This window comes from Methylobacterium sp. J-092 (assembly GCF_022829325.1).
Taxonomy (GTDB): domain Bacteria; phylum Pseudomonadota; class Alphaproteobacteria; order Rhizobiales; family Beijerinckiaceae; genus Methylobacterium.
The window spans coordinates 1-51,717 of sequence record NZ_JAKSXU010000187.1 but is presented as its reverse complement, the minus strand read 5'-3'; the positions used below and the strand labels follow the sequence as shown (position 1 = coordinate 51,717).

Below are 51,717 nucleotides of genomic sequence, written 5' to 3'. Positions count from 1 at the left end.
TCGGCTACGACCCGGGCGGCTCGGTGAAGGCCGGCGACATCCTCGCCCGCGTCTCCACCGATTCGGCCAAGACCCGCGACATCACCGGCGGTCTGCCGCGGGTGGCGGAGCTGTTCGAGGCGCGGCGCCCGAAGGACGCGGCGATCATCGCCGAGAAGTCGGGCACCATCGCCTTCGGGCGCGACTACAAGAACAAGCGCCGCCTGTCGCTGACGCCGCACGACGGCTCGGAGACGGTCGAGTACCTGATCCCGAAGGGCAAGCACATCCACCTTCAGGACGGGGACGTGGTCGAGCTCGGCGACTACATCGTCGACGGCAACCCGGCGCCGCACGACATCCTGGCGATCAAGGGCGTGGAGGAGCTGGCCGCCTACCTCGTCAACGAGATCCAGGAGGTCTACCGGCTCCAGGGCGTGTCGATCAACGACAAGCACATCGAGGTCATCGTCCGGCAGATGCTGCAGAAGGTCGAGATCACCGACGGCGGCGACTCGGACATCCTGGCGGGCGACCAGATCGACCGCACGGAGCTGACCGAGGTCAACGAGAAGCTCCTCGCCGAGGGCAAGAAGCCGGTCCAGGGCGTCCCCGTCCTGCTCGGCATCACCAAGGCGTCGCTGCAGACGAAGTCGTTCATCTCGGCGGCCTCGTTCCAGGAGACCACCCGGGTCCTCACGGAAGCCGCGGTCAACGGCAAGATCGACCACCTGGAAGGCCTCAAGGAGAACGTCATCGTCGGCTCGCTCATCCCCGCGGGCACCGGCTCGATGGTGGCCGACATCCGCGCGGTGGCACGCCGCCGCGACAGCATGATCCTCCAGCAGAAGGCGTCCGACAGCGGCGCCCGGCCGCTGGGCGAGCTGCCCTCGGCCGCGGCCGAGTAGGCCGCGAAGCGATCCACGACCTGCGAAAGGGCGGCCCGGCGGGCCGCCCTTTTCGTTTCGGGGGCTGGGCGATGCCGGCCGAAGGTCGGGGCCGCGGCAAGCGGAACCATGACCTTGGCCGTTCGTTCTGAGATCATGGAACACGTCAAGTCCACAATCCTCACGACCGCCGTGCTCGTTACGGGATTGATCACCGCCGCGCATGTTCTGCATCCGCGCGATCCGGCCTTCGAAACGCGCCGCGGACACTCTGTCGTCGCGTCCGCCGAAGCTGCGACGGCCTGGAGCGATCCGCCGGCGCGCGCGTCGCAGGCCGAGACGGCGGAAGCGACGCTGGCGCGTCCCGCCTCCTTCACCCTCCTGCCCGTCGCGATGACGGCGAGCCTGTCGGGGCTCGAGGATCAGCCGCAGGCGCGTCCGGTGCGGAAAGCCGAGCACGTCCATGCCCGCAGGGTGGCGCAGCCCAATGCGAGCAGCCGGCCGGCCGCGGCCCGGATCGAGCAGCAGGCCCCGAGCCCGGTCGCCTCGGCGACGCAGCCGGGCAAGCCGGTGGAGGGCGATCCGATCGGCGACCTGATGAAGGTCCTCGGCCTCAATCGCGACAGCGAGGGCTGATGCACATCCTCACGGCCGGCCCTCGGGCGGCCATGAGGATTGCAGGCGGCTTCGGTCGATCCCGCCCCCCGGTGGATCCATTCGCACCGACGTGGGCCGGTTCCTCGCGCGGCCACAAGCAGCGCGGACCTGCGATGGGGTCGTCCGATCCGGCCCGCTCAGCGCTTCTTGCCGAGCTCGGCGGCGATGTCCTTGATCATGCGCCCGGCCTTGCGGTGCGCCGTGGTCAGCTGGTCCTGCGTCACGCCCCAGCGCTTCATCCAGTACTCGACCGCCTTCCGCTCGGAGAGATCGAGCCGATCCTTGTCGATGAATCCGCGCTTGTCCTTGAGGCCTGCCATGGTCGCTTTCGAGAACAGGGTCGCCGCCGGGATCGTATCCGCCCGGCATGAGCGAGGCAGGTCGGCACGGCGCCGGCGCACGAGCCGTGGTGGATGGATCGGGACGACCGGTCGGTCGATGGCGATGTTTCGGCGGTGCGGCGGGACCGGTCAAGGGTTTCACCCTCGACGGGGCATCTCGGACTTCGCCGAAGCCCCGCCCGGGTGCCGGAGCCCGAGGCCTGGGCCTCGCGGCGTGCCGAGCGGTGCAAGCGGGCTGCCCGCGCCCCTCGGGCAGCCCTGGTGCCTCTTCGGCTACCAGCCGCCGTAGCCGTGCGGCCGGTCGCAGTGCCAGCGGTCGCCGTACCCGGCGGCGCGATAGCCGTAACCTTCCGGATCCGTCGCGTCGGAGCGCACGATCCGCGTGGTCCGGTAGACCACCTCGTCGTCGTATGCGCGGACGACGCGAGCGGGCCGATAGCGCACCACGGGGGGCGCATCTGCGTAGCCGTAGGCGGGCGCAGGGTCGCCATAGCCGTAGGCGGGCGCCGCGTGCGCCTCCGCGGCAGCGGCACCGAGGAGTGCGCCCGCGGCGAGCCCGCCGATCAGGCCGGCCGCGAGGGCACCGCCGCCCCGAGCCTCGGCTGCGGTGGTTCCGAACCCGCTCGCCGCGAAGAGCACGGCGGCTGTGACGGCAGCAATCTTCTTCATCGCCCATCTCCTGACACGTCGCGGGGCCGGCATCGTGCCGAAGCCCCGGTCTCGGCTGTCGAGGAGAAGATTGGCAGGGTATCGCTGGACCGACGCTGAAGCCCGTCGGCAGCAAGCGTTCAGCTTCCTCGACCGCGGTGGGCGAACGCCGCCCGGCGGCGCCGAAATGCCGGCGGAGAAGATTGCAGGACAGACGACGTCAGCAGGACGCCGCGACGCACCGACCGCGCACGAGATCTATCGATCATCGGCCTTTCAGGAGCGCTTATCAGTCAGCCGTGATGTCCGTGCGAAGAATCAGGGCCCGGCGTTCAGGCGCCTTCGAATGCGGCCTCTCGTGTGAGCCGCGAAGGGCGCCGTCGTCGAAGAGCGCGGCCGCCCACAACCCGTTTTCATGCACCGACGCTTCGACGTACGACATCGAAACGTTGGTGCGGCCAAGAGGACTCGAACCTCCACCCCTTGCAGGACTAGCACCTCAAGCTATGCGTAACCGCTGGAATTGCGCAATCTTTTTGCCAAAACCGCGATCTGGCTCGATCTACAGATCAATGGGTTACAGGGTGTTTGCCAAAGGCTTTTCGCCGCTGGCCGCCCCGTGGCGCGGCACGCCAAGCGGCTTTAGGATCGCCCCATGGCAGACCCGACGACCGGCGACCTCATCAAGGCCAAGACGATCGCCTCCGACGAGGTGAACGCAGCGGTCGACGTGTTCATGCGCGAGCCGACGGTGAGCCTGTTCCGGTTCACGAGCGGGCACACGGTCGATCCGGCCGCCGCGGTGAAGGAGCACGAGCCGTCGCGGAAGGCGGTCGCCGAGCCCGGCGCGTCTGAGACTTTCCGGCGCGGGATGGTGCGCACCGCGATCCTGCTGGCGCGGCCGGTGGCGCCATGAGCGATCCTGCGAACAGCAACACGCCGGCTCAGCTCTTCGACATGCGGAAGGACGACGAGGGCTGGACGGTCTACGACATCGCCACCGGCGAGCCGGCGCGCGTCAACGGCGTGCCGCAGACCGGCCTCGACATGGAAGTGGCCGATGATCTCGTCGACCTGCTGACCCTCCTCGCTCGGCAAAAGAACGAGAGCACCGAGCATTGAGCGAGGCGCTCCGTTTCGCCCTGCCTCTGCGCATCAAGGCGGCCGAGGAATCGGTGCAGGTGGTCGACCGGGCCGGGCGGGTCATCTTCTACGTCTACGTGTGCGCCGAGCCCGAGCGCCGGATGAACACCAAGCGCCTGTCGCCCGAGGAAGGCGTCGCGGTCGCCCAGATCGCCGCGCGGGCGCTGACGGACCGGGTAGAGCGTGGCGAATGATTCAGCCATCCGCGGGCGTGCTCTCGAAGCTCTGCGCGCCGCTGCGATGAACCCCCTCGGCCTGCGGCTCTCCGCGCACCCGAAGTCGATGCGCGCCCTGGTCGAACTCGGCTACATCGACGTCCGGTCGGCGCAGTACCCCGGGCGCCGGCGAGACGAGCAGGCGTGGTTCCTCAGCGACAGCGGGCACGAGCTGCTGAAAGTGCTCGGCCCGGGATAAGCCGGCGGCTGTCAGCCGCGTTGCGCTACCCCGCCCGCGCCCCTATCCCCGCCGGCCCACATCCGGCGAGACCCATGGCATCCCCCGCACCGATTCGACCCACGCCTTCCGACGTGCAGGCCTGGCGCAATGCGCTCGAGGCTATGAAGCCGACGGTGCCGCCCTGTCCCGGCTTCTCGGCGCAGCGCTGGCAGGAGATGCGCGAGGCGGCGATCGACTTCCTCGACCGGTTCGGCGAGGAAGCCATCGCCCTCGGCTGGACGGTCACCGACCTGTTCGGCGTGCATCCGACCGTTGGCGTGGTCCGGGTCGACTACTGCGGCGGCCTGATGATCAACGCGCGCCGCGTCGAGGCGATCGGCGACACCTGGATCCGGTACGGAAACCAGACCTTCCGGCGGAACCGGCCAGGGCGGCCTGTTGGCGTGCCGGTGTGGGAGGCTGGGCGATAGGCGGCATGAACGAAAAGCCCGCCTCGGCGGCTGCCAGGCGGGCTTGTTCTGCACCAACTATTCCTTGGTCGTCAGATATTTGAAGCGGTCGTAAGCCCCAGCCCGCTAAATAGCCGATCTAGGCCGAACGGCATTCCATAGGGGTTTTTTACCGCACCTTGAACTGACAATTCTGCCTTCCAGTTTTCAGCATGCATCGCCAGAATCACAAAAAACCCCTGAGCAATAGTTTCTCTGTATTCGGTAAGGAGGTGCGGATAAGTGCAGGCGATCTCATCCGACGCAGCTAAGATTTCCTTTTGTTCATCGCTGAGCGTCGGCACTTCCGGCGGCCTCTCACTCAGAAATGCACGAATGCGCTGACCGCCCACCAGTGAATTTCCGAGTACAAGCAACTGACCAGAGAGCACGCGCTTCAACGTCGGAGGGAGGCGATCGTCAGCAAGAAGGCGCTCGGTTGTTGCGAGGCATACATCAAGCACGCCGTCCGCTATCTTCAGCGCTTCCGCCTTATCGCGCGCGTCGGCGGTAGCGCGAACGAGTTCGCGCCCGATCAGAAGAGACAGGGCCAAGATGGCTATGACGATGAGAATCGTGCCTTGCATGCCGGTCACCATGGGAAGTTATCTATGGCGGGGGTTGCCGATTTGCAATTCGAGGATCACTTGGGCGGCGCTGACAGGAGCGGCGGAGCTTGCGGTGGCGCTGGTGTGGGCAACGGTACGCTCGGAATTCCAAATTTTTTCGCAATGCTGAGCGCTTGGTTCTGCGCCTTCAGCTGAAGCTCTGCGCGCTTGGTCCGCACCAAGAGCCATGCCGATAGGAAATTTCGGAGGAGCCACAGAAGGCAAAATCCGCATCCTGCGCCGACGGTCCACGCGGGATCAGCATGAGCAACCAAGGCGGAAAAAGTGCCGAGCGTGACGACGGAAAAAACCAATCCGTCGGGCCCAAATTTCGCCAGCCCTTTGATCGCCTGCTTTATTGCGCTTTGCATCCACATCGCCGACGGCTCCACCGGGTCAGCAAAGATATCCTAGCAGCCAATTTTTGTAGAGCCCAAAAAGAAACCCGCCGCGGCGGATGCCGGGCGGGCTGAGTCGGGGGAGGAACGAGGCTGAGGGGCCTCACCCTTCGGGCGGCGGATCTCGGGACGCGGCTAGGTCGCGCAGGACTCCGATCACCACCACGGCGAGGACGAAGCCGCACAGGGCCGCCATCCAGAGGTGGCCGGACGTGAAGGCGCCTTCGGGGCAGGACCTCATGCCGGCGGTACACCAAGACCGCGCAGCGCCCCGGTGTGGAACCAGTCGCCGATGTACGGGCGGGTCCGCTCGATCAGCGGGCGGATGTCGGGCCGGGTGATCAGCAACAAGCCGACGACGAGCGTCGCGATCCCGACGCCGATGCCGAGAGCAATTCGATTCCGCCGCGGCACCTGCCCGTCGAGGCTGCCCGGCGCGCAGATGTGGAGCGCCGCGCCGACGACCGAGCCCATGATGATGAACGACACAATCTCGCTGTTGAGGAACCAGTCAGAGGGCGCAAGGCGGTAGGCGATGCTGTAGGCCGTCTGCCCCAGATGCGAGGCAAAGGACAGCCAGATACCCACGATGAGATAGTCGCTCGAGATCGGATCGTTCTTCCACAGCGCGCGCCACGCATCTGGGCCGTAGACGTAGAGTACGACCGCATAGAACCCGGCCGCCATCACCCGCGCGGCGAGGATCATGTCCGAGTTCGGGACGAAGAAGTTGCAGAGCTGGTAGCCGAGGAAGAGCAGCAGGGCCGCCCAATAGATCGTCCCCTTGATGCGCACCGGCGTATCGTCCTGATAGATCACGAGCGATCCCCCTCGCGCTGTGCCGCGCGCTCTTCCATTTGCCGCAGGGTAGCTTCGACGGTGATGCGGACGTCGCTCAGGCGCCGCGCCTGCTTCCGGCGCGCCGCTTTCACCGCGTCGACCGACATGACGTGGAGCGCCTGGGCGCGCTCCAGCCGGTCGCAGTCGTGATTGCACTCGGGGCACACCTTCCGGCGCATCCAGCGCGTCAGCCAACCGAAGCTCATCAGGCGCCCCCACGTCCGGCGAGGACGTCGAGGCGGCTCTTGATGTCTTTCAGAGCGTCCTTGGTGATCTCGCGGTTGCCCTCGTCGCCCTTCAGCGCCTCGGCGGCGAGCTTCGCGATCTCGATCTGCCCTTCACGCACGTCGTCAAGCGCGGCCGACGTCGCAGCGTTGCCGGAGGCCTGACGCTCCAGGGCGGTCGCCATCTGCCCGCGTTCCTCGATCCGCGCGACCATGCAATCGCGCCACCCGTTGAACAGGAAACGGATCGTGAGCAGCGCGAGCGCGAGAAGACCCCAGGGACCGTAGTCCTTGAGGAGATTGGCGAGGTCGAGCGCGGTCACGGGTCAGCGCTTTGCCGCGATCGTCGGCGCGGCAGTACCCTTCTGTTTGTCGTAGGAGCGCAGGCCGGCGATCCCAAGCATGCCGGTCAACACCGTCATCAGCACCTCAGACGGCGGGACCGGCGGCATGGGAATGCCGATGCCAAAGGCGGCGTTCACGATGCCAGTGAGCCAGGCGAGGCCCGGCTGCAGCAAGGCGACGTAGAGCAGACCAATGCCGCAGACCCAGCCGACGAACGGCCGCCAACCGCCGACGAACATCGACGGGTTCTGCGCTTCCGCCGTGTTCGTCTCCGCCTGCGCCTTGGCGATCTCGGCTGCAGCGGTCGCTGCGGCGGCCTCCCGATCGACAACGAGCTTCTGCATCTCGATCGCAGCTTGAGCCTGCTGGCCCGGGTCCGGGATGAAGCGGCCGATGATGTTGGTGATGCCTTCGATCACCGCAGGCGCGGCAGTGAGGGCTCCGATGATGCCAGCGGCCATGGGGTCAGACCTTCTTCACGGGGAAAGCAATGCGCAGACGCTCAGCCATGCGAGCGAACAGGCCGGGCGCCGGAACCGGGGGAGCGGGGACGGCCACGGCCGGCGGCACTGGATCGACTGGGCGGATCGGAGCGGCGGGTGGCGGCGCGAGCGGCTTGGTCTCGACGGGGATCGTAGACACGACGACGGTGAGGCCGCCCGGCACATGCCCTGCCGTCTTCAGCGCCGCTTGAAACGCTCGAAAGTAGCCGGCGATCGTCGATGCCTTGTCCTGCCCATTAATGATGGCCCGGGCGCCGACTGGGCCGGACTTGCCGGGCGCGAAGTAGTCGGCGAGCTTGCGGCCGGTGAACCAGCCCTCTTGCATGCCCAGGAACATGATCGCTGCGGCGATGTCCGGCGTCATCGCCATGTCGGGCGTCACGGTTAGGTCGAGCGACCGGTCGAGGTAGCCGCGGTTCTGGAGCTCGCCCGTGACCCGCCGATAGTTCGACCGGCCCGTGAGCTGGACGTAGCCGCGGCCGGCGAACTTGGCGCCGTCGCCCGGCACCGTGTTGCCGAGGGCCTTCGCGACGTCCGGCCGGCCACCGTGCGGGTCGTACATGCGGGTGTAATAGGCCGCGCCGCCGAGTTCCTTGATCGGGAGCATGGTCCGCGCCGTCTCGTGGAACGCCGTCGCGAGGCAGTAGGCCAGCGCGTCGGATCCGAGGTCAGGCGGGCAGGCGTCGAGCAGCGAGCCCATCCCCGACACCTGCCCTTGCGACAGGGCCTTCGGAAACGGGTCGGAGCGCACAGCGCCGTAGAAGACGGCGCGATCAAGCGCAGCAGCCATGGTCAGTCCTCACGATGTCTGAGAGCGGTGGGTGGTGGCGCGGGTTGTGCTACGCGGCCCGCGGAGGCGCACATGCTCGGAAAGCTCAGATCACTCGTGGCCAGCGCGTCGAGGCCGCAGCAGCCCTACGTCGATGAGCGACCGCCGATGTCCGTTGAGGAGCTGATGAGCAGCTTTCCACCCATGAAGCCGGTGCGGCCGCCACGAGCGACCAACGACGACGTGATGGCGCCCGTCTACGAGGCGGTAGAGGAAGCTCTTCACCGAGCCGGGCTGCTCGCTCAGCGGCAGGCGTAGGGTCAGCGGCGCCGGGCCGGCGGGCAGATGCGGGCCGGGATGCCCTCGACATCGACAGCCACGCAGACCGTATGATGGCGAGCAGCAACGGCCGGAAAGGTCACCGCACCGAGAAGCGTGAGGACCATAAGGACGCGGGCTATGACGGATCCTGGCTGCATCACGCGACCAAAACGGAGGCTGGGCCACGACTGAACATAGACTGCTGGAATACTTCAGTGTCACGCACGAAAGTACACCCGGTAAAGTTGGCGTGGATATAGTCGTCCGTGCCCCCCTTCCATAGACCCGTGTTTGCGCCGGCCTCTAACTGCGCACCACCGTCTACATACCCACTGAAGCCCGGTAGGCCGGCACGGATTGCCGTGTTGAGCGCAACTCGCTGAGCATTGAAGCTCGCCGCGGTCTGTGTGCCATTGCTATATGTAGAGTCGGGATCAAGCGTAGCCCCGATGATCGTCTTCCCAGGGAAGTAGCCGGCAATTGTCGTGAGGCGGTTCTGAACGGTTGTTGCACTATCGCCCGAGGCAATATCATTGCGGCCGTACTCAATCAGGACGTGCGACGCATACTGCGCCAGAAGGGCGCGTTGCGCATGGCTAGCAATATAGGCGCTAGCCTTGTCACCCGACTTGCCCGAGGCAATGAGGCCGACCCCCAGGGCAGACAACGACCGCTCATAGTACCCAAGATCGTGACTGGCATCCAAGTATGAATCGCCGACCCCGACCGAGCGACTATCACCAACTAAGCAAACGCTGGCTTTTCGCGTTGGCGCAAGGATTGCAACCGGGCCGTAGCCAGTGCCGCCATCTCCGCTGTTCGTGTAAGCCTGTCCGCTATTGGTGCCAAGCGCATAGTTCGGAACATTGTTTCCGAATTGGAAGGTATCGCCGTGCGATATATCAGTAGCGGCAAAATCGGTAAAGTAGACAATGCCTGCGCTGTTCTGATAATAGTACCAAACACCGCCTTCCGCACCCATTGGGATACGGCATTGCAGAGGGTCGGACATTAACATCCCGCCGTCCGGAATGATGCCACCGTCCATCCCACCTGTCCCAGCAACGGGAGATGTCGAGAACCTAAAGCGTTTGAAGACGCCTGTGGGATACTCTAGCAATGCAAAAATCGTTGCAGCAGCTCCCGGCCCCTTTTCTTGTAGAGTGGCGCCATCAACGTAGAAGTTCGGCCACAGCGTCTGAAGCTGCGTGATGTGGTCTCGAGCATAGAACCGCCTCCGCCCACCCATCTGCGTATTGCTGTTGACGAAAAAGCTCGGAACTCGGCAGTGGTTGGCGACCTGTCCGAGATAGGGGGCGGAGAGCGTCACGTCGGCGGCGCGCTGGTAGCTGCGCACCCGCCATACGCCGGAAGCATCCGACGACGCGATGCAGGTGTCCCCCGGCGCGGTCAGGAGGTTCAGGGCGCCCGGCAGGATCAGTTTTGCGGGATCATGGACAAGCGTCAGCGCCGACGCGAACCGAATAGAGCGAATCCGCTTTGCCGCCGTGCCGAACGAGGTGACCGTCGTGGTGCCGGTGACGCGCACGAACTGCGCAGTGGTGGTGCCGATGTCGGTCGTGGCGGCCGAGGCGGCGTCGACTTCGGCCGCGTCCAGCGCAAGGTTAGCTTGAGCTTGGACGGCCTGGGCGGCGGTCAAAGATTGCGCGCGGTCGTAGAGGATGGCCGCGACAGTGCCAGTTGCTACGGCGTTGGTCACAAAGGCGGTGGTCGCCAGCAGCGTCGAATTGTCGGTGGCGGCAGGCGTCGGCGCCTTCGGCGATCCGGTGAAGGTAGGGCTCGCGAGCGGCGCCTTGAGCGCCAGCGCGGCGGCGACGATGAGCGAAGTCAGCGCCTTGGTATCGTCGGTGGCGGCGTTGAGGTCCGCTGCTGTTGCCTTCGGTACTGTGATCGTACGGTCGACGCTGAGGTCGCCGCCACCAGTGGCGAGGCCAGTTGCCAGGACCTGCCGTGTCGGCACAACGCCAACAAGCGCCGTGCCGTCTGCCCGCTGGTAGACCCGCACCCGCCAATTGCCCGATGCATCCGAGGTGGCGATGCAGGTGTCGCCCGGCGCGGTGATGATGTTCGCCCCCGTCTGCAGGATGAGCGACGTGGCATTGTGGGTGAGCGTCAACGCGGCGGCGAACCGGATGATGCGGAAGCCGTGTGCCAGCGGCCCGAACGACGTGATCGTGGTGGTGCCGTTGATGAGCACCTTGAGCGAAGTCGCCGTACCGAGATCAACCGTCGCCGCCGATGCGATCGCCGTCTCGGACGCGAGGATGTCGATTCCCGGCGCAGTGGACGGCCCTTTAAGCGCGGTGATGTCCGAGTTGATGCCGGCACGCGCAATGACGAGGCCGCCTGGCGTCGAGCCGTCCTGGAGACGAAGGTTAGTATTGTCCGAGATGACTTCGCCGGACGGTCCGACATAGGCCAGGATCGCGGCCATGTTCGGAAGATCGGATGCCGCACCGAGGCGGGCGAGGCGGCGGGGCTGACGGGACATCAGTTGCTCCAGTCGTCGGATGCGGCAGGCGAGGTGTCGAAGCTGAAGTCGAAGGCCGCGAGGTTGAGCGCGCTGGCGTAGCTCGCGGCGTCAGCGCGGGCGGACTGCGCCAAGACGGCGTCGGCCCGGGCGCTCGTGGCGGAGCTGGCGGCCGCGTCTCGGGCCGTGATCGTGTCCGTGCGAGCCGCGACGGTTGCGGCCTGCGCGGTCTCGGAACCTGTGCGGGCGGCCTGCGCCGCAGTCGCGCTCGTGCTGGCCGAAGATGCCGAGGCGGCCGCCGCCGCCTTGCTGTTGGCGGCATCGGACTGAGAGGCGGCGGCGGCAGATGCAGCCGAGGTGGCTACGCCGGCTTGCGTCGTGGAAGTCGCAGCGGCGCCTGTAGAGATCCCAGCCTGTGCGGTCGCCGTTCCGGCGGCGCTGGTGGCGGTGGAAGCCGCTCCGGTCGCAACACCGGCCTGTGTCGTAGCCGTCGTGGCGGAGGCAGCGGAGGCGGTTGCCGAGCCTGCCGCCGCGTCGCGCGCCACGATCGCGGCGTCGCGTGCTGCTTGTGCATCGGCGGTGGCCTGTGCGGGACTTGCCTTGATCACCTGCCAGGCCGCCCAATCGGCGGCGCTGTTGGTGTTGGCGAGCTTTACAGCAACGGCATAGGTCGCCACGCCCTGATAGCTGTAATCGACCGCCAGGTAGACGAAGCCAACCGGCTGGTTATTGTAGACGGTCCGCTGTGCAACTGTGCCAGCGATGTCGAACCGCAGCGGCAGGGCGGCGTCAAGTTTGTTGACGAGGTCGGTAATCAGCGCGTTCGTGGTGACGTTGCTCGACCAGTACGGGCCGCTGCGCGAGGTCGCGAAGTCTGCTCGGTCGGTGAGCGTGGCCCCCGGCCACGGCTGCGCCAGCGTGATCTGCCCCGGCGTAACCGACGAGATGACGACGGTGATGCCAGCCAGAATGAACAGGTCGCCGGCCTGCTCGATGAACGACGTGCCGGTACCGACGACCGCCGTCGAGCCGGCCGTCACGGAGACGGTAGGATCAGCCATGCACGAGGATTCCGAGAGGAAGGGGTCAGGCGGCCGCAGGCTTGCGGAAACGGGCCTTCACGGCATCGCGGGCATCGAGCCAAGCGATGGTCTTGGGCGGCAGGGGCTCACCGCGCTGATAGGCGCGCAGGCCCTCGGCGATGGCGTCGAGGGCGTCGCCCGTGATCGGGTAGTGCTCGGCGCGGTGCGCACGGTGATCCGAGCCGTGGTGGAGCGTCTTCGGCTCACGCATCGACCGGTACCTCGAACACGCCGGGCAGGTACGGGATGGACAGCACCCGCACGGTGTACCGGCCCGGGTGCTCGAACGAGAGCGTCAGCGCCGGGTCGATCCAGTCGTAGAAGGTGGGCGTCGCGAACGGCGACGAGATCTCGATGCGGCAGGGCTGCGGCAAGCGGCTGAGAACCAAACCGTCGAGCACCGCCGGGCATTCGGTTCGCACCCGGATGTGACGCAACGCCGTCTCGACGTAGTGGGTGCGGCAGACGTCCTCCGGCCGGAACGACATGCCGGTCATCAACACACGCTCGCCACGGGCCATCGCGTCGGTCGTGAAGGCGATGCCCTGGTGGCCGCCTCGCATAATCGCGCCCGAAGCATCGTACTCCACGAAGTTCGCCTGCGTGATGTAGTCCTTCACAACCTCGCTCACTTCGATTGCTCCATAACAACGATCGTCACGCCGCCAATGTTCTGGCCGTTGGTATGCTGAGCGCGGTAAGTAAAAGTACCAGTCCCCGGGTTGTCGATCGCGACAATGCACATCGACCCTGGGTAGTAGAGCAGGTTGCCGCTGTCCGGCTTGTAGAGGGCAAAGCTCGCGTTGACAGTGCTCAACGGGCCGTTGGCGCCATCCCGGGTGATGAGGAACTGACCCGGGCCCGCAGTCGAGCCGGAAGCTGAGTTCCCGTTGAAGAAAGCGAGGATGACCGTCTTGCCCGAACCGCGCAGGTAGATCGAAACACCGCTCGACGCCGTGCCCGAGCCTGCGGCCGCGACCTGCGTGGCCGCGGCATCAAATAACTGCCCGTTGACGATGAGTTGCTGTGCCGAGAGCGTCCGTGCCGTGAGCGTGCCATCCACGATGACGTCGCCGCGAATCTTGAGGCTGTAGGAGACTGCCCCATCCAGCCGGCGCACGCCGTCGAACACAAATCCGCCGGTCTGCCCGTCGATCGACCCGGTGACGCCGAACTGCACCGACTGCCCGTTGATCGACGTGCCGTAGGTGGTGAGCGTCGCGGTGTGACCGGCCTGCGTGGTGCTGAGCGCCTGGATCGAGGAGGCCTGCGACTGCACCTGCCCATCGATCTGGCTGGCGTAGGCGGACAGGTTGCTGATCGCCGTCGCTTGCCCGGAGATCGTATCGCCCTGGCCGTTCACCTGCGCCTGGAGCGCGGTGTAGGACTGCGACAGGCTCGAGATGTTGCCCTCGGCGCCCGACACGCGGGTGGTAAGCTGCTGCGTGGCGGTGGCCTGCCCCGAGATGTTGAGCTCGTTGTTCGTGACTCGCGACGTCAGGTTGGTCAGTGCCTGCGAGGTTGAGGTGATCGTGCCCTCGGCGTTCGTCACTCGGGTCGTTACCGACTGAAGCGCAGTCGCCTGCCCGACGATGGTGCCCTCGGCGGTGGTGAGCCGGGAGCCGAGCGTGGTGGTGATGCCGGCGAACGCCTCCTTGTCAGAGATCCTGGCCTCATCCACGCGCTCGATCGCCGCGAAGCTGTCCTGCGTCCGGCCCTCAGCCGCAACCTTGTTGAACTGGCGTGTCAGGAAGGCCTGCCCGGCCTCGGTCGCCGCTGCCTGCGCCATCTCCTCGAGACGCCGGTCGAGGTCGCGGTTCACGTCGAGGAGGATGGCGAGCCCGCGACGAAGCTCAGCATCACCGAGGGCGGCGACCGAATTGATAGTCTTCCGCACATCGGTGAACAGGGCTTCCAGCCCGTCGATGTAACTCATGTCCACCACCGGAGCGATGGTGGTGAACGTCGTGGTGATGTAGTCGCCGTGCAGGCCGGTGCGTCCGTAGGCGCGGGCGCGTACGCTGACGGGCCCATCGACCTGACGCATCTGCGCCCGGCCGGTCGAGGCCGGCCCGAACGGCGAGAGGATGTCCCAGGTCACCCCCTGGTCGTAGGTGATGTCCGCCTCATAGTTGCGGGCACCGCGCGTGGCCGAGACGCCCCAGACCACCTCGATCCCGGTCTCGATGTTGATGCAGCGCGCATGCAGCACGGAGATCTGCGGCTGAAGTGGCTCGTCCGTGCCGTCGTAGTTGACGGGGAACGGCAGGTAGACCGTCTCCCCGAGCATCTGCCAGATGCGGATGTCGTCACGCACCATCTCGATCTGGACGTGGTCGGCGTCCGACGGCACGGCCGAGCGCGCGACGTAGCTCTCCTGCAGCTCGGTGAGGTCGCCCAGCACCACCGTCGTCGGGCCCTGCGTGTCCCGCGCCAGCACGCTGGCGAGCGGCAGGCCGGTCTGCGCCTCCAGCGCCGGCACGTCGTCCGGGTGGAGCTCCAAGCCGCGCGCGCCGACGCCGCGGGCGCGCAGGATGCCCCACTCGCGCCCGACGCGCGTGCGGATCGAGATGTAGCCCCACTCTCCCGGCACATTGGCGGTGACGTCGAGCTGCAGCACGTTGCCGTCGCGCGAGGCGACGCCGTAGGCTTGCTTGTCCCGGAAGAACCACAGGTCGGACAGGATGTGATCGCCCGGGAACACCAGGCGGCCGTCCCATTCTGTGGTGATCCGGCGCTCGGCGCCGCGGAACACCGCCACCAGCGCGAGCCAGGCGGCGTGCTTCTGGGCGTGCTCGCCGTCGCGAATGCCGGCAACCTTGTAGCGCTTCGGCGTGCGGGTCTGCGGGCCGTAGCTGTAGCGCACCTCGTCGGGTCGCTTCGGGTCGCCGTCGCGGTCGAACTCGACGATGACGTCCGAGCCCTCGACCTTGGTCTTGTAGGTCGCGCCGCCACTGTCCCGGATGATCTGCCGGCGCGTCAGCACGTGGCGCGGATCGGCCCGGCTCTCGTCGCGCACGAAAGTGTGGATCGCGCCGACCTTCACCGGATCCGCGCGTAGCGGCTGCAGCACCTCGGCCGCCGCCTCCCAGAACGATGACACCTCGGGCAACTGGCCGTCGTAGGTATCGAAGGAGGGCAGCAGGTTGGCGTAGTACAGCGCCTTGTCGGCATCGACGCCGTCGGGCTGGTTGAGGCCGTACTCCGCCCGCACGAGGTCGCAGAACGCCCACACGGCCTTGCTCGCCGGCTGCTCGACCCATCCCGAGCCGTTCCACACCGGCACGATGCGGGTCGCGTCGACGGTGATGTCCGAGAACGCCGTGACGGTCAGGCCCTTGCCGGCCCGGACGCGCATGCAGATCTCGGTGGTCTGAGGCCGGATGCGGACGTCGTCCTTGAACGCGACCATCTCATCCCAGGAGGCGCGGTTCTCCTGGATGAAGCCAACCGGATCCGGGTAGGCGTTCTGCGCGCGCACCTCCCACGCCGAGTTGGGCTTAGGCAGCCGGAAGTTGACCGAGCGCCGCAGCGGCGTGACGGTCAGCGCGTTGCCGCCTTCGTCCGAGCGCCAGAGCTGGACCACCGGGCCGATGACGTTGCCGGTGTTCGGGTCGATCTCGCGGCCCTGATAGGTCACCGCGGCGACGGTCGGCTTCTGCGCCCCGGCCGACGAGGTCCGGTAGATCGCCGGGTAGGTGTGCGAGACCTGCATCGCGTCCGCGGTGACGCCGGGCGGGCACAGCCGGAACCATGGCGTCCAATCCGGATTGCCGCCGACCCGGGGCATCTCCTGGCCGCCGACGTCGGTCGAGGTGATCACGTCGCCGGGCGAGATCGCCGAGGGCGTCTCGTACAGGATCTCGAACGCCGCCCCGAGCGGCCCGGTGACGAGGTTGAACGGGGACTGCAGGCCCGAGCCCTCGTCCCAATACAGCGCGTCGCCGACGCGGACGCGGTGCACCTTGAACTTGCCGATGCCCAGCGTCATCCGCTTGACGAGCACCATCGTGTCGCCGTCGTAGCTGAAGTAGTCCTTCTGGCTGAGCGGGGGCGACGACCACGAGCGCCCGTAGAGCAGCGGCCGGCGGGCGTTGGCCTTCGGGATGTTGCCGCCGCCGGACACGCTGTAGAGCGGGTTCTCGGTCTTCTTCTTCGCCGCCGCCGAGGCCTGCGCCGCGAACGACAGGGCGATGCCGCCGACGACCAGACCGGCCTGGACGACACCGGCCGACACACCGGCGCCGAGGAAGCCGGCGATGCCCGGCGCCGCGTAGGGCGCGATGGCGATGAGCGCGATCGACGCGATGGCGAGCCCGATCGAGGCGAAGCCGCCCTTCAGCGGCACCACCGTGATCAGCACTACGTCGCTCGGGCCGACGAGCGTGCGCGGCCAGTCTGCGCGCAGCCGCACGGCGCGGTCGTTCGGCTGGAACGCGACCTCACCCTTCCGGTGCACTGACACGATGAAGCGCCGGTCGGCCGGCGGGCGGTGGCGCGCAACGATCGTCGAGAGCCGCCGGCGCCGGTTCGGCAGCACGACGGGCTCGCCGCGGCGCTGCCCGACGACGTTGGAGGTGACGACAAGGGTCATGCGGTCAGACCGGAACGAGATACGTCAGCCGCCAGCGGCGCGCGGCGGCGAGTTCGAGCGGCGAGTCGAACACCACGCCATGCCCCTCGTCGTTGTGCAGGATCACCCCGCACTGCTCGGCGAGCCAAGTGCCGGCGTGGGTCTCGGCGCCTTCGACCTTGCCCATGAGCACCAGCGCGCCATCGACAGGCCGCGCGACCGGCTGCCAGTCCGCACGCGCCGGGTGCTCGGCCATGGCCCGCGCCCGAGCCCGCACGTCGGCAACGAGGCCCGGGGCCGCAATCGGCAGGGCCCGGCCGAACAGGCGGTCCTGCACGAGGCCGGCGAGGTGCCAGCAGTTGAAGATCTCGGCGTCGTAGGCGAGCCCGCGCAGGCCCGCGAGGAACAGCGCCCGGTCGATCACGAGAACAGGCCGGGGTAGTCCGACCGACTGAAGAACGCGTTCGGCCCGGTCGGCACGTTCTGCGTCCGACCGTCCGGCCAGGCGATCGTGCCCTCGGACCGGTTGGCGTCGACCTCGACCGTCGTCATCTGCAGGCCGGCGATGTCCTCGTCGGGCGCGGAGACCGCATCGAGCTGGCCGGGCATTACGCGGTACTGCCGGAAGCCGACGGTGATCGGCGCGTCGTAGCCGATGACGCCCTTCAGCAGGTCGTGGAGCAGGTCGGACACGTTGTCGATCTGGATCTTGCCGTCGGTCGGGCCGTCCTGATCCGCGCCCGGCCGCACGAGGGTGAAGGCGCAGAGCAGGTGCGGGACCTTCGGGCCGCCGCCGGCGATCGGCAGGCCGATGGTGTCGCCCGGATCGCCGAGTAGGGAATCGACGTTGGCGGCCAGACGGATCGCGACGTCGAGCGACGGGTGGTCGATCTCGAGCGTGGTGATCTCGATGCCGTCCTCGTCGCCAGAGGCGTAGGCCTCCTGCAGCGCGCGGGAGAGCGTCATGCGATCACCAGTCCTGGACCACGAGGGTGAAGGAGACGAGGTACTTGAACCGGTTCAGGGACGACCATGCGAGCTCGCCCTGGATGGTGCACACCCTGGTGCCGATCGTCATGTCGGGCAGTAGCACCGGGGCGTTGAACCGCCGGGTACCGGTGTTGAGGTCGTTCAGGTGGAACGCCTTCAGCGCGACGAACTGGTCGGCCGTCAGCCGCAGGGACATTGCGAGCGGCGTCGTGACGAACAGCTGCCGGCGCCGAAGCCGCGGCGGCCCGTCGTCGAACTGCGTTTCCTGCACCGCCGGGTGCAGGGCCTTCGACCCCGCGGACTGCGCGAGGCCGCGCAACTCGGGCAGGCCGGCAGGCCATGTCGGGATCGCCATGCCGGATCAGCCCTGGTTGAATGCGGGGCCGCCGGCGGCCTGTTTGAACGGACCGCGCCCGGTGTTGGCGCGCTGCCCAAGCTTGCCCTCGACGCCGCGCAGGATCAGATCGAACCCGCCATCGGAGCGCCGCTGCGCCGTCGGATCGATGTCGCCCGAGCCGGCGGGACGCTGGTCAATTAGGTTGAAGGCCGGAAGGGTCGCCGATCCGCTGGCTGCTACCATGGCACCGGGCATCGTGAAGCCGCCGACCGGGCCGCCGGCGGCGTAGCCGCGCCCGCCGCGCCGGATGATCTCGACCCGATCCACGCCGCCGAAGCGGCGCACGTCGTCCTGGCTGAATACGACCTCGCCGCGGTGAACGATGCCGGCGGGATCGTAGCGGCCGCCGGGACCGGTGTAGCCGCCCCCCTCGAACCCGAAGCTCAGGTTGGGAAGGCCGCTATCGCCGCTGCCGCCGCTGGAACCACCGCCAAGCCCGAACATGCGCCCGAACAGGCCGCCGAGCGAACCGGTGCTGCTCGTCCCGCGCTGCCCGAACAGCAGGTCGTTGAGCGAGTTCGATGCGAGGTCCGCCACCCGGTTTTTGATGCTCGACAGGACGCTTTCGAACAGCTTGCCCTGCGCCGTGCCGTCAGCGAGACCGCGCACCAGCGTCCGCACGCCGTCCGACCCGACCCCGCGGAAGTCGTCGGTGCGCTTCATCTGATCCTTCAGATCCTCGTTGCGCTTGGCCGCCTCCGCCGCCTGGTCGGCGTAGCTCTGGATCTGCGCGGTCAGCTCTGGCGTGATCTCGCGCTCAGCGCGCTTGGCCGCCGTCAGCAGCTCGGTCTCGGTCCGGTAGCGCGCGACGACGTCGGCGCTCTGGCCGTAGGTCTGTGCCTGCTCCGCCTGGCGCCGGATGCTGTTCTCGGTCTGCTTCAGCGCCCGATCGTAGTCGTCCTGCTTGTCGGTGTCGGCCTTGCCCCCCTTCTCGGAGGATTCCAGGCGGGAAATCGCGCCGGCGCGATCGATCTGCCCGCGGGCATCGCCTGGCGTGATCGTCTTCCCGATCAGGTCGAACGCCTTCTGGCGCTCCGCCACGCTCGCCTTCTCGGCGTCGGTCTTGGCCTTGAGGCTGTCGATGCGCAGCTGGTCCGACCGGCGGGCCATCTCCTCGGCGGAGATCATTTTGCCGGTCGCATCGGTCATCGTGGAGATGGCGCGTGTGGTCGAGGTGTAGGCGTCCTCCACCTGCCCCTGGTCGGAAAGCTTGGTGCGCGCCAGCGGATCGGCCAGGGCGTCGCGCAGGTCGGATTGCTGCTTCCGCAGCTGCTCCAGGCGGGCGTAGTTCGGATCGACGGCGCGGGCGACGTTGCCGGCGGCGGTGGACGCCTGGTTGGCACGCTCCTCGGCGGCCTTGCCCTCGGCGATCCGGCGCTCGGTGTCCTGGCGCAGCTTCGCGGCGTCGAGTTCGGTGACCTGCCGGTCGCCGAGGCCCAGCGGCTGCATACCGATCGCGGTCCGGGTCTTGTTCGTGCTGTCGACCGCGGCCTGTAGACGATCGACCGCGGCCTGCGCACCTTCCGGCACGATGCCGAGTTTGATGCCGGCGATGCGCTTGGCCGCCTCCCAATAGCCGTCGGCCGCAGCCTTCGCCCGGTCCCATGCCGCCGCCCAGCCGGTCGTTGCGATGGTGTTCGCGTCGACGGAGGCCTTTAGGTAGTCCGCGGCGGTCGCCTGCGCGCTCGCGCGATCACCCTGCTCGATCTGCGTCAGGATCAGCTGCTTGGTCTTGTCGTCGAGGCCGCCGACTTTCGCCGCGATAGCATCGGCACCGGTTGCGAGATCGCCGAATGCGCGCGCGAGTTCGGCCGTGGCGCTGGTCGCGTCCTGGCCCGTGATCCGGGCGTAGTCCTGCGTCAGGCGGGTCAGGTCGCCGATCACCGGCAGCGCAATCTGCCCGGTCGAAGCGTAGCCTGCCACGATCTCGCGCGCCGTCGAGGTCGAGACCTTGCCGGCCTCGGCGTTCGAACGGGCGAGCGCGTCGAGTTGCGAGACCGTTGCGCCGGTCGCGCGGCCGATGCCCTGCGTCGCTGTCTCCAGCACCCGCTGATCGGACGCGGCCTGCGTCCCCGCCAGGACGAAGGCGGCACCGAGCGCGGCGGTCGCCGTCGCCGCCACCGTCATCGGCGTCACCAGGGCAGCAGCACTGGTGCCGAGATCGGCCAGACCAGCCTTCAAGCCACCTTCACGGTCGGCGAGGTGCTGGACGATGCCGGTGCCCTGCTGCACTGCGACCGACCCGAGACCCGCGCCGGCACTGAGGCTGGAGGCACCAGAGAACGCGCTGTACTGGATGAACATGCGGTCGCGGCTGTCGAGGCCGCGGACGTTATCGTTGCGTGGCGCGGCGGTGCCGTAGCGCTGGGACGCAAGATCGGTGAGACGCGCGCGCTCGGCGTCGTCGAAGTGCCCGGCGGTATAGCCGCGATCGATCACGCTGCCGGCGCGGTCGAGCTGCTTCTGCTTTCGGTACTCCTCGTCGAGTTGCGTCCGGATGCGCTCGACCTCGCGCGAGATCGCCGCGCCGGGCGCCGATGCGCCGCCGCCGGCCGCAGTCCCCTGGGCGGTGCGGGCGGCTTCGCCGGCCTGCCGGACCTTCTCGACGACCTTGTCGGAGGCGGCGCTCGTCCGATCCAGCGCCGAGGTGACGCCGTCGAAGGCGGTCTTTCCGGCGTTCCCAGCCTCGTCGAAGGCGCGGCGGATCTCGCCGGACCCTTCAGCCTGCAGCCGGATGGCGATGTTCGTCGTCATGCGTCGCCTTCCTGCTGGTAGGATTTGAGGATCACAGGCTCGATCGCGGGCAGCACGTCAGCCAAGAGCGTCGATCGCGCGCCCATCGCATCGGCCAGCATCAGGATCGACCCGAAGTCGAGGCCGTAGGCTTGGCCCTTTACGGCGCGCACCTGCCCGGCACAGCGCTCGATGACCGCCCATGCCGCGATGCCGTCGGCGGTCTGCGGCTCATGCTCGCGATAGGGGCACGTCTCACACTCCCCGTCGCAGGCCGCGCAGTATTCGGACCCGCCTCCGAAGTGCCAGCCTGCTAGTTCCTTTAGGCGTTTTTTTCCGCACTCACGCTGAGGGCGGGGGTCGCATATCGCCGGTCGAACGCGTCATAGGCCGGCCATACCCGCATCAGCGCCTCGACGTTCTGGGGCGTCACCGCCGCGGGCTCGCTGTCCTCGTCGCCGACCCCCTCCCACTCCACGATGGCGAAGCGGGCCAGCGACCGCACCATCGCGATGCCAGCCTTCGATCCGGTATCGGGATCGGCGTCCGCCCCGTCGGCACGGAACACCTTGCCGGCCTCGGCCTGCGCCACGACGATTGCCGCCACGGTGGCAGGCCGCACGCGGATGCGCACCCCGGCGACGAGATCGAGCCAGACAGGTTCGTCCGACGGGGCGGTCAGCTTGAACATCGCGGGTCTCTCTGTGGTAGGGGCGAAGGCAGCGCGCGACGTGGCGCGGGAGGGCCTATTGGATGTGGATCTTCGTCTGGATCTCGGTCGCCACCAGCGGCGTCGTCACGTCAGGAACTATTGATTTCCCAACAAAAGACGCTTGCGAAGCAGGTCTCAAATCGTGGGGTCGAATCTATGTCGAGCAAACCGAACTGGATCGTACTTTCACAAGACTTGGAGTGAGGTGCATCCAGCGCGCGACAGGTCAGCCCTAGTAGGCCGTGACGTTGTTCACGAGCGTTGCGGTCACCGTCCGGCCGAGGGTCATGTCCTTGGCCGCCTGCCACGCGAACGTGGCCTGCACGCCGTTCGGGCCCGTGACGGGGGTCTTCGCCCGCGGCAGGTAGACCGCGTGGGCCTTGAACACGAGCGAGCGGCCGGCGTCGGTGACCCAGCCGAAGGTGAGTTCGACGGGCGTGCCGGCGGTGGCCTGGTCGAGCAGCACCGTGTTGGCGAAGCGGACGACGATGTTGCCGCTCATCATTACCATCCCGGCGTCGGCGTCCTCGATCCGACCGTCGCGGCGGATGGTCTCCACCTTGTCGAGGTTGTTCGAGTAGGTGAACTCGGCCGAGACGACGGAGCCGAGGTCGACGCCGCCCCGGGTGATCGCGCCCTGGAACGGCGAGAAGCGCTCGACTGAGGCTTCCGCTAGCGTGCCGGCGGCGGAGGCGAGGAGCTTGGTCTCGCCCTGGCCGATCAGGCCGAGCGTCGCGGTGAGCAGGCCGGAGCGCTGCATCTGCACCCGCATGGTGTTGCCGCGGACGCCGAAGTTTTGCCCGTAGCTCGGGACCTCGGGCAGGCCGACTTCGACCGTCATCGACGGCAGGCTGACCGCGCCGGAGACGAACACGTGGGTGTTGCCGGCGGCATCGAGCGTCGTCGTGGGCGCGCCCATGAACAGCTTCAGCCAGTTGCCGAAGTTGCGCAGGTCGATCGGGACGACGACGTCGCCCTCGTTGTTGATGACGTCCTTGGACGGCGGCAGCGGCTCGCGGCCGTAGCCGAGCAGGTCGGACGCGATCAGGCCCTGCTCCTCGCCGAGGTTCGACGAGACGAAAGGCAGCTTGCGATAGCCGCTGCCCGGCGGGGTGCCGTAGGTGGTCTCGAAGGCAGCCGCCATGATGGCGTTCGCGCCGCGGGCTCGGGCCATGGTGCTCTCCTGGGATCGTTCAGTTCAGGGGATCGGTGGTGCCGTAGACGGCCAGGATGCCGACCAGGGCGGAGCGCGACACGGGCGCACCCTCAGCAGTCAGGGCCTCGGTGGTAGCGCCCTGGACCATCAGGTAGTCGCACAGGCCGCCGAGCGTCCGGTCCGCGGCGACGGCCGCGCCGATCGCCTGCAGCATCGTGTCGAGGCGGGTCTCGGCGTTGTCGCGAGTGGTCTTGTTGGCAGCGACCTCGACCGGGATCTCGTGCTCGTAGATCCAGATCGTCGGGCTGAGCGACACCTCGGGATCGCCAGGATCGCCATCGTCGACGTTGACGTACCCGCCGGCCGGGATGGTCCGCTGCTTGACCTCGTTCCGGTAGTGGGAGGCCTGCGGCAGGGCCGCCTGCATCAGCGCGACGACGGCCTGAATCACCTGTTCGCGCTTGCTGGGCATCAGGCCTTCCAGTTCGCTTCGATCGCGGCCGGCACGCGCGCGGCCCAGCGCTTGGCGGTGGCATCCACATCGAGACGCTTGCGGAGCTTCACTTGCGGGACGAGGACGAAAATCACGACGAAATCGCGCCCCTTGTCCGCCGCGCCCTCCTTGATCGGCTTGAACGACTTGCGCTTCTGGAAGCGGATCGCCTGTCGGCGGTAGCGCGCCGGGGCGACGAGGACGCCGCCGGTCTTCGAAGGCACGAACCGCAGCTTGATGCCGGTCTCGCGCTCCCACACCGCCGGGGTGATCCGGCCGCTGCCCTTCGAGATGCTGATGTGCTTCACGCCCGCCTCGTCGGTCGGAATCGCGAGGTACTTCTTGTTCTGCGCGCGGATCGTGGCGCCGCGATCGAAGGCGTCGATCAGCTTGGCGGCCTTGGTACTGACGTAGGCCGCAGCATCCGCGCTGACGCCGGCGGTTGGGAAGGTCTGGCCGCGCCATGTGTTGGCGAGCCGCTGACCGAGCCCAGCACCCGTCACCTCGGAACGCAGATCCGCCTTCAGCCCGTCGGTGACTTGCTGCATGCCGGCCGTGATCGAGGTGGCGATGCGAACCTCATCGCCTTTCAGCGCCGCCCGGATGTCGGGAACCTGCGCCGAGAAACGGGTCACGTCGCGTCATCCTCGTCAGGGTCGGCGACCACCGGCTCGACCTCGACGGTACGAACCAGCTTGCGCGTGTCGATCTTGGACAGGTTCGTAACGCGGACGGTCTCGGCGATCTCGCCGTCTTCGCCTGCCAGGTCGATCGTGTCGCCCTCGGCGGGGCTCGCGACCTCGGAGAGGCGGACCTCGATCAACATGGCGTTGAGGTCGAACTGGTTGCCGCCGAAGCCGACGATGGCCTCCGGTGACTTCCGGATCACCCGAACGGGGATGCCGTCACCGGTGCCGCCGACCCGCCACACCGCGTCGATCGCGAGATGGGGGTCGGCGAACACGGCATCGACCATCAGGGCGAAGGCACTCATCGGGGGGCGCGCAGCGCCTCGATGATCTCGCCTTTGTTGCGGGCGCCCGACACGTCGAGGCCGCGCTCGGCGGCCAGGGCTTCGAGCTCCGGCCGGGTCTTGGTGTCGAGCCCGTCGCCGCCGTCCTCGGCGTCGCCCTCGCCCTCGGCGTCGTCGGGGGGGGAACCCTCGGCGACTTCGTGGGTGCCGGCGGCGAGCGCCGCCTGGGCCTCGTCCCAGCTCATGTGGACGTGCTCGCCGTCCGCCTTGCCCTTCTCGCGCACACGCATGATGGCCTCCGTCAGTTCGAGGTGGTGCCGCGCACGAGCAGCGCGGGGCGCTTCACGAGCGGGAGCGGGTTGGACTCGGTGTGGATGTCCATGCCCTTGCCGAAGCGCTTCGGCTCGAGCGGGGCGACGAACACCTCGGCGTCCGGGCTGCCGACCGCGGGCGCCTGGTTGACGCCGGACCAGAAGTCCGGCGGCGCCCAGTAGTTGGTGAAGGTGTCACTGGTGCCAAGCGGGATGAACCGCACGTCGCCGGGCGCGATGAAGCGCTGCGGCAGGCTCAGCGTGCCGTCCTCCTGCACGTAGGAGGCCGCACCGCGGTACTCCTCGAAGGTGATCCCCTTGAAGGTGAAGCCCTTGCGCACGCTGTCGCGGTTGGGGTTCTGCGGAGAGGCGAAGAACATGAAGCTGTCCTTCACGCTCTTGTGGGCGGTGAACTTCGCCATCCACTCCGGCGAGGCCAGCGCGTGGACCCCCGTCATGGTCTCGCCCTGGAGGTTGTCCTCCATGTAGCCGGTGACGAGGTCGCACATGGCGCCGACGTCGGTGGTCGCGGTGCCCAGGGTGAAGTCGACGACCTTCTCGTTCACGCCGAACGCAGCGAACAGGTCGAGCAGCACGCTGCCGTCCGAGTCGAGGATGCGCCCCTGGATCGCACCGACGCGCAGGTGCTCCAGCGTGATCGCGTGCTTGCGACGCATCGTGATCAGCTTGCGGTTCACGAAGCCGAGCACGGTCTCGAGCCCACCGTCCGGCGTGCCGGACGCGGCCGCGAGCATGTTCTGCACGTCGGTCGAGAGCACGCTGTCCTCGTGCGGGATGTGCGGCACGACGAAGGACTTGGGCTTCTGCGTGCCGCGCGTGCCGAGGCTGGCCGGGCCGCCGCGCGGGCGGGTCGGGAGCAGCGACAGCACGCCCTTGTCGATCATCACGATCACGGACGTGGTGGCGATCGGCTCGGGGGTGAACAGGCCGAGCTCGTTGATCCGCCCGTAGCTGTTCGGCACGAGCGTGACGTTGGCGGTGAGCGACGCGGCCGAGAACGCGTCCTGGTTGAAGATGTCGAGGATGATGGGCATCGGTCAGGCTCCCTGGCGGACGACGATGCCGACCGCCTTCAGCTGGCCGTTGGCCGCTGCGCGCTTCGTGGCATCGGTGATGGTGGGCCCGTAGGTCAGGCCCGCGTGGCTCGCGACGGCGTGGCGAGCCACGATCACGGCAGGGGTGTCGGCGCTGGTCGCGTCGACGGGGAAGGCGAGGACGGCGACCGCAGTCTGCGATCCGTCGGCGCCGGTGGCCGCGTTCGGCACGTACTTGCCGGTCGCGGCGACCAGCGCGAGCACCTGGCCGGACTTCAGCTTGCCGGAGCCGGAGGCGATGATCGCGGTGTCGCGCGAGTAGTAGTTCTCGGCCTCGGTCTTGAGCCAGTCCGAGGTGACGATCGCGGTTTCGAGGAGGGCCATGGTCACGCGTCCTTCTTGATGCCGGCGCGCTTCAGTTCGCGCTCCATGCTGGTGGCGGAGGCGGCGGCACCGGCGTTGCCGACCGCGGCGGGGACGTGCGAGGCGACCGAGGTCTCGGCCTCCTTCGCGACGAGCTTGTCGAAGAGCGCGGCGCGCGCCTGCTCCACGGTCTTGCCCTCGGCGAGCATCGTGGCGTCGAGGTCGGCCGGCAGCGTCGGGTCCTTGCGCCGAGCGAGCGCCACGAGGTTCTTGACCTCGCCGGCCGCGCCGATGCGCTCCTTCGCCTGGGCGACGGTCGCGCCCTCCGCGATCAGGGTGGAAGCCATCGCCGGCACGCCGCCCGCGACGCAGAGGGTGACGATCTCGGCGGCATCGGCGCGCGAGACGGTGGTCGCGGTGGCGGCCGGCCGCGCGCCGTCGACGGCGGCGGCGAGCGCGGCGCTCGGATCTGCGGGGACGGGCGAACCGCCCGCGGGTTGGTTCGCCATCGTGTTCTCCTTGCGGGCGGTGGACTTCGGCGGGATCGCCGCGAGCGGCCGGACGCGGTTGGTCCAGGCGCGCTGATCGGCCAGGGCCACGAGGCGATCCGGCGGATGCTGGTAGAGGCGGAAGTCGAAGGCGGTCGGCTCGGGGCCGTCCGCGGCATCGTCGTTGTCCGCCTCGGCGTCGACCACCGTGGTCGAGCCGTCGGCGGCCGGTTCGCCCGGGCGGCCCTGGACGCGATCGGCGTAACCCGCGGCCACTGCCTCGTCCGGCGAGAGCCACAGCTCGCCGCGCATGTCGGCGCGGGCCTCATCGGCGGAACGTCCGGACCGGTCGGCGTAGATGCCGGCCATGGCGGTCGCGAGCGCGGTGAGCGCCTTGATCTGCAGCTCGTGCTCCGCAATCGTCCCGAAGGTGAAGCCCGACGGGTCGTGGATCATCATGATCGCGCCCATCGCCATGACGATCTCGTCGCCGGCCATGGCGATGACAGACGCGGCGGAGGCCGCGATCCCCTCGACGATGATGGTCTTGCGCCCGGTGTGCGCGACGAGCGCGGCGTGGATCGCCGCGCCCTCGGTGGCGATGCCGCCGCCGCTGTTCAGCCGGATCGTCACGTCCTGCCCGCGGCCGACGCGGGCCAGCGCGAGGATGACATCGGCAGCGCTGAAGCTGTCGTCCCAATAGAGGTCGCCGACCGTGCCGCTGAGCACGATCTCGTTCCCCGTGACCAGTACGGCCATGGTGGCTCCTGTCAGTCTGAAGTGCGCGCCGTGTCGTCGGCGCCGTTGTCCGAGCTTTGCTGCCCGCCGTCGGGCTCTTCGGCCTTCGCGGTGGATGCCGGGGCGCCGCCGTTCGCGGCCGGCCGGCGGCCGTCGCTGGTGTAGGCGAGCCCGAGCGCGTCGGCCCGGGCGTTGTCGGCAGCGTTCTCGGCGTCGACCGCTTCCGCGTCGTAGCCGCCCTCGGAGACCTTCTGCGTCCGGGTGGAGAGCCCGGCCGCAATCTCCATGGTCTTGCCCTGCACGTCCTGCACTGGGTGGATGTACGGCCACGCCTGCGGGATCCACTTCACCGCATAGGCCTGCGCACGGGTCATGCCGGGCGGCAGGCGCAACGCGCCGGAGAGCAGGGCGAGGTCGATCCAGCGAATCCAGATCGGGCGGCAGAACTGGAACACCAGCTGGTGGTGCTGCCACATCTCGACCGAGCGCCGGAACGCGTTGAACGCCGCGCGCAGGGACCGGTCGTTCATTGAGCCGTAGTCGCCCGACAGCTCCTCGTAGAGGGCGCCCACCGCCACCGCGACGTTACGCTTGGCCTCGCGCACGAACTTCTCGAAGTTCGGCCCGGTGTCCGGCGGATTGGTGAGGTCGACCTCCTCACCGTCCGCCAGCACCTGCAGGGTGCCGGGGTCGAGGCTGAGGACCGCGCCGCCATCGTCGTCGGCATCCGAGCCGAGCGGCCCGGCCCCCTCGCGAATAAGGTCGTTCTCGACCCCTTCCTGCACCCGCTTGATGAAGCCGAGGAAGCGGGCGGCGTTCTTCTTCCGCACGAGCTCTGCGTCGAAGTAGGCGTCGAGGTCGTAGAGCGTGCGCAGCGCCCGCGCGAGCCAGGGCTCGCCGCGGTCCTGGCTCGGCCGCATCGCCCGGTAGAGGTGGCAGACATCGGCCGCCGGCACGAGGGTCAGGTCCGGGCCCTTGCCAGTGAGAATGCCGTCGCCGGGATGCTCACGATACAGCCAGAAGCCGGTGCGCGCACCGATCGCGTCGTACTGGATGCCTTGCCGAACCCCGGCGCCTGGGTCGGTCTTGAGGTGCGGGCAATGATCGCCCTCGAGCAACTGCAGCTGCAGCGGGACCGTCAGGCCGTCGGACAGCAGCCGGGTGCGCAGGCGCGTGAAGGTCTCGCCACCCTCGACCATGCCGCGCACGGCGAGCGCCTGCAGTCCAAAATAGTCGTGCGCACCGGTGGAGTCCGCCTCGTCGGTCCAGGCCAGGTGAAGGCGCTGGATCTCGGCGCGGAACGCCGCGTCCTCCTGCTGCACCTTCTTCGTGCGTGCCTTCGACATGCCGACGGTGCTGCGCGCCGCCGTCGAGCGCGGCGAGACGCCGGTCCCGACGATGTTGCTCACGAGCTTGTCGACCGCCGCGCCAGCCAGCGGGTTCTTCCGGGTCTGGTCCCGCGACTTCCGGCGCAACTCGTCGAGCGAGTAGGTGATCGCGGTGTTCGGCCCGAAGCTGCCGACCCGCCACCCGCGCGACCGGCGCCCGGTGCCGCCGGCGACATCGTAGGCCGGGGTCTCCGCCGCGACGACACCGGCTCCGTCGAGGTCGCCGGACATGTCCATCGCCAGCGGCTTGAGTGTGCCGCCGCCGAAGCTGACCGAGACATTGCCGTACCCGTTCACGCCTACCACCCGCTGCGGCCGACCACGACAACCTGTCGGGTCCGGCGACGCGGCACACCGCCGGCGGCGTTCTGCGCGGCGAGGCCGGCCTCGACCATCGACAGCGCGCGCTGCATCTCGTCGAGCGACCGATAGGTCACCCGACCGATGTCGGCGCCCTCCACGGTGAGGGCACCGCTGGCGATGGCCGCCCTCAGCGCATCGCGCTGCTTATCGGTGTATGCCGCCATCACCACCTCGCCGGTCCGGTGCGGACCCTGCTGCGTCCGGTCATGCGCTTCGGATGGCGCACCAGTGCGCCCTCTGCTTTGGACCGCTCGGCCACAACCGAGGCCGCAGTGGCCGACCGGTCGGCCTCGGGGATCAGTCGGGTGCGCTCGATGCCAAGGCTGGCCTCGAGTTGCCGCCAGTGCGTCTCCCGCCACCGATCCCAGCCGCGCATCGCAGCGAGCCCGCGGGCGTAGTTCGCGCAGTCCAGCACCTCGTTGCGCCGGCCTCCGATCGGCACCCACTCGCGACGCGTACGACCGCGGGTCACGTGGGTGACCAGTTCCTCGGCGGTGAGCTGCTTGACCTGATCCTCGGTCACGTCGTCCGGCAGGTGGACGAAGCCAGCCGGGAAGGCCTTGCCGTCGGGCGGACGGTGGAGCGCTAAGCACCCCATCAGTTCCTGCTTCGCGAACGACGCCCCGACACGGACCGTCTTCAGGCCGCGTCGAAGCTTCTTGCCGGCCGGGGTCGCATCCTTGTTGCCGACACCGAGGAAGGCCGCCGCGTAGCTGTCCTGGCCGTCGACCGCGTGGACCGGCCGGCCGCCTTGAGTCCGTACGAAGGCGTAGACCTCGGCGGTGAAGCCGCTGGAATCCACGCCCCAGTCGCGGACGCGCATGTCGGCGCCGCTCTCGTGCTCCCAGGTCTCGTCGAACATCACCTCGAGGTCTTTCCAGACCTGGGCCCGGACCGTGTCGCCGGGCAGCACCCGGTGCTCGATCAGCCAGCGCTCGCGGTTGCGCCCGAAGGCCCAGACGCTCGCCTCGAGGCGGTCCTTTTGGACGTCGACGCCACCGAATAAGATGAGCCCGCCCGCCGGCACGGTGCCGCTGCGGTAGCGATCCTTCCGCGCGTAGACGTCCTGCCACTCCGGAGCGTCCGCGCCCTCTTTCCACGTGCGGGCCAGCTGCGTGTTGAAGAACGTCCTCAACGCCTCAGGGCCTCGTCTCAGCGCTCGGGCGAACTTCGCCACCGTCTCGCGGATGGTCTGCTTCGGCGCATACAGCTTCGACGCCTGAAAGCCCGCATGGTCGTTCGGCACCGCCTCTACGCCGCAGTGGAGGCACAGGGCTCGGGCGACGCCGTGAGCTTCAGGCGCCCAACACTCCGGCGTCTGGTTCTCACCGCAGCAGGTGAAGGTCCGGGTCTGCCTCCACTCCACCTTGCGCAACGCGACGAGCCGCTGGGGCTCCGTCATCGGGTGCTCGCAGGCCACGCACTCGTACCGGGCGGTCTCGGGCCGGATCTTGCCGGCCTCATCCTTGTCGAAGCGAACCCGCTCCCATTCGAGGGGGTACCAGCCCTGGCAGCCCGGGCACGCGACGAACGCCTTGCGCTGGTCGCTCTCCTCGTAGGACGCCTCGATGGCGCTGCGGCCCGCGATCGTCGGCGAGCAGGCTCGCACCGAGAGGCTGTTCGCCTTGAACTCAGCCTGCCGCTCCTCGGCAAGATCGATCGGCGAGCCCTCGCCGCCGGCCGACAGCGGGTACTTATCGATCTCGTCGCAGGTGAGCAGCCGGATCGGCCGCATCGCGAGGTTGGTCGGGCTGTTCGAGCCCACCAGGGTGATGTGGCCGCCCGGGAACTGCTTGTGCGTCAGGGTGGCGCCGGCGTCCCGGGACTTCAGGTCCCCGAAGATATCCTTCAGCACCGCCGTGTCGCGGATCATCGGGGCCAGCCGGTCCTTCGAGAAGGTCTCGGCCGCGTCGTCCTTCGGCTGCACCACCAGGATGGGGCACGGGTCGATGTGGATGAACCGACCGAGGATGTTCTCGATCACGGTCGTTTTCAGCAACTGCGTGCACGCCATCAGGGTGATGGTGCTGACGCCCGGCTCGGTCGCTGCCAGCATCGGGCCGCGGGCGACCTCAACGCGCGAGACGATGAACCGGCCGCCGTTCGACGATTCCTTGCTCAAGCGCCGGTAGCGCTCGGCCCACTCGACCACGTTGAGGTTCGGGGTTGGGGTCGTCCCCTTCCTCCAAGCCCGGCTCAGGCTTTCCGTGTCAGCCGAGGTCGGCCGGAGGATCGCCAAGCTCGGAGAGGTGCTGTTTGACATGCGCGTTCAGGATCGTCGTCAGCGCGCGGGGATCGACCTTGAGCTCATCTGCCATCACGACGGCGATCCGGGCGGGCCAGGACAACCAGGCATCCCGGAAGTCCCGGGCGGTGTCGAAGAACAGCTTCTCGGCCGCCTCGCGGTCGACCAACTTGCGATCGTTCTTCTCGACCTCTTGCTTGCGCTGCAGGCCGAGGAAGTTCTCCTTGCGCCGGATCGCCTCCGGTAGCGGCAGGTTCGTAGGGTCCAGGGCCTCGTCGTCGCCTTGCTCGCCCTCGCCATCGATCGGCACCGCGCCGGGCCGCGGCATCGCCTCGCCGAGGGTCTGCCAGGTGTCGGGCTTCGGCTTGGCGGGGGCCTTCGGCTCTGGTGGCGGCCTGTTACCTGGGACGGCGCGCACCGGGCGATGGGTAACACCACCCCGGTAGCTGGCCGGACGCTGGTCCAGCGCCCATTCGGTCGCCTCGACGTCAATCAGGCCGGCCTCGTTAAGGACGAGGATACCCTTCTGTTTCCAACCTGTTACCGACTTCCGAGACACGCCACGACGGCGGGCGAAGTCGGCTTGGCTTAGGAATTTTGCCCCGGTCGTTTCGGCCATGGGCGCTGTTACCTGTTACCCCGTTACCGGGTTTTGGGACCCTGGCGCTAGAAAACATCGGGGCCCCGACCACCCGTATAGGCGCTGGCTGTCCAGGGTCCCTACGGGGGTGGGCAGCGGGCGCATCGCCCTCATGTCGGGCGGGGTGCGGGCGAGGGGCAAAGAAAAGCCCCGCAGCGATCCTCTCGCTCGGGGCGCAACAACCCAGGCGCCTCGCCCTACTCGGGTCTGGGCCGGGCCAGAGACACATCCCGGCTCGCCGGGCAGTCAGTGAAGCTGCCCATCAGGGCAAGCTCCTGCATCTGGTTCGTCTGTGCATGACGTATGCAGCAGGCTATGATTCCGTCAAGCCCTTTCGACCTGGGCGTATTCGAGTTCCACAGGCGTTTCGCGGCCGAAGATCGCGACAGCTACCGTCAGCCGCTCACGTGCTTGGTCGACTGCCTCGACCCTGCCGTCGAAGCTGGCGAACTGTCCAACCGTCACGCGAACAGCCTCGCCGATGTCGAAGAGGATCTTGGCTGCCTTGCTGATGTCTCCGTCCCAGCCGGTCACGCAGTCGGCGAAGGTCTGCATCTCATCGGGGGCGATGACGATCGGGCGACCATCGTGCATGGCGAGGCCGCCGCGCCGGTAGGTGGTCGCGTCGTCGTAGATCCCCGGGTGGCTCTCGACGTGGGCGAGCTCCTGCCAATCGTTGATGCCGACGAAGAGCAGCCGGCGCAGCAGGGGGACCAGAGCGGTTCGCGCCTTGCCGATCTCCGAGACCAGCCGCACGGCCTCGCGCGCCTCGAACACCGGGACGCCCACGCCGCGGATCTGCTCAGCCGCCCGGCCTGACCAGCGGGGCAGCGTGCGGACGACGTGCCACTTCCTCGTCGGATCAACGATGAACCGCTCTGCGCGCTCGGGCCGCGGCGGCGGCTTAGGCTTCTCGTTGAAGCCGTTCGCCCTCCGCTGGCGTGCCCGGGCCTCGGCGTTGCGGGCTTCCTCCCGACGGCGCTGCTCGCGCAAACGCTGCTTCTGGCTTCGAGCCATGGCGGTGCTCCTGGGTACGCAACTGGACAGGGACGAGCAGACGGATTCGCAGTGGCGGCTGCGGATCGTCAGATGATGATGCGGGGGATGGCGACGGCAGGCTGGCTCGACGGGATCAGGAAGCGGACGCGCTCGTCGAGGACGGTGACGACGCGCCCTGCGCTCGACATGACGAAGGCCTGCTGCCCTCGCTCGTGCTTCCCGCGATAGGCTGCGAGCGCGGCCGCGACGTCCGACGCCATCGCCTCGCGCCACGCGGCCGTGTCGACCCCGTAGAACCTCTCCATGTAGCGAAGGAGAGCGTGGTCGGTGATGATGGGCGAAGGCGTCATGGCTCCTCGCCCTCGTCGTCTTCGCCAACACCTGCGCATGGGCCGCCGTAAACAAAGGCTGTCAGCGCCGGTGTCGGCGTAAGGGTGGTGTCGCCGCCGAACGAGATGGCGCCGCTGATCGGGTCGGTGGTGCTGATGGTGAAGAGACCCGACTGGGCCAGCATCACGACCGCATCGAAGATGTCCCCGCCGCACTCCTCCTCACGGGCGCCGAGGAAGCCCTGCAGGTAGCGATGAAGCGCGAATGGGCAGATCGGACCGGTGAGGTGGCCGGCGTAGGCGATGGCCTGGCCGAGGATCGCTGCTCGCCACTCAGGCGAGCCAGTTTCCAGGGCCGAACGGGTGATTGCGGCGGCGCTCATGACACAGCCAGTTCTTCAGCCAGCCGGCCAATCCCCTTCGGCGTGACGCGCACCTGGGTGCGGACCCGCTCGTGGCCGTCCTCGTGCGGGATGGTGGCCAGCTTGTGCCGCAAGAGGAGCGCTGAGAGCTTCGGCTGGTAGGCTGTCCACTCCTTTGAGCCGGGGCGCCGGTAGATCCAGCCCTTGGTGATGAGATGGTTCGTCAGGTCGATGGGCCGGACCTGTAGCGCCTTCGCGGCATCGCGGATGCAGAGCGAGCCGTCGGCCTCAGCGATCCGCGCGTAGGCGCTGACGATCGGCGCCTGCTGTGCGATCTGCCCTTGCAGTTCGATGACCTTCTCGACCCGGCCCAGCAAGAGGGCGCGCAGAGCGGCTGGGTCTTCGAGGTCGACCGCGGGCGCAGCCGATCGGGCCTGCATCGCCTCGAACGCCCTGGCGTAGCTGATCTTGAAGTCCAGCGCCTCTGCGCCCGTGAACCCCATCACAAGGATGGAGAACGCGAGCTGGTTCATGGTGAAGCAGCGGTAGGTGCGCCCACTCTCGGCTAAGTCGTTGCCGTAGCTTGATAACGCAAAATCGCGTTTTCGTAGGTCGGGCCGATTGCCGAGAATGACGTCGATCGCTCGAAGGACATCCCCGTGCGCCTTCTTGAAGTAGGCGGCGACATCACGGCTATCGGCTCTCGCCTCGCCCGACATCATCGTCACGATCGGTTGACGGTCGGCGCCGCCGGTCTGCATATCGCCCTCGGTCATCTCGGATCCCTCGTTCGGGTGGCAACTGGACCTGGAGGGGGCTCCATAGGTCCGGGGAGAAGGCGACGGGGCTGGCGCCTGCAAGCTGTGGCCCCGTCGCCGGTGGCTAGAAGGGAATGTCGTCATCCACGGACCAGTCGTGCTGCCGGTCGCGCAGGTTCACGCGCTGGACGTCGATCTTACGGACGGCCTCAATGGCCTCCATCACGACGAAGACGGATCCTGGATGCTGCCGCGCCAAGCGCTCGGCCTCGGTGGTGGCGGCAGCCTTCGTGTCGTGGCGAAACCGGGCCGGGCCGCTGCCCTGAACCATCCAGAACGGCTTCATCTCGGATAGGGTGCTCATGCTTCGGCTCCTTCTGTTGCTGCAGCGGCGGCCTCGCGCCGAAGGCGACGGCGTTCGAGATCGGCGATCGCCTGAGCACGCTCGGGGCTGACCTCCTGGGCGGAGCGATCGTCCTGGCGAGCCCGGCGCGCATCCGCGGCACGGGCGGTCTCTTCCACGAAGGCCTGATGCCGGCGCTCGACCTCGGCGCGCTCTCCCTCGGTTGGCGCGTGGTAGATTTCGGCGTCGAGGATCGCGTTGATCCGGGCGCGCTCGGCTAAGTCCTCCGAGATCAGCCGGCGGCACACCTCTGCCATCTCGGCCGCCGTCGGGGCGTACGTCTTGTTCCCGGCTCGGCCGTCGAGGAAGCGCATCGAGGCCTCGACGATCGCCCAGGCGGGATACTTGCTCAGCACGAGGATGAAGGCGCGCTTGGCGAGCGTCATCGCCTCCTCGCCGAGCGGCGCCGTCGCCATGCTGCTGCGGAGGATGCCGACCTGCTCGCGGATGGTCAGCACGTCCGCCTCAGCAAGACCGCGGTCGATCTCGTCCCGTCGGGCCAGCAGCAGCGCCTTCTGCTCTGCCGTCGGCTCATGCGCGGCCGACAAGGCGTAGCGGCGGAAGTTGCCGGGGATCGTCTCGAGGTTGTTGTGCAGGTAGCCGACCACGGCTGCGGTCCGCTTCCCAGCTTGCGGGATCCCACCGGGGATCGCCGGCAGTCTCGCCTCCGGCTCGGCTATCGGGGAAAGGGAGGTGTTCATCTGGACCTCGCTGGCGGGATTCGTGAGCGTCGAAGGCGTCGCCGGCCCAGAGGTCGGCTGTGGATGCGCGGGGGGGCGAGCCGCGAACGGCGACCGGCCGTTGCATGGGAGCGGCGGGCTGATCGGACCAGCGTCCCTGGTTCAGCCACGTCGTCGGGTGGCACCAGTTGCGGTCAGCTGGCTTCGAGGCTTGGTATCGGGCAAGCCCGTCCATGAGCGCTGCGAAGGTGACGCGTCGGCTCTTGCGGACAGTCGCGAAGCTCTTCCGAGCCGGATCCTTGCCGACCTTCTCGGGATACTCAGCCCAAAAGAGGTCGAAGGCGTTCGAGGGGAAGCCGTCGCTCTCGCGCACGTCAGATGGAGGCAAAGCCTCTATCTGCTCTTTCTTCTCTCCCTCTCTCTCTTCCTCTGCTTGATTTCGCTTCGCAGCGCTTGAAGCATCCGCTCTATCACCACCGTTTATTTTCAATGGCTTACGTCGGTTCTCTTGCGAGCGTGTCCCGCCGATGTGCCCTGCGTCTGCCTGCTGTGTCCGCCTCGTCTCCCGGTCGTCCAGCTCTCGTGTCACCCGGGTGTTGCTCAGAAGACCGTCCTTCTCGACGATCTTCCCAGCCGCGATCAGGTCGCCGAGGAGCTTGCGCGCCTTGTTCGGATGGCAGCGCCAGATCCGGCCAAGGGTCGCCGGCGCGCTCGGGATCGACGCCTTGCGCCGATAGAGCTGATGGCAGAGGCGCAAATACGCGGCCTCCTGCTCAAGCGAGAGCTCGTCGGTGCCCTCGTCCCAGGCCTCGTAGTCCATCTTGTAGAACTCGCCCTTCATCGGACCGTCCTCAGATGCACAGTGCGGCGCGCGCTAGGGCCGAACACGTTAGACCGACGGCCCTTGACCCAGACAGCAGCCGCAGCGATCGCGGCGGTCGCTTCATCCGGTGAAGACGAGAACCACTCGCCGCGAAGCCGAAGGTCGCTGAGGACCGCGTGCGCTCGAGCCTCGACCTGCGCGGCGATCTCACGGCTCGCGAAGCGGCGCAGGTGGAAGATGAGGACTGCCGTAGGGCTGGCGTGCTGCACCTGGCGCAGCCGCTTAGCCGGGTCGCCAGCGATGCCGATTTTCACCGGCCCCCCAACGGAACCCATGACGTAGACGAAGCAAGGTCCGCGCTTCATGTCCGCGCTACTCCGCAGCCATGAGGGTGCGGACCGATCGCTTGCGGCGATCAGCGAAGGCGAGCGAGTTCGTCAGCACCAGCGCCTTCGTCTGGCCAGGCATCGCCTCCAGAGCCGACAGAGCGTTCGCTACCGATGCAGGATCTCGCATCGCCGACCACACGGCCATGCACGTGCCGGGCTCGACGGTCGGGAGGACCGCACGGATATCGTTCAGGCTCTCGACCTGCAGCGAACGCGCGCGGCCGGCCCGGAAGGCAGGATGGTCGGCAAAGCTGGCCATGATGCGCTAGCCTTGATCCGAGGCTTCGGCGCCAGGAGGGGCGAGCATCGGCAGGCTCGTGTGACCGGGCATCAGAAGCTGGCCGGCCCGCTCCATCTTCCTGCGCTCGGCCGGCGTGGTCGGGCGCGCCTCGCGAGCGGCCTTCTCCAGGATCTCGGCACCGGTTGGCGGCGCGAGCTTATCCCGACGCTTCCGCTTGACCGCGGGGGTGACGTCAGCTTCCTGCTGCTGTGCGAACATGGCTCGGCACTCCTGATGAAGGATAGGGAGACGGCGCGCTCAGACGCGCATCGGCATGAGCACAGCCATGGCGCCGACGATCGCCTCGTCGGGCAGGATCCGGACAGGCTCGCCGGGACCGTTCAGGTGCAGCCGAAGGCTCTTCGAGCCGATGCGCTCAGCAGCATCCGCGAGGCCGCGCAGGTAATCGGCGTTCATGCCGATGTCGGGGAACGGGGCGGTGACCTGGCAGGGAAGGCGCGTGGAGAGCTTCCCCGTATCGGGGTTGTCGCTGGTCAGACGAATCGTGCCGTCGCCGTAGCTGAGCTTGACGGCCCTGCCGCGCTCCGTGCTGTTCGCCTTGGCCATCTGCAGGGCGCGCCGGAGGTTCGGCAGCCCGACCGAGCACACGGATTTCTCGGACGTCGGTACGACGCGGCGCCAGTCGGGGAAGGTGCCGTCGATCAGCTTGGACCGAAGGCGGGCCCCGCCGGCTACGATCTCAAGCTTCGTCGCGCGCTGCCCCGCGACGGGGCCGTAGGCGATCAGCTTGACCTCACCACCTCCGACCTGAGCTAGCGCGACCCGGACGGCATCACGGGGGATGATGATCGAAGGCTGATCCGCGAGATTCCCCGACAGGTTCGAGGTGCGGGACACCAGCCGGTGCCCGTCGGTTGCCACGGCGATCGCTTGCCCGTCCTTCACCTCGAGGCAGACACCGTTGAGGTAGTAGCGGGTCTCCTCCGTCGACATCGCCCCCGAGGCGCCGCCGATCAGGTAGGCAAACACCCCGTCGGGCAGCGTCAGGGACCAGGCGACATTGTCGACGGCCAGGACTGGATGATCGTTCGCCGGCAGCGAGCCGTAGGTGATCTCGGTCTCTCCTGATCGCAAAGTGACGATTCCGCTCTCGTCGCCGGTCATCACGATCTGCGCGTCCGGCAGCGCCCGCAGCATGTCGCGCAGGCGGTAAGCCGGAAGGCAGGTCGCCCCCTCTCCGTGCGCCTCGATCTCGACGCGCATCTCGCTGTCGAGATTGGTTCCGGTCACCGCCAGGGTGCCGAAGCCCATCGCCAACTGGACGAAGGACAGGATCGGGACCGTGTTTCGGCTCTCAACGACTGCTGCGGCCCGGGTCACAGCCTTCAGCAGGTCAGCCCGATCGACCTCGACGTGAAAGGCCGGCGCTTCGTTCTTCTTCCTGCTCATGACGATGCCCTCGCGAGTGGGGCAGCCGAGCGCGCGGCGTATCGCCGGTCCTGCTCAGCCGCGATGATCCGGTAGACTTCGGCTTCGGCGATCGGCAGGCCCTCCTCCGTGAGGACGCCGGCGATCACGAAGGTGTCGAACCCGCCTTCCCAGAGGTCGAAGACCTCTTCTTCGGCCGAGCGAAGCAGGGGGTTCACGTCATCGGCGCTCATGGCCGACCCCGCACGATGATCGACCGCACGTCCTCAACGGGCATGCCGTAGGCGATGGCGATGCCCTCGGGGGACTGGCCGTCGCGCGCGCGCCTCAAGATGTCTTCGGGGGCCGTCGGCCGGGCCATGGACGGCGCGCCGACCTGCCTGCGAAGGATGCCCCAGTCCTCGAGCACCTTGATCGGCTCATCGCGACCATAGGCCTCCACGAAGGGGATGGAGCAGAAGGCGCAGAGGTTGCGGAAGGTCTTCTGCTCGAGCGAGAGCCGGCCGGTCGGCACCTTCAGCTCTATGAAGCCGAGCCGCACGGTGCCGCCGATCACCAGCAGGTCCGGCAGCCCCTTCGTCAGGCCTGCCTGCCCCTTCGCGGCTTCGTTCGGGATCGCGGCCACGAGCGTGTGCGGCCGGCCGAACATCCGCCAGTGCTGGCAGACGGCCGCCTGGATGGCGGACTCGCGCATGGGCACCTTGGAAGGCAGCATGCGACGGCCAGTGGTGACGGACGGATGGCGCATCGCTCAGGCCATCCCGATCGCTTGCATGTACAGCTCGAGGATCGCTTCCTCTTCCTGCCGCTCGCTGTGGTCCTTCTTGCGAAGGCGCAGGATCGTCCGGAGCGCGGTGACGTCGAAGCCGCGCCCCTTGGCTTCGGAGAACACCTCCTTGATGTCGCCGGCGATGCCGCTCTTCTCCTCTTCGAGACGCTCGATGCGCTCGATGAAGGCGCGCAGCTCGTCGGCAGCCACGCCTTCAGACGACGACACATCGGGTTGCTGGCTTTCGGTTTTCGTGCTCATCTGAGCGCTCCAATTCTCACGGGTTGGTCCTGGCGCCCGGTGCCCCGCTTCGCGGTTGGGGCCCGGGCGTTTCGCGTTCTGCGGACTGCGTCAGGGCGGACGGGGTCGCCTCGACGGGTCGACGTCGTCAGCGTGCCCCGGGTCGGGGTCCGGCATCAGCAAGGCCGCGAAGCGCGCGCGCCGTTCGCTTCGCCTGCCGAGCCGCGTCGCGGACCTCGAGAGATGCCGGTAGATCACCCATCGGAATGGCCTGAGCGGCCAGGCGCTCAAGGCGATCCGCAAGCGCTGTAGCCGAGCGAAGCTCTTCACGAAGCGCGCGGTGGCGACGCTCATGGGCCTGCCGGATTGCGTCCATCTCGGCGGCATCGATCCGGCGGGCCTCGCGGCGCCAGATGTCCTCGGCACGGCCATATGACATCGGCTCCTGTAAGACGGCGGATACGGCACGAGCCGCGCGGGTAATGGCAGCCTTCACGGTGTCGCCGACCGGCCTCGGCTCGGCGATTTCCTGCAAAAGCACTGCGGCTTGATCGACGGTCGTCATGCAACTGCCCTCGGAATGTTTTTCCGAGCCCTCGGTGAGCTTTTCCGACATCTCGGAACTCCTTCGTGTGACCTTGTGATCACTGAAGGAGACCGGCGGAGATGCAGGAGGTGGCAGGGGTACGCAGCACACAGGACGAGAGCGCGGCCGCCGACTTGGCGGAAGGCACGGCCACGCGAGACGAGCAGACGAACCGTCGAGGCAGACAGGCGTTGGCGCGCCTGATCAGAGCCCACGGCGGGAAGGTGCAGGGTGGAAGAGAAAGCGCCCGGCCGGCGCAGACGCGAGACATGGGCACCGGCCAGGCAAGTCCGATCCGAGGCCAGGGAGGAGCCGGGCGGATCGATGGGGGAAAGGGTTGAGGCCGCGGTCATCGAGCGGACCACGGCATGGGCGGCAGAGCGCCCGACGCACGGCCGCGCATCTCGCCGAGCGTCGCCATGACGAGCACGGTGACGAACAGAGCGGCCACTAGGGCACAGGCACGGAGAGCGCGAGCCTGCATGTCAGGCCTCCCCGCGCTCGCCGGCACGAGCGGCGCGAGCCGCCTGCGCCAGCTTCACGAGCTCGACGCCGCGCTGGTAGTGCTCCGCCGCGTCGGCGAGCTCCATCTGAGCCGTCACCGGGATGCGGCTCGTGCGGCTGCGGAACGTCTCATGGATCCGGCCGTGCACCTCGCTGATGCGAAGCTCACCGTCGCCGGTCTTCGTGGTGTGGGTGAAGGTGTCGTCGGAAGGCGCGCTCATGCTGCAGCTCCCGTCTGCGGCGGGACCTGTAAACGAGCTGTCGTCTCGTGAGCCTTCGACCAATCGTGCAGGCCGACCTTGCCGCCGCTCACCGAGTCGATGCGGATGGCCACCTCAATCGAAGGCCCGCGCTCGCCGTACTTCAGCTTGCGGATGCCATGCTCGGTGATCCCGCCGACGCGATCCGCCATGGCGGCGTCGTCGAGATTTTCGGAGCGCATGTAATCGATGAGCCTCATAGCCCCAGAACTTGCCCTTAAAGGGGAAGCTCGTCAACCCCTACAAGGGGAAGGACGGAGGCAGAATTTTTCGGTCACTTGTCCCCTTATGGGGAACGGCCTTCGAGAGCTGCGTACGAAGCGTGGATGGACGCACGATCAGGCGGCCGACGCCGTAGGCGTGTCCCGTGGTCAGTTTATCAAGTTAGAGCGTGGCGAACGGGGGCTCACCGAGCGCACGATTGGCTTGGCCGCCAAGGCCTTCGAGGTTTCTCGGGCGGTCGTCATGGGCGACACGAACACGGTTGATCCGGCGCCGGCCTTACCTGAGCCAGCCGAACCCAATGCGAGCATCCCCGCGCAGCCCGTTGGTCTAAAAAGCTCGACGTTCATGGGACCGCGGAACGTGCCTGTTTATGGCACCGGGTCCGGCGGTTCCGGCGGCGATTTCCGGTTTAACGGACAGACCATTGACCACGCGCCCCGGCCACCGGCGCTCGAAAGCCGTCGAGATGTCTATGTCGTGTACGTCGTCGGGAATAGCGTGTCGCCGAAATACGAAGACGGTGACCCGATCTATGTCGATCCCCACCGGCGTCCCCAGCCACGCGACTACGTGCTCGTGGAGCTGAAGGGTACCGCAGAGCACGAGCCAGGTGACGCCTACGTCAAGCGACTCGTCCGTCGGACGGCGACCAAGCTGATCGTGGAGCAGCACGAGCCTCCTAAGGAGCTCACCTTCGACGAAGCGCGGGTCGCCCGGGTGCATCGGGTGATTCCGTACCCAGAATTGATCGGCATCTGACGATGGCTGACGCCAAGCCCTTCCAGCCCGCTGAGGTTCGCGGTTTCCCACGAGAGCCAGGAGATTATCTGACGCCAATATGCCTAGCGGGCGCCGAGGTCATCACCGGCGACGAGCTCGGTGTGGTGGTGCTCCAGACGGCGGCCGGCCATCGGATCGGTATTCCACTCAGGGTGGAGGCGCTGTGGGACCTTCACGAGGCGCTAGGGAAGGCGCTGCGCACGCTGCAGGCGAGCGAAGGCGGATCGGTGCAGTGACCGACCAGCGCTGGTACTGACGCATGCGCCTGAAGTCGCTGTTAAAGACCGCTACCATCGTCGCGGGGATGCTGAGCGCGCTTGCCGTGGCTCTCACGGTTCTCGTCGGACGACTCGAAAAACTAACGCTCCAGCTTGGCAAAAGCTGGCACCGTCTGAAAGAGGCCGCAGAGGTACGCGAACTTGTCACGGACCTTTCCGAGGGCGCTGGGATCGTTTCCTCATACGCAGAGATTATATCGTGGCCTCTCGTGCTTACGGGAGGTTTCGTTTTTGTGATATGCGTCGGCGCATGGCACCGACTGGTAAGGTTGCCGAGGGAGCACGAAAGGCGGCGAATTCGCCATCGGATCGAAAGTGGGCGAAGCGCGACGATAGAGCAAAGAAAGGAGAGCGAAGAACATGACGCCTAAAATCATCATATTCGCCGGCTTCTTGATCGTACTCTATGCTGCCCTCGCCAATCGACTTTTCGCGTTTGGCCGCGTCAACCGAGAGGAATTTGCTACTCTTGCCGACAAGATGATGTTGGACGAGCAGCCGTTCGCTTTAACAAGATCGCAAATTCTTCGCATCTCCGATGGGCTTATGGGCTCGGGCCCGGCATGGCATTTGGTCTGGTATCTGGTCACTGTGTTCTTTCGTTCAATAACTGGCCGCCGGACTAAGCCCGCAGTTCCAGCCGTAGCGAATGATCTGGTTTCCGCGGAGACGACTGAGGACCGTAGGCGTTTTGTGCGAACGGCGATCATGTGCGTCTTGGCGACGAGCCCGGCAGCCTTGACGATCTTCATCGTGCTGTTCGCGATCGCATCCTTCGTTAAACCGGCAGGCAAGCTGGCCGAAGAAGCGCTTACGGAGGCGGCGACGCACTCGCCTTATTCGGATAGCGATCTCTGTCCGCCTCGCCAGGCCGCTTAGGTCTGCAGCGGGAATTCACACCGGCACAACATCGGTGGCCCACGTGGGCCGGGCTCTTAGCCGGTCGTCTGAGGACTAGAACAGAACCTCGCCTTCGTCCAAGGCCATGCCGACGAGCCTCGCTTCGGTGTCATCACAGCGCTTGCACGTGAACGGGGCATCCCGAAGCATGTTGGCTACCTCCGGCATCGTCAGCGGCGTCTCAGGGAGGCGCTTGGCGAATTCCTCGTTGGCGAAGTCCCACGGCCGGGACCACAGCGTCACGCTCTGATCGTGGTCGCATGAGCGGCACTGCCGCGTCGCGATGAAGCTGTAGCCCATCGGGTTGTCCCAAATGACCGGCATCGTGACCTCCTAGAACGGCAGGGCGTCAGAGACGCCAGGCGGGACGGTGCCGTAGGTCGCAATCGTGATCGACTCGCCCTCATCAAACTCGCCCCCGCCTTGACGCAGGAAGGCGGCCGCGCCCTTGGCATAGCCCAGTGCCACCCGATCCTCGGCAGTCTTTCGCGCCTCGTCGGCCGATTTGCAGGGATGTATCCTTCCTGGGCTAAGTAGTCCGTCTCGACCCTCAACGAAGCTTAATGCACCGTACATAAATATACCCGACATGATCATTCTCCAATTTCAATATCAATCCGATTCTTTAAGCACAGGTCGAACTGTAATGTTTTTTCCGCTCCCCCCCCGTTCTTCGCAAAGGCGGCAACGCAGCTTGCTGCCAAGCCCGGGGATAGTGCGAAATCCCCTTCTCTCTTCACGTCTCACTTTCGACCGCGGCCAATACGATCGATGGCCGCAATCATCGCATCCGATGTGAAGACCGAGGACTCCCGTCAGTTCAGATCGAGGTGTCCCATGTGCTGATGCCACCCCGAAGCCCCCTGTGTTCCCGTTATGTTCTTATGATGGGGGCGGAGCGGGCGGCCTGTCGAGTCCTGTTTTCGCTAATCCGCTGTTGACGGTTGTGGAAAGGCCTTCCCCACGGTCCTTAAAATATTCCCCTTTGAGGGGTTGACGAAAATGCCCCTTTGAGGGGAAGATGCCTCATCGCCAAGCGGTGGAGCTACCCCGATGCAGCCCGGCACCTACCCCCGAAACAAGCACTTCGACGCCGAGGCGTCCCGGCGCGCCGCTGAGCGCATTGTCCGTGAGAACCAGGCCGCCGCCGAGCGATTCGCTCTGGGCCAGCCGCTCAAGACCGCCGATGCGGCGATTGTCGAGCTGCAGGCCGCGCTGACGACCTCGCTCCGTGAGGTGGCGCGATGAGCCGCCCCGACGCTCTGCGCATGAACAGCTCTCTGCCGAAGGGCGAGCGCGGCGCGAACGACAATCCTTCGTCCGACAGCCTCGACGCGACGGCCATCTCCATCGCCACGTTCTTCGGCGCCGGCATCCTGCTCGCTGCGGTCAGCTTCGTCGCCTGCCTTGTTCGCTTGGGCTGGCTCTGATGGGCGCCGCCTCCATTAGGGAAGACCCGAACTGGTCGCACGCCGCGATCGCGTCCCGCCGGGCCGTCGGCAAGAGCATTCATCAGGCCGGCGTTCAGGAGCGCAAGCTGGCGCACCGGGCGCGCGATCTTCACAAGCAGCGTCGTCAGCAGCGCGAGAACCAGCGGCTCGCGTCGGGTGGCGCATCCTTCTCGCTTGAGACGCACGAGCGGTTGAAGTCCGCGATCTCGACGCTGGCGGGTGGGCGCCGCGCTTCCAATCCGGAGATGTGGGCGGCGCTCGATATCCTCGGCCAGACTCTCGACACGGGCGAGGCAGACCCGGTCGTCATCCTGCCCTCGGCAGAGGACGCGCGAGCACTGGTCGCGGTCCTGCGCAGCCCGGGCGTGGGCGGTCTCTACGGCGACGCTCCGAGAGCGATCGAGCGCTTGGAGGAGATTGGCGAGGTGCCGGCGCCGGCCGGGTCGGGGTTTAACGTCTCTGCGGAGGCGTTCCGTGCAGCCTTGAAGCTCGTCGAGCGGCATGGGGTCCGCGTTCCGTCGCGGGATCCTGGCTCTCGCTGCAACGCGCCGAAGGTCACCGACGCCACGATCTACAGCATCCTTTCCGAGGTGAAGGAGCCCAAGCGGTTCGAGGCTGCGGCCATTCTCCGTCGGGTCGTGATCCGGGCCGGTCGCACAGCCCTGCACATGACCTCGGAGGAGGCGGCCGTCCTCTCCGAGGTGCTGACCGCCCTGGGCGGCGACCGCTTCTTCCTCAGCAGCGTCAACCGCATCGCCGCGCTCGCGCCGGCCGCGGCCGCCTGACGCCAATCCCCCTTCGACCTTCCGACACCCATCCGCCCGAGGCCGCCATGTGCATCTTGGTCCAAGAGTCCGACAGCCCTTTGATCGCCGAAGACGTCCAGGCCGCGGCGGACCGCGCCTGCGAGAAGATCCAGGCGATGGCGAAGGCCGTCATCGCCATGGCGTTTGAGGGAAAGATCGCGGCGGAGCTCGGCGACCCGCAGCGGAGCCCGCATTCGATCCGGATCGGCGCCGAGTTCGCGATCGACAACTTTCGGTCGGCCTCCGAAGAGGTGCTGACGGGACAGGTCCGGCGGCTTGGCTACGCGGACAGCCTGAGCTTGCAGAAGGCTTGGACGGCCCGCCTGGATCTGAACGCCGCCGCGCGTCGCACCGTGGTGCTCACCGCCAGCGTGGCGCCCGCGGCCCTCGCTCGGCGGGTGGCGTGATGGCACCCCGCACCAAGCCGGCCGCGCCGGTCGTCACCGCCGACTTTGGCATGCGCGACGCGGACGGGAAGCCCTGGCTCGCCTTCAGCGCCGACGGCGCCGAGTTCGCCAGCGGCGTCTACCCGGGCACGCTTCCGCAGGCCCGCGAGCTCGCTCAGTCCATCAATGGCCGGCTTAGCGCCGTGGCCGCGATGAAGGCGGTGCTCTCCGACGTCCGCGATCCCGACACCGACACTGCGATCGCCCCGGCGACAGCCGAGGCGCTGATCGACGCCCTGATGGCGATGGGAGAGCGGGCATGAGCCGCGACCGCGCCGAGTTCTCGAAGCCGGTCAAGCGCACCGCGTGGGAGCGCGCCGCCGGCAAGTGCGAGTTCGTGCTGGTCGACGGCTCCCGCTGCGGCTGTCCGCTGACGCCCGGCAAGTTCGCCTACGACCACATCAACCCGGACGGACTGACCGGCACGCCGACCCTGTCGAACTGCCAGGTGATCTGCACGCCCTGCCACCTCGCGAAGACCCGAGAGGACGTGAAGCACATCGCCCAGGCCAAACGCCGGGAGGATGCGCACCTCGGCATCAAGCGGCCGGCGAGCCTGCAGAGCCAGGGCTTCCGCCGCTACGCGCCCGCCCGCCGCGCCACCACCCCCGTCGACAAGCTCACCTTGGGATACCGGAGGCCGGGAGCATGAAGCGTCGTGCATGGACCCTCAAGGAGGATGCGTACCTCCATCAGAACTACAAGGCTCGAGGCGCGAAGCGGTGCGCTGCCGATCTCGGTCGGACCGTGGGTGGCACTATGAGCAAGGCGGCCAAACTTGGTCTCCAGGTCTCGCAGGCAAGCCTGATCGTCCGATTCACGCCCCAGATGGATGACGTGATCCGCCGAGCCTACCAGAACCACACCCCGGGCTCGGTGATCCGCGCCGCTAAGGCGCTCACGTTGACGCCACAGCAGATCTCGCGTCGGGCCGGCACACTCGGCCTGCGAGCCCGCCCTTCTGCGGCGACCGCGTGGCTTGCTTGCGAGATCACTTACATCGAGGAAAACAAACATAAGAGCCGCGCCAGGATGTCCCGCGAAATGCGGAAGCGCGGCTGGAGTCGTACACCGGCTGCCATTCAGAAGCAGATTTGTGCGCAGGGCTTCTCGGGCCCGAGCGACGAGCACATGTCGCTGATGCGGCTCGGGTACTGCCTGGGCATCGCCGGCAGCGTCATCACCCGATGGATCGTGAAGGGGCTGCTCGTCGCCGAGCGTGCCGGATGGAATCGCGGTCCGGCCCAGGGTGGAGACGCCTACCGCGTCGCTGAGGCCGAGATCGCTCGCTTCATCGTCCAGAACGCGGGCCTGATCGACATGCGCAAGGTCGACGGCCCCTGGCTGATCGATCTGCTCGCCCGCCTCGGATCTCGCGGCCTCACCGAAGCTCGAGACAAGGGCCAGCGGATCGTCGCTCTCAAGCTGGCGGATCCTGACCGGTCCAACACCGAAATCGCCGCGATGGTCGATTCCACCCCGGCTTCCGTCGGCGTCATCCTCGCGCGTCACCGCGCCTCTGGTCAGAGGACTGCCGCATGACCGCGACCACCCCCACGCTCGGGAAGGACAGGGCGGTGAGGCTGCGCCCGCTCATCATCGACAGCTTCGCCGGGGGCGGCGGCGCATCCGAGGGTATCCGGGCCGCGCTCGGCCGCGATCCGGACTACGCGCTGAACCACGACGCGATGGCGCTCGCCATGCACCGGATCAACCATCCGGGCACGCACCACATCGAGGAGGACGTCTGGAACGTCGACGCCCGCTCGCTCTGCGCGAACCGGCCCGTCGGCCTCCTCTGGATGTCCCCGGACTGCAAGCACTTCAGCAAGGCCAAGGGCGGCAAGCCACGCGAGAAGGCGATCCGCGGCCTCGCATGGGTCGGCGTGCGCTGGATCAAGAGCCTGCCGGCCTGGCAGCGCCCGGTCTGCGTCTTCCTGGAGAACGTCGAGGAGTTTCAGGATTGGGGCCCGCTGCTCGACGACGGCCGACCATGCCCGCTGCAGCGCGGCGCCACGTTCCGCAGCTTCGTCGCGGCCCTGCAGGCGATGGGCTACGCGGTCGAGTGGCGCGAGCTGCGCGCGTGCGACTACGGCGCGCCGACGATCCGCAAGCGCCTGTTCCTGGTCGCGCGCCGCGACGGCAAGCCGATCGTGTGGCCGGAGGCGACGCACGGCGCGCCGACGTCGGCCGGCGTCCTGGCGGGCACGCTGCTGCCTTGGCGGACCGCGGCGGAGATCATCGACTGGTCGCTGCCGTGCCCGTCGATCTTCGACACCAGGGCTGAGATCAAGGCGAAGCACGGCATCAAGGCGCAGCGGCCACTTAAGCCGAACACGATGGCGCGGATCGCCAAGGGAACGTGGCGCTACGTCATCACCGCCGCGAAGCCGTTCCTCGTCCAGGTGAACCACGGCGCGGCGACCGCCGGCCGCGACCATGCCGCAGACGAGCCCGCGCCGACGATGACGGGGAAGCGCGGCGAGGCGGTCGTGATGCCCTTCGTCACCCTCGGGCAGCAGGGCGGCAGCAACCGGGACGTGTCCGACCCGCTCCACACCATCACGGCGAGCCCGAAGGACCAGAAAGCGATCGTCGCGCCGGTGATCGTGAACGTCGCCAACGGCAAGACAACCGGCCGGGGCCCCAACGTCTGGCCCGTCGACGACGCGCTGCGCACCGTCACGCAGGCAGGCACGCACGCGGTCGTCGCGCCGTTCCTCGCGCCACGCCTGCAGGCGAAGCCCGGCGACGAGCCGCGCACTCGCCCCGTCGATCTGCCAGCGGCCACGATCACCGCCAGCGACGCGCTGCCCGGCCACCTCGTCTCGGGGATCCTGGTGCCGCGCTACGGCGAGCGGCCGGGCCAGGAGCCGCGGTCCCGTCCGGTCGACCAGCCCGCCCCCGTCATCGTCCCGACCGGGAACGAGGGCAGCCTCGCCGCGATCCACATGACTCGGCAGTTCGGCGCCTCGGTCGGCTCGGACGTCGAGGAGCCGGTCGGCACCATCACCGCCGGCGGCGCGGGCAAGGCCGGCGTGGTCGCCGCGTTCCTGGCCCAGCACAACACGGCCCGGGATGGTGCGGTGAATCCCGGGACGGACGCTCGGACCCCGGTCTCCACCATCACGGCCGCGGGCGGGCACCAGAACGTGGTCGCGGCGCACTTGCTGAACCTGCGGGGCTCCGATCGCCGGGACGGCCCCATCGACGCCCCGGCGCCGACGGTCTCCGCCGGCGGCAACCACGCGGCGGCCGTCTACGCCTTCCTCGCGAAATACTACGGCGAGGGACTGCCGTCGCAGGCGGCCGACGAACCGCTCCACACGCTCACCGCCAAGCCGCGGCACGGCGTCGTCACGGTCACGATCCAGGGCCAGCCCTACGCCATCGTCGACATCGGCATGCGGATGCTGACGCCGCGCGAGCGCTTCAACGCCCAGGGCTTCCGGCCCGACTACACGATCGATCGCGGCGAGCTCGCGGACGGAACCATCGTCCCGCTGACACTCGAGGCGCAGGGTCGGATGTGCGGGAACAGCGTCTGCCCCGACATGGCCCGCGCCCTGGTCGCAGCGAACTACGCCGATCCCATTCAGCACGCTCGCCCGCGGCCCGGCCCGGTCGCGATGCCCCTCTTCGCCGCGGAGTGACGCCATGACCCAGACCCAGACCCAGACCCATACGGCCGAGGCGACGCTGCGGGAGGTGGAATGCGATCCTGTTGAGGCCGCCCACGTCGCTGGCGAGGCGACATCGAAGCGGCTCGCTGGAGCCAATTCTCAGCATGCGCCCGGCAGCCCATTAAGCATGAGCCGAGAGGACGTGGCCGCGGCTATCGTCCAGGATGCGATCTTGGCTTACGCCGCCGCCCTCGCGGCCTCCCCCGCCCCGCGCGCACCCGCAGCAGTGCCGGAGGGCGCGATCCACAACGGTCGCGAGTGCCTTCGCCGCCTCGTGGAGCACTACCACTTCGAGGACGATGGGCACCCGCTGCGGATGTGCTCGGAGTACGACGATGCCGTTCGCTGCTTCGAAGTGCTCGCCGACACCCTCGCCTCCGCACCTGCGGCCCCGCCTGCCGATGGCGTCGAGTCCCTGTTCCAGACATCGATCGGCCGCTACCCGAAGCTCACTGCCACTCTCGCTGCAAGAGAACGGCCAGCCGATGGTTATGCTTCCCTGACCTGGGACCGCCCGATTGAGTTGCCGGAGGCTACCGAGCGCGGCGTGCCCGGCCAGATCATGGACGCGGCCTGGCCCGAGTTCGGAGGCAACAACCTGCCCGCGGACTTCTGGCAGGCCTTCGACCTTGCGATCCGGTTCACCATCGAAGCTCTTGCGGCCCCGCCTGCCGATGGCGGGAAGGAGGGGCTGCGAGAACGCTACATCGCCGGCCGAATGGACATGCGCGACGAGGCCGCGGACGCCGTCAACAAGATGGCGCACGAACGCATCCCCGAGGCGGACGGCATGTCTCGGGCCGCTCTCGCTGATGCGACCCTGCTGATCCGAGAAATCCCCCTCGCGTCCCGCACCCCGGCCGGAGCCGCGGGCGATCCGGTGGAGCGAGAGCGAGTTGCGCGCATTATCGCGCGCATGATTGGCCATGCTCTTGGCTATGAAGAAGTTTCGGCCCTCAACCAATATGTTGAGGATCATTGGCAAGATTACTTCTGGGGCCTTGATGATATCATTGGCATGCATTCTTCTAATTTAGACGACGCAGAACGTCTAAATTGGTTAGATCAAGTCGCTCGAAAGAGCTGCACGGGCATATCCTTCGACCATATTCCATCAGTTGAAGGGGAAGCGTCCGGTTTTCGGTTCATGCGGCGATTTTTCGTCGGTGAAGCCCGAAAAAGCCTGAGATCTGCGATCGACGCCGCGCGCGGGGAAGTTGAGCAGATGGAGAAGCGTGAAGCTCTCGCCACCCGACCCGCCTCCCCAGCGCCGGCCGCATCGGCGGGAGGGGAAGGGGCAACGCGGAGCCCGCTATGGGTGCCTGAGACCGCAGCCGAGTGGCATGAGAAGGCCACGGACCACTTCGCCAGGAACCTCAATCTCGGCATCAGCCACGAGGACCTCCCGAAGCTGGTCGCCGCCCTCGCCGTCCGGCCCGTTGCCGAGGGTGATGCGGGGGATGCTCTCGACGCAGCTCGCTTCCGCGCCCTGACGCAGCATGGACGGATCCGGATGCAGGGCTCGTGCGGCGTCAATTCGGAGACGGGCGCGCTGCACTACCCGGAGACGCCCGGCTCTGTTCACTTCGGGGCTGAGTTCTGGCCGCAAGACCCGGCCCAGCCTGACCACGAAACGGTCTGGGGGCATCACTGCCTGAGAGCGCTTGCGGACGACATCCTCACGCTTCAGGCCGTCCGCCCGGCTCCCTCTCCGGCCAAGGGAGGGAACTGAGTATGAAGACCTTTCTCATCGCAGAGGTGGACGCCACCGAACTGACGCTGCGGATCGCCGAGGCGGCCTGCGACATCAAGCGACCGCCCCACCGAGACGCCGCTACCGCGCTTGCGCAACTCCGGGCCCGCGATCCGATCACGACGGCGAGCTTCGAGCGCATCGCTTATGTCGTTACCGAATACATCACCGAGTGCATCGGTAAGGGGAGGCGGCCGTCATGACCGCCCCCTCACCCCAACGCGCCGCCTCAGCAGAGGAGCGGGAACGGCACGAGCCGACTGACGCGGAGATGTTGGCTGAGATCGCGGCCGAAGAAGCAGCCCGCAAAGCCTCGCCGCGTACGGTGGCGCCGATCCCGGTCCGCGCTCGCTATTTCCTGATGGAGTGCGAGCACTGCGGCTGGGTCGGTTCGTCCGAGCTATGCGGCACAAATAGCGGTGGCGACGACTCGGACATCTACTGCCCGGCTTGCGACGCGATGACCCTCGGAGACGAACCGAGCGAGGCCGATGCCGCGAAGTTCGGGCAGGCCATCCTCGACCGCATCACCGCCGCCGAGGCCCGCGCGGAGGAGGCGGAGAAGGATCGAACAGCGCTGACCAAGGCGCTGACTGGCCTGACCTGGGGCGGCTCGGAGTTCTTCACGCGACGAGGTGAGGACTTCATCGCCAACGCCAAAGCATGCGTTGAGAACGTCCGCGCTCGCATGGAGACGCGGCAACGAGCGCTGATCCGCGAAGCCGACAGGCGCAACGTAGCCGAAGCCGACCGCGACCGGCTCGCCGATGAGGTGGCGCGGCTGCGCGGGGCTCTTGAGAGATCCGCCGATACGTTGAACGCCTGCGAGGGCGTCATGCGAAACGCGGGCGATATTGCCGCCGCGATGGAGGCATCCGTCGAAGAA

74 protein-coding genes (1 of these 74 only partly in view) are annotated in these 51,717 nt (G+C 67.7%); 22 read left to right on the top strand and 52 right to left on the bottom strand.

Going from position 1 to position 51,717, the window contains the following annotated elements; all coding sequences use genetic code 11:
• On the top strand, positions 1-887 hold the final stretch of the coding sequence (gene rpoC, locus MKK60_RS22670) for a DNA-directed RNA polymerase subunit beta' (protein WP_147727147.1). 3,325 nt of this gene lie to the left of the window's left edge; 887 of the gene's 4,212 nt are visible here — the last part of the coding sequence; its start codon lies beyond the left edge, outside the window; its stop codon occupies positions 885-887.
• A gap of 114 nt (positions 888-1,001) precedes the next feature.
• The gene (locus tag MKK60_RS22665; RefSeq protein WP_243988675.1) at positions 1,002-1,502 is read left to right on the top strand and encodes a hypothetical protein; all 501 of its coding nucleotides are present in this window, start codon (positions 1,002-1,004) and stop codon (positions 1,500-1,502) included.
• 158 nt (positions 1,503-1,660) lie between these two features.
• Here the strand turns inward: MKK60_RS22665 and MKK60_RS22660 are convergent, their stop codons facing one another.
• Together MKK60_RS22660 and MKK60_RS22655 are read right to left on the bottom strand one after the other, a co-directional pair.
• Positions 1,661-1,843: a DUF3606 domain-containing protein gene (locus tag MKK60_RS22660; protein WP_147842154.1), complete on the bottom strand. Its 183-nt coding sequence runs from the start codon at positions 1,841-1,843 to the stop codon at positions 1,661-1,663.
• Positions 1,844-2,137: 294 nt separating this feature from the next.
• Positions 2,138-2,533 (bottom strand): hypothetical protein, encoded by a 396-nt coding sequence (locus MKK60_RS22655; RefSeq protein WP_147842153.1) that lies wholly within the window; start codon positions 2,531-2,533, stop codon positions 2,138-2,140.
• A 634-nt stretch (positions 2,534-3,167) separates the two neighbouring features.
• Here MKK60_RS22655 and MKK60_RS22650 point away from each other — a divergent pair.
• The 5 genes from MKK60_RS22650 to MKK60_RS22630 all read left to right on the top strand — a co-directional run bounded on the left by MKK60_RS22650 (position 3,168) and on the right by MKK60_RS22630 (position 4,521).
• Positions 3,168-3,428 (top strand): hypothetical protein, encoded by a 261-nt coding sequence (locus tag MKK60_RS22650; RefSeq protein ID WP_243988674.1) that lies wholly within the window; start codon positions 3,168-3,170, stop codon positions 3,426-3,428.
• Entirely contained in the window at positions 3,425-3,634 is a 210-nt protein-coding gene (locus MKK60_RS22645; protein WP_243988673.1) for a hypothetical protein, read from the top strand. Before MKK60_RS22650 ends, MKK60_RS22645 begins: the two co-directional genes overlap by 4 nt.
• Entirely contained in the window at positions 3,631-3,849 is a 219-nt protein-coding gene (locus tag MKK60_RS22640; RefSeq protein WP_243988672.1) for a hypothetical protein, read from the top strand. Before MKK60_RS22645 ends, MKK60_RS22640 begins: the two co-directional genes overlap by 4 nt.
• Positions 3,839-4,069 carry a hypothetical protein gene (locus MKK60_RS22635; RefSeq protein WP_243988671.1) on the top strand — a complete coding sequence of 77 codons (231 nt, stop codon included), beginning with the start codon at positions 3,839-3,841 and terminating at the stop codon, positions 4,067-4,069. The genes MKK60_RS22640 and MKK60_RS22635 overlap by 11 nt, the downstream gene beginning before the upstream one ends.
• Positions 4,070-4,143: 74 nt before the next feature.
• Positions 4,144-4,521 carry a hypothetical protein gene (locus MKK60_RS22630; protein WP_243988670.1) on the top strand — a complete coding sequence of 126 codons (378 nt, stop codon included), beginning with the start codon at positions 4,144-4,146 and terminating at the stop codon, positions 4,519-4,521.
• A 71-nt stretch (positions 4,522-4,592) separates the two neighbouring features.
• Here the strand turns inward: MKK60_RS22630 and MKK60_RS22625 are convergent, their stop codons facing one another.
• The 8 genes from MKK60_RS22625 to MKK60_RS22590 form a co-directional block, all read right to left on the bottom strand.
• Complete coding sequence (locus tag MKK60_RS22625; RefSeq protein ID WP_243988669.1) at positions 4,593-5,138, bottom strand: hypothetical protein; 546 nt, start codon at positions 5,136-5,138, stop codon at positions 4,593-4,595.
• Between the two features lie 44 nt (positions 5,139-5,182).
• On the bottom strand, positions 5,183-5,524 hold the full coding sequence (locus tag MKK60_RS22620) for a hypothetical protein (RefSeq protein ID WP_243988668.1): 342 nt from the start codon (positions 5,522-5,524) through the stop codon (positions 5,183-5,185).
• 124 nt (positions 5,525-5,648) lie between these two features.
• Positions 5,649-5,786 (bottom strand): hypothetical protein, encoded by a 138-nt coding sequence (locus MKK60_RS22615; protein WP_243988667.1) that lies wholly within the window; start codon positions 5,784-5,786, stop codon positions 5,649-5,651.
• Positions 5,783-6,364, bottom strand: a complete 582-nt coding sequence (locus MKK60_RS22610; protein ID WP_243988666.1) for a hypothetical protein — start codon at positions 6,362-6,364, stop codon at positions 5,783-5,785. Before MKK60_RS22610 ends, MKK60_RS22615 begins: the two co-directional genes overlap by 4 nt.
• Complete coding sequence (locus MKK60_RS22605; protein ID WP_243935154.1) at positions 6,361-6,591, bottom strand: hypothetical protein; 231 nt, start codon at positions 6,589-6,591, stop codon at positions 6,361-6,363. Before MKK60_RS22605 ends, MKK60_RS22610 begins: the two co-directional genes overlap by 4 nt.
• Entirely contained in the window at positions 6,591-6,932 is a 342-nt protein-coding gene (locus MKK60_RS22600) for a hypothetical protein (protein ID WP_243988665.1), read from the bottom strand. The genes MKK60_RS22605 and MKK60_RS22600 overlap by 1 nt, the downstream gene beginning before the upstream one ends.
• A 3-nt stretch (positions 6,933-6,935) precedes the next feature.
• A complete protein-coding gene (locus tag MKK60_RS22595) occupies positions 6,936-7,415 on the bottom strand; it encodes a 3TM-type holin (RefSeq protein ID WP_243988664.1) in 480 nt (159 codons plus the stop codon).
• A gap of 4 nt (positions 7,416-7,419) precedes the next feature.
• Entirely contained in the window at positions 7,420-8,247 is an 828-nt protein-coding gene (locus tag MKK60_RS22590) for a hypothetical protein (protein WP_243988663.1), read from the bottom strand.
• A gap of 72 nt (positions 8,248-8,319) precedes the next feature.
• Here MKK60_RS22590 and MKK60_RS22585 point away from each other — a divergent pair, with 72 nt between their 5' ends.
• Complete coding sequence (locus tag MKK60_RS22585) at positions 8,320-8,544, top strand: hypothetical protein (protein WP_243988662.1); 225 nt, start codon at positions 8,320-8,322, stop codon at positions 8,542-8,544.
• A 160-nt stretch (positions 8,545-8,704) separates the two neighbouring features.
• On the opposite strand, the gene MKK60_RS22580 is transcribed toward MKK60_RS22585, so the two are convergent.
• The 40 genes from MKK60_RS22580 to MKK60_RS22385 all read right to left on the bottom strand — a co-directional run bounded on the left by MKK60_RS22580 (position 8,705) and on the right by MKK60_RS22385 (position 40,709).
• The gene (locus MKK60_RS22580; RefSeq protein WP_243988661.1) at positions 8,705-11,059 is read right to left on the bottom strand and encodes an SGNH/GDSL hydrolase family protein; all 2,355 of its coding nucleotides are present in this window, start codon (positions 11,057-11,059) and stop codon (positions 8,705-8,707) included.
• Positions 11,059-12,099 (bottom strand): hypothetical protein, encoded by a 1,041-nt coding sequence (locus MKK60_RS28540; protein ID WP_279604220.1) that lies wholly within the window; start codon positions 12,097-12,099, stop codon positions 11,059-11,061. Before MKK60_RS28540 ends, MKK60_RS22580 begins: the two co-directional genes overlap by 1 nt.
• A gap of 25 nt (positions 12,100-12,124) precedes the next feature.
• Positions 12,125-12,331, bottom strand: a complete 207-nt coding sequence (locus MKK60_RS22570; RefSeq protein WP_243988660.1) for a hypothetical protein — start codon at positions 12,329-12,331, stop codon at positions 12,125-12,127.
• Positions 12,324-12,752 (bottom strand): hypothetical protein, encoded by a 429-nt coding sequence (locus MKK60_RS22565; RefSeq protein WP_243988659.1) that lies wholly within the window; start codon positions 12,750-12,752, stop codon positions 12,324-12,326. Before MKK60_RS22565 ends, MKK60_RS22570 begins: the two co-directional genes overlap by 8 nt.
• Positions 12,749-16,714, bottom strand: coding sequence for a host specificity factor TipJ family phage tail protein (locus tag MKK60_RS22560; RefSeq protein ID WP_243988658.1), 3,966 nt, complete (start codon positions 16,712-16,714; stop codon positions 12,749-12,751). The genes MKK60_RS22565 and MKK60_RS22560 overlap by 4 nt, the downstream gene beginning before the upstream one ends.
• Positions 16,715-16,718: 4 nt before the next feature.
• Positions 16,719-17,117, bottom strand: coding sequence for a glycoside hydrolase (locus MKK60_RS22555; RefSeq protein ID WP_243988657.1), 399 nt, complete (start codon positions 17,115-17,117; stop codon positions 16,719-16,721).
• Positions 17,114-17,659, bottom strand: coding sequence for a DUF1833 family protein (locus MKK60_RS22550; protein WP_243988656.1), 546 nt, complete (start codon positions 17,657-17,659; stop codon positions 17,114-17,116). Before MKK60_RS22550 ends, MKK60_RS22555 begins: the two co-directional genes overlap by 4 nt.
• Before the next feature lie 4 nt (positions 17,660-17,663).
• Positions 17,664-18,038: a hypothetical protein gene (locus tag MKK60_RS22545; protein ID WP_243988655.1), complete on the bottom strand. Its 375-nt coding sequence runs from the start codon at positions 18,036-18,038 to the stop codon at positions 17,664-17,666.
• 6 nt (positions 18,039-18,044) lie between these two features.
• Positions 18,045-20,834: a phage tail length tape measure family protein gene (locus MKK60_RS22540; RefSeq protein WP_243988654.1), complete on the bottom strand. Its 2,790-nt coding sequence runs from the start codon at positions 20,832-20,834 to the stop codon at positions 18,045-18,047.
• Positions 20,831-20,986, bottom strand: coding sequence for a hypothetical protein (locus MKK60_RS22535; protein WP_243988653.1), 156 nt, complete (start codon positions 20,984-20,986; stop codon positions 20,831-20,833). Before MKK60_RS22535 ends, MKK60_RS22540 begins: the two co-directional genes overlap by 4 nt.
• Before the next feature lie 149 nt (positions 20,987-21,135).
• Positions 21,136-21,504: a hypothetical protein gene (locus tag MKK60_RS22530; RefSeq protein ID WP_243988652.1), complete on the bottom strand. Its 369-nt coding sequence runs from the start codon at positions 21,502-21,504 to the stop codon at positions 21,136-21,138.
• Between the two features lie 253 nt (positions 21,505-21,757).
• A complete protein-coding gene (locus MKK60_RS22525; protein ID WP_243988651.1) occupies positions 21,758-22,699 on the bottom strand; it encodes a phage tail tube protein in 942 nt (313 codons plus the stop codon).
• Between the two features lie 19 nt (positions 22,700-22,718).
• Positions 22,719-23,153 (bottom strand): hypothetical protein, encoded by a 435-nt coding sequence (locus tag MKK60_RS22520; protein WP_243988650.1) that lies wholly within the window; start codon positions 23,151-23,153, stop codon positions 22,719-22,721.
• Positions 23,153-23,809: a DUF6441 family protein gene (locus MKK60_RS22515; protein WP_243988649.1), complete on the bottom strand. Its 657-nt coding sequence runs from the start codon at positions 23,807-23,809 to the stop codon at positions 23,153-23,155. Before MKK60_RS22515 ends, MKK60_RS22520 begins: the two co-directional genes overlap by 1 nt.
• The gene (locus MKK60_RS22510) at positions 23,806-24,168 is read right to left on the bottom strand and encodes a hypothetical protein (protein WP_243988648.1); all 363 of its coding nucleotides are present in this window, start codon (positions 24,166-24,168) and stop codon (positions 23,806-23,808) included. The genes MKK60_RS22515 and MKK60_RS22510 overlap by 4 nt, the downstream gene beginning before the upstream one ends.
• On the bottom strand, positions 24,165-24,437 hold the full coding sequence (locus tag MKK60_RS22505) for a hypothetical protein (protein ID WP_243988647.1): 273 nt from the start codon (positions 24,435-24,437) through the stop codon (positions 24,165-24,167). Before MKK60_RS22505 ends, MKK60_RS22510 begins: the two co-directional genes overlap by 4 nt.
• Before the next feature lie 11 nt (positions 24,438-24,448).
• A complete protein-coding gene (locus MKK60_RS22500; RefSeq protein ID WP_243988646.1) occupies positions 24,449-25,513 on the bottom strand; it encodes a major capsid protein in 1,065 nt (354 codons plus the stop codon).
• A 3-nt stretch (positions 25,514-25,516) separates the two neighbouring features.
• A complete protein-coding gene (locus tag MKK60_RS22495; RefSeq protein WP_243988645.1) occupies positions 25,517-25,897 on the bottom strand; it encodes a head decoration protein in 381 nt (126 codons plus the stop codon).
• 2 nt (positions 25,898-25,899) lie between these two features.
• A complete protein-coding gene (locus MKK60_RS22490) occupies positions 25,900-27,123 on the bottom strand; it encodes a head maturation protease, ClpP-related (RefSeq protein ID WP_243988644.1) in 1,224 nt (407 codons plus the stop codon).
• Positions 27,124-27,134: 11 nt separating this feature from the next.
• A complete protein-coding gene (locus tag MKK60_RS22485; protein ID WP_243988680.1) occupies positions 27,135-28,727 on the bottom strand; it encodes a phage portal protein in 1,593 nt (530 codons plus the stop codon).
• 62 nt (positions 28,728-28,789) lie between these two features.
• The gene (locus tag MKK60_RS22480) at positions 28,790-29,017 is read right to left on the bottom strand and encodes a phage head-tail joining protein (RefSeq protein WP_243988643.1); all 228 of its coding nucleotides are present in this window, start codon (positions 29,015-29,017) and stop codon (positions 28,790-28,792) included.
• Positions 29,017-31,005 (bottom strand): phage terminase large subunit family protein, encoded by a 1,989-nt coding sequence (locus MKK60_RS22475; RefSeq protein ID WP_243988642.1) that lies wholly within the window; start codon positions 31,003-31,005, stop codon positions 29,017-29,019. The genes MKK60_RS22480 and MKK60_RS22475 overlap by 1 nt, the downstream gene beginning before the upstream one ends.
• Before the next feature lie 58 nt (positions 31,006-31,063).
• Complete coding sequence (locus MKK60_RS22470; protein WP_243988641.1) at positions 31,064-31,717, bottom strand: hypothetical protein; 654 nt, start codon at positions 31,715-31,717, stop codon at positions 31,064-31,066.
• Positions 31,718-32,062: 345 nt separating this feature from the next.
• Complete coding sequence (locus MKK60_RS22465) at positions 32,063-32,755, bottom strand: transcription termination/antitermination protein NusG (protein ID WP_243988640.1); 693 nt, start codon at positions 32,753-32,755, stop codon at positions 32,063-32,065.
• 68 nt (positions 32,756-32,823) lie between these two features.
• A complete protein-coding gene (locus MKK60_RS22460) occupies positions 32,824-33,087 on the bottom strand; it encodes a hypothetical protein (RefSeq protein ID WP_243988639.1) in 264 nt (87 codons plus the stop codon).
• On the bottom strand, positions 33,084-33,449 hold the full coding sequence (locus MKK60_RS22455; RefSeq protein WP_243988638.1) for a hypothetical protein: 366 nt from the start codon (positions 33,447-33,449) through the stop codon (positions 33,084-33,086). The genes MKK60_RS22460 and MKK60_RS22455 overlap by 4 nt, the downstream gene beginning before the upstream one ends.
• Positions 33,446-34,204, bottom strand: coding sequence for a Rha family transcriptional regulator (locus tag MKK60_RS22450; RefSeq protein ID WP_243988637.1), 759 nt, complete (start codon positions 34,202-34,204; stop codon positions 33,446-33,448). Before MKK60_RS22450 ends, MKK60_RS22455 begins: the two co-directional genes overlap by 4 nt.
• 106 nt (positions 34,205-34,310) lie before the next feature.
• Positions 34,311-34,550, bottom strand: coding sequence for a hypothetical protein (locus tag MKK60_RS22445; protein ID WP_243988636.1), 240 nt, complete (start codon positions 34,548-34,550; stop codon positions 34,311-34,313).
• Entirely contained in the window at positions 34,547-35,197 is a 651-nt protein-coding gene (locus MKK60_RS22440; RefSeq protein WP_243988635.1) for a hypothetical protein, read from the bottom strand. The genes MKK60_RS22445 and MKK60_RS22440 overlap by 4 nt, the downstream gene beginning before the upstream one ends.
• Positions 35,121-36,110, bottom strand: coding sequence for a DUF1376 domain-containing protein (locus MKK60_RS22435; RefSeq protein WP_243988634.1), 990 nt, complete (start codon positions 36,108-36,110; stop codon positions 35,121-35,123). The genes MKK60_RS22440 and MKK60_RS22435 overlap by 77 nt, the downstream gene beginning before the upstream one ends.
• A complete protein-coding gene (locus MKK60_RS22430; protein WP_243988633.1) occupies positions 36,107-36,457 on the bottom strand; it encodes a GIY-YIG nuclease family protein in 351 nt (116 codons plus the stop codon). The genes MKK60_RS22435 and MKK60_RS22430 overlap by 4 nt, the downstream gene beginning before the upstream one ends.
• 7 nt (positions 36,458-36,464) lie before the next feature.
• Positions 36,465-36,740, bottom strand: coding sequence for a hypothetical protein (locus MKK60_RS22425; RefSeq protein ID WP_243988632.1), 276 nt, complete (start codon positions 36,738-36,740; stop codon positions 36,465-36,467).
• Between the two features lie 6 nt (positions 36,741-36,746).
• Entirely contained in the window at positions 36,747-36,980 is a 234-nt protein-coding gene (locus MKK60_RS22420; RefSeq protein WP_243988631.1) for a hypothetical protein, read from the bottom strand.
• Between the two features lie 39 nt (positions 36,981-37,019).
• Entirely contained in the window at positions 37,020-38,171 is a 1,152-nt protein-coding gene (gene dnaN / locus MKK60_RS22415) for a DNA polymerase III subunit beta (protein ID WP_243988630.1), read from the bottom strand.
• The gene (locus MKK60_RS22410) at positions 38,168-38,383 is read right to left on the bottom strand and encodes a hypothetical protein (protein WP_243988629.1); all 216 of its coding nucleotides are present in this window, start codon (positions 38,381-38,383) and stop codon (positions 38,168-38,170) included. Before MKK60_RS22410 ends, dnaN begins: the two co-directional genes overlap by 4 nt.
• Positions 38,380-38,898: a VRR-NUC domain-containing protein gene (locus MKK60_RS22405; protein ID WP_243988628.1), complete on the bottom strand. Its 519-nt coding sequence runs from the start codon at positions 38,896-38,898 to the stop codon at positions 38,380-38,382. Before MKK60_RS22405 ends, MKK60_RS22410 begins: the two co-directional genes overlap by 4 nt.
• 3 nt (positions 38,899-38,901) lie before the next feature.
• Positions 38,902-39,180 carry a DUF2312 domain-containing protein gene (locus tag MKK60_RS22400; RefSeq protein ID WP_243988627.1) on the bottom strand — a complete coding sequence of 93 codons (279 nt, stop codon included), beginning with the start codon at positions 39,178-39,180 and terminating at the stop codon, positions 38,902-38,904.
• A gap of 127 nt (positions 39,181-39,307) precedes the next feature.
• Positions 39,308-39,775 (bottom strand): hypothetical protein, encoded by a 468-nt coding sequence (locus tag MKK60_RS22395; protein ID WP_243988626.1) that lies wholly within the window; start codon positions 39,773-39,775, stop codon positions 39,308-39,310.
• Between the two features lie 455 nt (positions 39,776-40,230).
• Positions 40,231-40,470 carry a hypothetical protein gene (locus MKK60_RS22390; protein ID WP_243988625.1) on the bottom strand — a complete coding sequence of 80 codons (240 nt, stop codon included), beginning with the start codon at positions 40,468-40,470 and terminating at the stop codon, positions 40,231-40,233.
• The gene (locus tag MKK60_RS22385) at positions 40,467-40,709 is read right to left on the bottom strand and encodes a hypothetical protein (protein ID WP_243988624.1); all 243 of its coding nucleotides are present in this window, start codon (positions 40,707-40,709) and stop codon (positions 40,467-40,469) included. The genes MKK60_RS22390 and MKK60_RS22385 overlap by 4 nt, the downstream gene beginning before the upstream one ends.
• Between MKK60_RS22385 and MKK60_RS22380 the strand changes: the two genes are divergently transcribed.
• The 3 genes from MKK60_RS22380 to MKK60_RS22370 all read left to right on the top strand — a co-directional run bounded on the left by MKK60_RS22380 (position 40,699) and on the right by MKK60_RS22370 (position 42,671).
• Positions 40,699-41,493 (top strand): helix-turn-helix domain-containing protein, encoded by a 795-nt coding sequence (locus MKK60_RS22380; protein WP_313901146.1) that lies wholly within the window; start codon positions 40,699-40,701, stop codon positions 41,491-41,493. The genes MKK60_RS22385 and MKK60_RS22380 overlap by 11 nt on opposite strands.
• 2 nt (positions 41,494-41,495) lie before the next feature.
• Positions 41,496-41,750 (top strand): hypothetical protein, encoded by a 255-nt coding sequence (locus MKK60_RS22375; protein WP_243988623.1) that lies wholly within the window; start codon positions 41,496-41,498, stop codon positions 41,748-41,750.
• Between the two features lie 402 nt (positions 41,751-42,152).
• Positions 42,153-42,671, top strand: a complete 519-nt coding sequence (locus tag MKK60_RS22370; protein ID WP_243988622.1) for a hypothetical protein — start codon at positions 42,153-42,155, stop codon at positions 42,669-42,671.
• A gap of 75 nt (positions 42,672-42,746) precedes the next feature.
• Here the strand turns inward: MKK60_RS22370 and MKK60_RS22365 are convergent, their stop codons facing one another.
• Together MKK60_RS22365 and MKK60_RS28535 are read right to left on the bottom strand one after the other, a co-directional pair.
• On the bottom strand, positions 42,747-43,016 hold the full coding sequence (locus tag MKK60_RS22365) for a hypothetical protein (protein ID WP_243988621.1): 270 nt from the start codon (positions 43,014-43,016) through the stop codon (positions 42,747-42,749).
• Between the two features lie 9 nt (positions 43,017-43,025).
• Positions 43,026-43,160 carry a hypothetical protein gene (locus MKK60_RS28535; RefSeq protein WP_279604218.1) on the bottom strand — a complete coding sequence of 45 codons (135 nt, stop codon included), beginning with the start codon at positions 43,158-43,160 and terminating at the stop codon, positions 43,026-43,028.
• 585 nt (positions 43,161-43,745) lie between these two features.
• Between MKK60_RS28535 and MKK60_RS22360 the strand changes: the two genes are divergently transcribed.
• From MKK60_RS22360 to MKK60_RS22310, 11 genes are all read left to right on the top strand, one after another.
• Complete coding sequence (locus MKK60_RS22360; RefSeq protein WP_243988620.1) at positions 43,746-43,940, top strand: hypothetical protein; 195 nt, start codon at positions 43,746-43,748, stop codon at positions 43,938-43,940.
• Positions 43,937-44,122, top strand: a complete 186-nt coding sequence (locus MKK60_RS22355; protein WP_243988619.1) for a hypothetical protein — start codon at positions 43,937-43,939, stop codon at positions 44,120-44,122. The genes MKK60_RS22360 and MKK60_RS22355 overlap by 4 nt, the downstream gene beginning before the upstream one ends.
• Positions 44,122-44,928, top strand: a complete 807-nt coding sequence (locus MKK60_RS22350) for a hypothetical protein (protein ID WP_243988618.1) — start codon at positions 44,122-44,124, stop codon at positions 44,926-44,928. The genes MKK60_RS22355 and MKK60_RS22350 overlap by 1 nt, the downstream gene beginning before the upstream one ends.
• Before the next feature lie 80 nt (positions 44,929-45,008).
• The gene (locus tag MKK60_RS22345; protein WP_243988617.1) at positions 45,009-45,356 is read left to right on the top strand and encodes a hypothetical protein; all 348 of its coding nucleotides are present in this window, start codon (positions 45,009-45,011) and stop codon (positions 45,354-45,356) included.
• Positions 45,356-45,658: a hypothetical protein gene (locus MKK60_RS22340; protein ID WP_243988616.1), complete on the top strand. Its 303-nt coding sequence runs from the start codon at positions 45,356-45,358 to the stop codon at positions 45,656-45,658. Before MKK60_RS22345 ends, MKK60_RS22340 begins: the two co-directional genes overlap by 1 nt.
• Complete coding sequence (locus MKK60_RS22335; protein WP_243988615.1) at positions 45,655-46,047, top strand: HNH endonuclease signature motif containing protein; 393 nt, start codon at positions 45,655-45,657, stop codon at positions 46,045-46,047. The genes MKK60_RS22340 and MKK60_RS22335 overlap by 4 nt, the downstream gene beginning before the upstream one ends.
• A complete protein-coding gene (locus tag MKK60_RS22330) occupies positions 46,044-46,937 on the top strand; it encodes a hypothetical protein (RefSeq protein WP_243988614.1) in 894 nt (297 codons plus the stop codon). Before MKK60_RS22335 ends, MKK60_RS22330 begins: the two co-directional genes overlap by 4 nt.
• Complete coding sequence (locus MKK60_RS22325) at positions 46,934-49,048, top strand: DNA cytosine methyltransferase (protein ID WP_243988613.1); 2,115 nt, start codon at positions 46,934-46,936, stop codon at positions 49,046-49,048. Before MKK60_RS22330 ends, MKK60_RS22325 begins: the two co-directional genes overlap by 4 nt.
• Before the next feature lie 4 nt (positions 49,049-49,052).
• A complete protein-coding gene (locus MKK60_RS22320) occupies positions 49,053-50,810 on the top strand; it encodes a hypothetical protein (protein WP_243988612.1) in 1,758 nt (585 codons plus the stop codon).
• A 2-nt stretch (positions 50,811-50,812) separates the two neighbouring features.
• Complete coding sequence (locus tag MKK60_RS22315) at positions 50,813-51,034, top strand: hypothetical protein (protein WP_243988611.1); 222 nt, start codon at positions 50,813-50,815, stop codon at positions 51,032-51,034.
• On the top strand, positions 51,031-51,717 hold a 687-nt coding region (locus MKK60_RS22310), incomplete at its 3' end, for a hypothetical protein (protein ID WP_243988610.1). The genes MKK60_RS22315 and MKK60_RS22310, both read left to right, overlap by 4 nt.

Coding starts and splice junctions, on each gene's coding strand:
- MKK60_RS22660 (WP_147842154.1), bottom strand. CDS start 1,843: ATGGCAGGCCTCAAGGACAAGCGCGGATTCATCGACAAGGATCGGCTC.
- MKK60_RS22500 (WP_243988646.1), bottom strand. CDS start 25,513: ATGCCCATCATCCTCGACATCTTCAACCAGGACGCGTTCTCGGCCGCG.
- MKK60_RS22375 (WP_243988623.1), top strand. CDS start 41,496: ATGGCTGACGCCAAGCCCTTCCAGCCCGCTGAGGTTCGCGGTTTCCCA.
- MKK60_RS22380 (WP_313901146.1), top strand. CDS start 40,699: ATGAGCCTCATAGCCCCAGAACTTGCCCTTAAAGGGGAAGCTCGTCAA.
- MKK60_RS22425 (WP_243988632.1), bottom strand. CDS start 36,740: ATGGCCAGCTTTGCCGACCATCCTGCCTTCCGGGCCGGCCGCGCGCGT.
- MKK60_RS22395 (WP_243988626.1), bottom strand. CDS start 39,775: ATGTCGGAAAAGCTCACCGAGGGCTCGGAAAAACATTCCGAGGGCAGT.
- MKK60_RS22645 (WP_243988673.1), top strand. CDS start 3,425: ATGAGCGATCCTGCGAACAGCAACACGCCGGCTCAGCTCTTCGACATG.
- MKK60_RS22435 (WP_243988634.1), bottom strand. CDS start 36,110: ATGAAGGGCGAGTTCTACAAGATGGACTACGAGGCCTGGGACGAGGGC.
- MKK60_RS22460 (WP_243988639.1), bottom strand. CDS start 33,087: ATGACGCCTTCGCCCATCATCACCGACCACGCTCTCCTTCGCTACATG.
- MKK60_RS22405 (WP_243988628.1), bottom strand. CDS start 38,898: ATGCGCCATCCGTCCGTCACCACTGGCCGTCGCATGCTGCCTTCCAAG.
- MKK60_RS22410 (WP_243988629.1), bottom strand. CDS start 38,383: ATGAGCGCCGATGACGTGAACCCCCTGCTTCGCTCGGCCGAAGAAGAG.
- MKK60_RS22655 (WP_147842153.1), bottom strand. CDS start 2,533: ATGAAGAAGATTGCTGCCGTCACAGCCGCCGTGCTCTTCGCGGCGAGC.
- MKK60_RS22450 (WP_243988637.1), bottom strand. CDS start 34,204: ATGACCGAGGGCGATATGCAGACCGGCGGCGCCGACCGTCAACCGATC.
- MKK60_RS22325 (WP_243988613.1), top strand. CDS start 46,934: ATGACCGCGACCACCCCCACGCTCGGGAAGGACAGGGCGGTGAGGCTG.
- MKK60_RS22430 (WP_243988633.1), bottom strand. CDS start 36,457: ATGAAGCGCGGACCTTGCTTCGTCTACGTCATGGGTTCCGTTGGGGGG.
- MKK60_RS22540 (WP_243988654.1), bottom strand. CDS start 20,834: ATGACGACGAACATCGCCATCCGGCTGCAGGCTGAAGGGTCCGGCGAG.
- MKK60_RS22585 (WP_243988662.1), top strand. CDS start 8,320: ATGCTCGGAAAGCTCAGATCACTCGTGGCCAGCGCGTCGAGGCCGCAG.
- MKK60_RS22580 (WP_243988661.1), bottom strand. CDS start 11,059: ATGTCCCGTCAGCCCCGCCGCCTCGCCCGCCTCGGTGCGGCATCCGAT.
- MKK60_RS22590 (WP_243988663.1), bottom strand. CDS start 8,247: ATGGCTGCTGCGCTTGATCGCGCCGTCTTCTACGGCGCTGTGCGCTCC.
- MKK60_RS22505 (WP_243988647.1), bottom strand. CDS start 24,437: ATGCGTGTGCGCGAGAAGGGCAAGGCGGACGGCGAGCACGTCCACATG.
- MKK60_RS22455 (WP_243988638.1), bottom strand. CDS start 33,449: ATGAGCGCCGCCGCAATCACCCGTTCGGCCCTGGAAACTGGCTCGCCT.
- MKK60_RS22615 (WP_243988667.1), bottom strand. CDS start 5,786: ATGAGGTCCTGCCCCGAAGGCGCCTTCACGTCCGGCCACCTCTGGATG.
- MKK60_RS22400 (WP_243988627.1), bottom strand. CDS start 39,180: ATGAGCACGAAAACCGAAAGCCAGCAACCCGATGTGTCGTCGTCTGAA.
- MKK60_RS22420 (WP_243988631.1), bottom strand. CDS start 36,980: ATGTTCGCACAGCAGCAGGAAGCTGACGTCACCCCCGCGGTCAAGCGG.
- MKK60_RS22370 (WP_243988622.1), top strand. CDS start 42,153: ATGACGCCTAAAATCATCATATTCGCCGGCTTCTTGATCGTACTCTAT.
- MKK60_RS22625 (WP_243988669.1), bottom strand. CDS start 5,138: ATGGTGACCGGCATGCAAGGCACGATTCTCATCGTCATAGCCATCTTG.
- MKK60_RS22385 (WP_243988624.1), bottom strand. CDS start 40,709: ATGAGGCTCATCGATTACATGCGCTCCGAAAATCTCGACGACGCCGCC.
- MKK60_RS22315 (WP_243988611.1), top strand. CDS start 50,813: ATGAAGACCTTTCTCATCGCAGAGGTGGACGCCACCGAACTGACGCTG.
- MKK60_RS22320 (WP_243988612.1), top strand. CDS start 49,053: ATGACCCAGACCCAGACCCAGACCCATACGGCCGAGGCGACGCTGCGG.
- MKK60_RS22355 (WP_243988619.1), top strand. CDS start 43,937: ATGAGCCGCCCCGACGCTCTGCGCATGAACAGCTCTCTGCCGAAGGGC.
- MKK60_RS22445 (WP_243988636.1), bottom strand. CDS start 34,550: ATGAGCACCCTATCCGAGATGAAGCCGTTCTGGATGGTTCAGGGCAGC.
- MKK60_RS22360 (WP_243988620.1), top strand. CDS start 43,746: ATGCAGCCCGGCACCTACCCCCGAAACAAGCACTTCGACGCCGAGGCG.
- MKK60_RS22330 (WP_243988614.1), top strand. CDS start 46,044: ATGAAGCGTCGTGCATGGACCCTCAAGGAGGATGCGTACCTCCATCAG.
- MKK60_RS22530 (WP_243988652.1), bottom strand. CDS start 21,504: ATGTTCAAGCTGACCGCCCCGTCGGACGAACCTGTCTGGCTCGATCTC.
- MKK60_RS22490 (WP_243988644.1), bottom strand. CDS start 27,123: ATGGCCGTACTGGTCACGGGGAACGAGATCGTGCTCAGCGGCACGGTC.
- MKK60_RS22480 (WP_243988643.1), bottom strand. CDS start 29,017: ATGGCGGCATACACCGATAAGCAGCGCGATGCGCTGAGGGCGGCCATC.
- MKK60_RS22510 (WP_243988648.1), bottom strand. CDS start 24,168: ATGAGTGCCTTCGCCCTGATGGTCGATGCCGTGTTCGCCGACCCCCAT.
- MKK60_RS22485 (WP_243988680.1), bottom strand. CDS start 28,727: ATGGACATGTCCGGCGACCTCGACGGAGCCGGTGTCGTCGCGGCGGAG.
- MKK60_RS22620 (WP_243988668.1), bottom strand. CDS start 5,524: ATGTGGATGCAAAGCGCAATAAAGCAGGCGATCAAAGGGCTGGCGAAA.
- MKK60_RS22470 (WP_243988641.1), bottom strand. CDS start 31,717: ATGGCCGAAACGACCGGGGCAAAATTCCTAAGCCAAGCCGACTTCGCC.
- MKK60_RS28540 (WP_279604220.1), bottom strand. CDS start 12,099: ATGGCTGATCCTACCGTCTCCGTGACGGCCGGCTCGACGGCGGTCGTC.
- MKK60_RS22545 (WP_243988655.1), bottom strand. CDS start 18,038: ATGGCGATCCCGACATGGCCTGCCGGCCTGCCCGAGTTGCGCGGCCTC.
- MKK60_RS22550 (WP_243988656.1), bottom strand. CDS start 17,659: ATGACGCTCTCCCGCGCGCTGCAGGAGGCCTACGCCTCTGGCGACGAG.
- MKK60_RS22525 (WP_243988651.1), bottom strand. CDS start 22,699: ATGGCCCGAGCCCGCGGCGCGAACGCCATCATGGCGGCTGCCTTCGAG.
- MKK60_RS22595 (WP_243988664.1), bottom strand. CDS start 7,415: ATGGCCGCTGGCATCATCGGAGCCCTCACTGCCGCGCCTGCGGTGATC.
- MKK60_RS22520 (WP_243988650.1), bottom strand. CDS start 23,153: ATGCCCAGCAAGCGCGAACAGGTGATTCAGGCCGTCGTCGCGCTGATG.
- MKK60_RS22650 (WP_243988674.1), top strand. CDS start 3,168: ATGGCAGACCCGACGACCGGCGACCTCATCAAGGCCAAGACGATCGCC.
- MKK60_RS22350 (WP_243988618.1), top strand. CDS start 44,122: ATGGGCGCCGCCTCCATTAGGGAAGACCCGAACTGGTCGCACGCCGCG.
- MKK60_RS22365 (WP_243988621.1), bottom strand. CDS start 43,016: ATGCCGGTCATTTGGGACAACCCGATGGGCTACAGCTTCATCGCGACG.
- dnaN (WP_243988630.1), bottom strand. CDS start 38,171: ATGAGCAGGAAGAAGAACGAAGCGCCGGCCTTTCACGTCGAGGTCGAT.
- MKK60_RS22340 (WP_243988616.1), top strand. CDS start 45,356: ATGGCACCCCGCACCAAGCCGGCCGCGCCGGTCGTCACCGCCGACTTT.
- MKK60_RS22390 (WP_243988625.1), bottom strand. CDS start 40,470: ATGAGCGCGCCTTCCGACGACACCTTCACCCACACCACGAAGACCGGC.
- MKK60_RS22605 (WP_243935154.1), bottom strand. CDS start 6,591: ATGAGCTTCGGTTGGCTGACGCGCTGGATGCGCCGGAAGGTGTGCCCC.
- MKK60_RS22630 (WP_243988670.1), top strand. CDS start 4,144: ATGGCATCCCCCGCACCGATTCGACCCACGCCTTCCGACGTGCAGGCC.
- MKK60_RS22335 (WP_243988615.1), top strand. CDS start 45,655: ATGAGCCGCGACCGCGCCGAGTTCTCGAAGCCGGTCAAGCGCACCGCG.
- MKK60_RS22495 (WP_243988645.1), bottom strand. CDS start 25,897: ATGGCCCTCCTCGAAACCGCGATCGTCACCTCGGACTGGCTCAAGACC.
- MKK60_RS22465 (WP_243988640.1), bottom strand. CDS start 32,755: ATGGCTCGAAGCCAGAAGCAGCGTTTGCGCGAGCAGCGCCGTCGGGAG.
- MKK60_RS22570 (WP_243988660.1), bottom strand. CDS start 12,331: ATGCGTGAGCCGAAGACGCTCCACCACGGCTCGGATCACCGTGCGCAC.
- MKK60_RS22560 (WP_243988658.1), bottom strand. CDS start 16,714: ATGACCCTTGTCGTCACCTCCAACGTCGTCGGGCAGCGCCGCGGCGAG.